Raw genomic sequence first — 56,389 nt, 5'->3', positions numbered from 1 at the left:
ACTCTTCATCCGTTAGCGCTTTAATGGCGTTTGCCAATGGCTCAGACGTCAGGGGACCTGTGGCGATAATCACCTGATCCCATTCCTCACCGGGAATGTCGGTAATTTCTTCGCGGATGATTTCCACATTGGGATGATTGACGAGGGCAGCTTGCACCGCTTCGGCAAAACCATCACGATCAACCGCAAGCGCACCACCGGCAGGCACCGCATGTTCGTCAGCGCACTTCATGATGAGTGAACCGCAGCGGCGCATTTCTTCATGCATCAGGCCGACCGCGTTATACTGCACGTCATCGGATCGCAAAGAGTTGGAACAAACCAATTCCGCCAGCGTGTCTGTCTGGTGAGCTTCGGTCGGGCGAATAGGGCGCATCTCGTGGATCACAACTTTAATACCACGTTCTGCTGCCTGCCAAGCGGCCTCACTCCCTGCAAGACCGCCGCCAATAATGTGTAATGTCTGTGTCATAAGCTGTGACATATAGTTTGTCCGATCATTTAGCAAGCCCCTTGCATTATTATCTCAAATTCGATTAAACAGAATTAGGTTATATAAAGGGAAATCTCATGGATTCATCACTGGTTAGTGCCGCTGTTGTTGTCATCGTTTTGTTTGTCGCGTTTCGCATGCTGCCCCGTCTTGTGGCTGGCGTCCCCTTTGTCGCGCCAGACGCTGTGCATGTGCGCCTGCAAGATAACCCCGATGCGGTCCTGATCGATGTGCGCACACCTGAAGAATATGCAAGCGAACATGTACCGGACAGTATAAACGTGCAGCCCCATACGCTAGGGGATGACCTTGAGCAAAAGAAAGCGTTCCTGGACAATAAAGTCTATGTGATGTGTCTGTCCTCCCAACGTTCTGCCATGGCGGCAAAAACACTCAAAAATCTCGGGTTCACAAACGTCTCGGTCGTCAAAGGTGGCTTGACCTTGTGGAAAAAACAGGGCTTACCGACCTCAAAGTCCTAAGACAATTCTTGTGACACAGCCAAACACTCTGTAAAGTAAACGAAATTGCGCATCTAATAGCGTAAATTCAATGGATTAAGTTTACTATGCTTCAGTTTGAGGGTTTTGGTTTGTCATGGATTAAATCACGGATATTAACCATATCCGTTGTCATTCTCGCCCTTATTATTGCGACACCTTTTCTTTTGCCTTCAGGTGTTTACAAGGGTTTCTTCAAGAACTACCTTCAAAACAATACGGGTCTGACTTTTGAATTCAGGGGTGCATTTACCTTCACCTTATTCCCGGCGCTGTCTTTAAAGGCAGAAGATGTGGCCTTTCACGGCCCCCTTGTCGGCTCGGTTGAAACCGTCGGTTCCTTCAAAACGCTATCCCTTGATATGAGCAGCATAAGCCTGCTAACGGGGAATATCGAGGTTGATGATTTCCTTCTCTACAATCCAAAAGTAACCATCAATGGTGACTTTTTACCTCACCTTCCTGAGTTTATCCGTCAAAACCTTCGAGGCTCAAAAAAAGAGGATATCCGCTATCTGGAAATTCTCCTGCATTTTATTGAAGATTCGGTTTTTGAATCCGCGAAGGTCAGTGAAGGTACCCTGCAATGGAACCGCAAAGAAGGGCAGGTTATTTCCGCTCAACAAGTCGAAATGCTTCTGAAAAAACCAAGCGGGGGCAAAGACTTCACCATTGATTCCCACATGTATCTAAATAATCGCGGTGTCGACCTTAACGTTCGACTTCAAAGCCCCGACGAATTTTTACGTGGTTATCGCAGTAGCCTGACTGCGCAATTGGACTCTGCCCCTCTAAAAATCAATTTTGACGGCAGCGCTGCGCAGCGACATTCTTTTGTCTCTCAAGGCGATGTCCGCTTTGACATTCCCTCTACCTATGACTTATGCACTTGGTTTAATCAGCCCAAAAGCTGCCTTGAAAAAAACGACAATGTTCTGATCAACAGTAAACTCTCCGTTCGCGACCAAAAACTGCAAATTGAAGAAGCTGTTTTCACCAAGAATCCAACAACCGCAATCCTGTCTGGCGCGATTGACTTCAAATCGGCTCTCCCGATGATTACCGGGACGATCAATGTACCCAAGCAAACACTGAAAGAACTCTTGCCAAGCGCAGATGATTTTTATGAATTTGATTTTAATAACCTATTTCTCAACTCCTACAACGCAAATGTTGGCATTAAGTTTCAAGGAATTGACTTACAAAATGCGGTCTCTCTCACGCCTCGGCTTAAAGTCGAAGTCGAAGATGCTCGCCTGACCCTGTCAACCACGCAAATGAACGCCTTTAAAGGCCTGACAAACCTTCGACTACGCTGGAACAAAGGTGTTGATGAAGGTGTGATGAACTTCCGCATGGACTCTAAGGGCATTTCATTGGAAGAGGTGCAAAAAGCCTTCGGCATGCCTGTAGAGACTTTGGGAACGCTCAACTATTTTTATGAAGCTCAGGCGTGGGGGACAACACCGCGACACTTCCTTGAAACCTCCAAGATTCATGGGGAGTTTTCCATTTTAGACGGTTTGTTTAAAAACACCAATGTGGCGCAGTCTCTCAACGCGAAACAAATGCCCGTTTTTGAATTTGCGGAATTGAAGGGCCATTTAAAAGGGGAAAAGGGGCAGGTTAATTCCGATGACATCAAGGTTGTTGCCCCCTTTGTTCAGGTTGAAGGAATCGCGGGCCTGAATTTCAATGATCAAACCTTCAAGCTTTTGCTAAATAGCACCATACCGGCCACAGCAAACGCCCCGCAATCCAAGGGCTATGTGAACATTGAGGGGCCTTGGCAGGATCTGACGCTTGATACAACTATGGAAGCGACACAGCCTAAACAACGGCAAGAAGGGTTGCATTCAGGCTTTTTGCCGAATACAACGGACGATATCCCCACTGACGAAACCGCCACGACTGAAGACGACGATTTTGGTGATATGGTCATTGAAGAAGCCGATCTGCTGGATTAATGGAAACGCATATGTATAAATTTGTTGCCCTCGGTATTAGCCTTTTTGCCTTGCAAGCCTGTACAACTCCGCCGCATGTCGAAGATTGGAAGCGCGAACGATATACCAATGTCCCCACGGAGCCACTAGAGGTCAACATCTGTTTTGATCACACTCAACACAGCCGACAAGTGGTTTATGACCTCGCTAGAGAGGAGTGCGGCACCCGCATTACTGAAATCGAAAACCTTGTTCAATTCAGCAACGCCCAAAAAGCCACACGCCAAACCGTTGCGGAAGGTCAAGCCTTTGAAGGCTCCGTTCAGCGCTCCCGCCGTATTCAGGCGATGGTTAATTCCTTGCAGTTGAAATATGTTAAAAATGACAAATGGGATTGCCCGTTAATGACGCCAAATCGGATCACGTTTTTGTGCAGCTATAATAATCAGGCAACCGATTCTGCACCGCAACGTCAGACACAGCCTACCGAACAGGTTTCACCGGACTTGCCACCGGAATTGCCGGACGATTTAAAGCCGCAATAAATCAGGGCGTTATACTCTCTCAAGGCTCAACAACCGAAAGAGCTTCGCGCCCCCTTGACGCTTACCTCATTTGTATATAAATTATATGTATACACGTGTGTTCGCGCATGGACGACACATCCATGCGCCAGTTTTAAAACGAAAGAAACCTAGACGATGTCCAGCGTTACTAAGACAGTATCTGCTAGTACCTCGCCGGTGACGACAAGTCGACCGGGCAGTGGCGCGCGTCAGGTTTCCTCCCAATTCGGGGCTGTTTCCGAACTTTTTGCCCAGACAGGCGTGCGCGGTGAAGAAGAAAACCGCGGGTTTGACGGGTTTGATCAACGCCAAGGCCACCACAATCCCTCCCATGAACAGCCGCAGACTCTCAAACTGCACGGGACCTCTCGCACCTTTGCCATGCTCTTTGAAGATGTTCGCGAAGAATATGGTAATTTTGCTGATGACGGGGGCTTTGCCGCACAAGGGTATGGTGGGGCAAAACCTGCATTTCAAGCCTATATGGCGCGTGCGACAGCCACCTACGACACCAACACGCGTGCGGTGAGTGGCGAAGGCAAAAGCAGAGGCGGCTCGCTCAACGTTGCCCTTTAGTATCCCAGTGATGTTTATTTTATCCGGGGGCGTTAAGCCGCTGGAAAGAAATGCTGTGCAATTCTATAAGTCCGATTAGAAAACGTTTCAAAGAAAACGAGGCCCCGATGACCGCTGCTGTAGAAACCATGTTCGATGTTGCCGCTTGGTTTATGGACCATGCCCTTAACAACAATGAATATCTGCAACCCATGAAAATGCATCGGTTGCTGTTTCTCTCGCAGAGTTATTTTGCTGTGGCCTACAAGGGGCGCAAACTTGCCCCCGGTGTTTTTGTCGCCGACGATACCGGCCCTTTGGAACCCCATGTCTTTCGCGCCTTTGAACAGGGTAGACCGAATTTTTACCTGAATACGACCATGCCCGGACCCGTCGAAACCTTTCTTGAAGGGATTTGGCGACGTTTCGGGTCTTACTCCGCTGATAAACTGGCGGAGATTTGTAAAAAGACGCCAGCCTTTCAACAGGCCCTCAGCAAGGGGCGACGCACCGAAATTTCCCACAAGCTGATGATTCAAAGCTTCACCAAATCAATAGATGCGCCCTCAATCGATAAGGTGCTGAAACCTCGTATTCTGCGCTCACAAGACGGGCGGCCCGTACAGGTCAAATCCTGGGGGGCGAACCTGCGCAAAGTCGCACAAGCAACCCCGCTGCCATCCCAGCAAGCTAAAAAGAAAAAACCATAAAAAAAGGAGGCCCTCGAGCCTCCTTTTTCCGTTTTATCACATAGGTCAAGCGGCCTAGATGTAATAGACAATCAGGTACAATCCCAACAGGATCGCGACCCACAACACCATACTGCCTGTCGGCCATGTACGGGCCAGCACACCTTGCGGACCGTGATGCTTGAACACATACTTGATCAAATGGTTCACACGATGCACACAAGCCGATTTAAAGGCATTAAAGGCCGCACCACCATGTTTGATCACGAACTCTTCATGCAGGAGATTGAAGAATTTGCGATAGAACCAATCAAAATCAAGCGTAATGGTCAACGTCCGTTTCATCATCTTCAACAGAACGAAGAAGGCAAAACCGGAGAATAAAAGCAGTTCAAGCATATGAACGACTTTTGCTGGCTTATAAGGTTCAAAGTCCACAGAGTAGGGAAGCAGCGCATAAAGCGGCTCAGGATAAAGCCCAAGCCCGATACAAAGCGCCGCGAAGATCACCATGGCCAACTTCATGTTAAACGGAGGATCTTTCGGTTTGGCCCCAAATTCACGCTCCACATACCCCGGGGCGCGTTGGAAAAAGACAAACCAAGGGAACTTGATCCCTGCATGCAGGAACACACCCGCTGAGGCCGCTTCCAGCAAGAACCACGCATAATCAATATGTTCCACCGCCGCAGCCGAGGCAATCATGGTCTTGGTCGTAAAGCCGGAGGTCAACGGGAAGCCGGAAATGGCCAAGGCCCCAATCGTCCCGCAAACCATGGTCAACGGCATAGCCTTATACAGACCGCCAAGGTCGGTACATTTGCGCTTGTTGATCTCATACATTACAGCGCCTGCCGACATCAACAGCAGCGCTTTATAGATGATATGGGCAAAGGCATGGGCAGAAGCACCGTTTAGCGCCAATTCTGTCCCAATCCCGATCCCTGTGACCATAAAGCCCACCTGGTTGATGATGGAATAGGCGAGAATGCGGCGCATGTCATTTTCCAGCAGCGCATAGATGATGCCGTAAAACACCATATACAGCCCCACATAAATCAGCACCTGTTCCCCGGGGAAGCTGCGGATCAACACATAAACCGCTGTCTTGGTGGTAAAGGCGGACAAAAAGACACTGCCCGACCACGACGCACTTGGATAAGCATCCGGCAACCAAGAGGAAAAGGGCGGGGCACCAGCATTGATCAGGAAACCCGCCAACAACATCCATGTCCACCAGCTATCCGCCCGCATCGCCGTAAATTCAACAGAGCCGGAATGATAAACTTGACCGATGACACCAATCATCAAAATCACGCCACCAAATAAATGGACAATCGCATAGCGCATGGACGCGCCATAAGATTCCTTTGTGCGTGCTGACCAGATCACAAGTGTCGAGGCAACCGCCATAAACTCCCAGAAGATAAAGACGGTGACCAAATCACCCGCCATGGCAACACCAACGGCACCGCCAGCATAGGCATAAGCCGAGATCAGTTCGATCTGGCTTTTTTGATTTAAAGCAAAGATGCCACCGACAAAGGCCATCAAGGTAAAGATGGTCGCAAAGAGGCGCGACAGTTTATCGCCTTCCAAAGGCTCCAGCGTATAATCCAGGAAAGGAACCGTCAGCTGAACGCCATCCGGCACAGCCCAGATCATATACATGGTCAAAACCGGGATCAGCAACATCGCTGTCTTGCGCGCATTCCCCACCAGTGAAGGCAGGAACATCGCGCCGACGATCAAGATTAACCCCGGCGGAATAGCACTATTTATCATCATAATAGGTATCCTCCCGCTTCAGGAAAATCCCGAGGAATTTTGCAAACAAAACCATGGCCGCACAGGATAAAAATCCAAACCAGGCGTTAAAGCCAAACCAGCCATCCACACCGAAATAGGCATGGGGATGAATGGTAAATTCCAAAGCCACGGTTATGACCAGAATCGCAATGCCGATCACCCAAAGCTTTTTAATGGTGGCTGGGCGACACAGCCAGTGAATGTCTTTATTGTCACTCATTGTGCACCCCCAATCATTTTTTGTGCCAGTTCAAGTGCGATATCCGGGAAGAAGAACATCAAAATGGTCAGCAATGCTGTTGACGAAATCGCGATCACGATCGGCAAAGGGGCTTCTCCATGATCACCGTGATGGTGATCGTGATGCCCGTCATGACCATGCTTTGCTGCTTTCTCTTTCTTAAAGAAGGCCGCGTAAATGATCGGCAGGAAGTAGCCCGCATTCAACAAGGTACTCAAGACAATCACACCCAAGGCAAGGAAGTTCTCCGAACTCATGGCCCCTTGGATGATATACCATTTGGAGATAAAGCCCGCTGTGGGTGGCAAGCCAATCATGGACAGTGCCCCAATTGCAAAGGCTGTCATGGTAATTGGCATTTTCCAGCCGATGCCGTTCAACTGACTGACCTCCGTCTTATGAGCTGCAGTATAAATCGACCCAGCCGCAAAGAAGAGGGTGATCTTACCAAAGGCATGAGCTGCGATATGCAAGGCCGCCCCAACCGCTGAAATTGGCGTTAGGATGGCTGCTGCCAACACCACGTAGGAGAGCTGAGAAATGGTGGAGTAGGCCAATCGACGCTTCAGGTTATCCTGACGCAACGCAACCATAGAGGCTGCGATGATGGTAAAACCAGATACCCAAACCAGCCATCCGGCAGAACCGGATGCCACAAGATTATCAATCCCGAAGGTATAAACGATAACTTTCACGACCGAGAACACACCAGACTTCACAACCGCGACCGCGTGCAGCAACGCGGACACCGGCGTCGGTGCCACCATCGCTGCCGGAAGCCATCTATGGACAGGCATAACAGCCGCCTTACCGATGCCGTAGATAAACAGCATCAGGAGCAAGCCCATAAGCGGTCCTTCAACTTTTCCGCCAAGGATACCGCCGTTGACAAAATCAAGCGTCCCCGTCGCGGAAAACGTCCATGCAATTGCAAAGAACAAGAAACCGACTGAGGTTGTCACCAAAATACCAAGATAGGTGCGCGCACCTTTAACCGCATTTTCGTCCCCCTTGTGTGACACAAGCGGGTAGGTACTGAAGGTCAGCACTTCGTAGAAAATAAACAGCGTCAGCAGGTTGGCGGAATAGGCCAGCCCCAATGTGGCAGCGATCGCAACCGCAAAGCAGATGTAAAACCGTGTCTGATGTTTTTCCTTATTCCCGCGCATATAGCCGATGGAATAGATAGAGTTCAAAATCCACAACCCTGATGCAATCAGGGAAAACATCATGCCCAAAGGCTCGACCTTAAAGGCTATAGATAGGCCCGGCACCATTTCAATCAAAGTGATTTCAGGTGTTGCGCCGTCCAGAACCGGCCCCAACAAAGACAGGACATTGAGGAAAAGGGCAACCGCGGTAAAGAGGGTCACGGTTTCGCGCACATTGGGTATTTTTCCCGTCAATGCGATCAATACCGCCCCAACAGCCGGGATAATCATGGAGAGGAGAATAGAAAGTTCCATGCTCATGGCGTACCTCCAATCAACATATCCGCTGCGATCTGGGCAACACCCAAACTCATGTCCGTATCAATCCCGAAATAGATCGACGCCCCTGCCATGATCCACAACGGGATCAGCATGGACAGCGGCGCTTCTTTAAAGCCAGCGTGATGTGTCGGGGTGCGGAAGTAAGCAACCTCAACCACCCGCCAGATATAAACAACCGCCAAAAGCGAACTCAGCAAGATCAGGAAAGCAACAGGCATCAGGTCGGCTTGGAAGGCCGCTGAAATCAATTGCCATTTGGAGATAAAGCCCACCGTCAACGGGACGCCGATCAAGCTCAGACCGCCGATGACGAAAGCCCCCATGGTCCAAGGCATGGTTTTACCCACCCCTCCAAGCTCTGACAAGCGCACCGTACCCATACGATACATGACGCACCCGAGCGCCAAAAAGCAGGTACTTTTCATAATCGCGTGGTTTAACAAATGCACAAGCCCCGCAGACAACCCTGTCGCATTGAGGAAGCTAACCCCCAACATGATATAGCCGATCTGGGCAACTGACGAATAAGCCAACATGCGCTTGAGGTTATTTTGGAAGATCGCAACCGTGGAAGCGGTAAACATGCCCACAATCGCCAACACCATAATCACGTCACCAAGGCCGATCTCTTCAAACATATCAATGCCGAAAATGCTGAAGAAGACCCGAAGCATGACGTAAACCGCAACTTTGGTCGCAGTCGCCGCCAAAAAGGCGGTCACCGTACTCGGTGCGTAGGTGTAGGCATTCGGTAACCATAAATGGAGCGGGAAGAGGGCAAGCTTTAAGCTCAAACCGACCGTCAAAAAGGCCAAGGCTGCTTTTAGTGTTCGAATGGAATCGTCAAGCTGCACCAACTTGTCATGCAAATCGACGATGTTCAACGTCCCCGTCATCATATAAAGCAGGCCAAGCCCGATGACATAAAACGTCGCGCCCAATGTCCCCATGATCAAATATTGGTAAGCTGCCGTCAAAGCTCGGCGATCCTTACCTAATGAAATCATGGCGTAAGTGGACAAAGACGAGATTTCAAGAAACACGAACAGGTTAAACGCATCGCCCGTCGCAGCCATCCCCAACAGACCGGTCAAACACAGCAAAAACGCAGTGTAGAACAGATAAACCTGTCCCTTCGGGATCTCTTTATTGACGCTGTGCCGCCCGTACAGGGAGACGATTGCCCCAATTGCCGAAACAATCAGCAAGATATAGGCATTGACCACATCAATGCGAAATTCGATCCCCCACGGTGCAGGCCAGTCCCCCATATAATAGGAGATCACGCCTTCTACCAGCACACGGTCCAGCAACATGATCGAGACCGCAAAACAAAGCAAGCTGACCACCAGCGAGATAAACCACGCGATGTCACGATGACGCAGAACCACACAAAACGGTGCCGCCATCAACGGGATCAGAATTTGTAGGATAGGAAGATGTGCACTCATCGTGTTTCATCCTCCTGCGCTTGAATATCGTCTTCTTCTATGGTGCCATATTCCTCGCGAATACGTACCACCAATGCAAGACCGAGCGCTGTTGTCGCGATACCAACAACAATCGCGGTGAGGATAAGGACGTGGGGCAGGGGGTTTGAAAATGTCTCGAACCCTTCACCAAAAATTGGCGCTGTGCCCCCTTCAACTTTACCCATGGAAATATAAAGGACAAAAACAGAGGTCTGGAAAATATTCAGCCCCACCAGCTTTTTGACCAAATTCCCGCGTGAAATAACAATGTAAAACCCGACCATCATCAAAAAGATGACAATCCAATAGTTATAAAGGCCGGGCGATAAAAATGTAAAAGACTCCATGTCTTAACGGCCCCGTCCTGCAAATGTATAGAAAATCAGTGTCATTGCCGCAAAGACGGTTAAACCGACTCCCAACTCGACAATTAAAATACCGTAGTGCTGACCATGTAATGGATCATGGGCGAGTGAGTTATAATTCAGGAAGTTATCGCCCGTAAAAAAGCTGACAACACCTGTCCCCGCATAAATCAGAACCCCAAGTGCCGCCATGACCTCCAACACCACGCTGGGAAGGACCAGTTTGGCATCGTGCAGGCCGAAAATCAGCGCATAGAGAATAAAGCTCGACCCGAAAATCACGCCAGCCTGAAAGCCGCCGCCCGGCCCAAAATCACCATGAAACTGAACATACAATGCAAAGATCAGGATAAATGGCATAAAGACTTTGGAAGTAACCCGTAATATGGGTTTGCGTTGCATCATACCTCTTCCTCCTGTTCTTCCAGTTCCTCCAGTGTGGGTTCGCGCTTATCACGACGACGACGACCTGTAAGCAAAATCAACACACCGACCACAGCCGTAAAGACCACCGTTGTCTCGCCCAGCGTATCAAAGCCACGATAGCTTGCCAGCACCGAAGTTACGATGTTGGGCATGCCCACTTCATCCATGGAATCGTTGATGTAACGCGGCGCAACATGCTTGTGAATTGGGGCGTTTGGATCGCCATAACGCGGCATATCCAGCGTCCCGTATACAAGAGCTGCGCCTGTTGCAATACAGACCATCAAAGGCAGCCAGATTTTATGAGACGGCTTTTTCTCCTGCTTTTCCTCGCGTGAGGTCAGTGCCAAGGTTCCCAACATTAAAACGGTGGAAATACCCGCACCAACCGCTGCTTCCGTAAAAGCAACATCCACGGCGTCAAGATTTACGAAAATCAGGGCCGACAGCAGGCTATAAATCCCGCCCAGCATAACAACCGCAAACAGGTTCTTTAATCGAAGAATACTGATCGCCGTCACCGCCATGAAGAAAAGAAGAGCGATATCGAGAATATCTAGCATCATTTCTCTCCCTTCTCTTTATAGGCACCTTCAAGGTTGGAGCCATCTTCTGCCAACGGCTTGGCGCCATCAGCTAAAGCGGCACGAACCAACGCATGGCTGGAGACTGGACTGGTGAAAAACAAAAAGAAGCCGATCATCACCAGCTTCACCAAAACCAAATTAAATCCGCCAGCCTGAAACATCAGTCCTAACAGAATAAGAGCTGTCCCAAACGTATCAACCATGCCCGCAGCATGGGATCGTGTGAAGACTTCCGGCAGGCGGATCACGCCAATCGCACCGATCAACACAAACGCGCTTCCTGCCAAAATGAAAAACCAGCTCAGGATATCAAAGATCATATCCATCACGCGTCATCCTCTACTTCTTCGCGGCCTTTATCCGTACCGGCATGCCCCAAATCCTTGAAACGGAAATATTTCAGAATCGCGATTGTGCCGATAAAGTTGATCAAAGCATACACCAGTGCGATATCCAGAAATTCCGGTCGCCCTGCCAAAAAGCCATGAACGGCAATTAAAATCACCGTCATGGTGCCGATCATGTTGCCAGCGAGAATTCGGTCATAAATCGTTGGCCCCAGATAAGCCCGAATAAGACCCAGAAAAATGGCGACGATTAACGCCGCCGCTGCTGCTGCGAACATCATTCATTGTGTCCTTCCATCTTGCCTTTAACTTTACAGACACGACGATCCATCTCGCCACTCAGTACGCCTTTAGCGCCCTCAATGGTTAAGGCATGGATTTCAAGAATGCCGTCTTCCAGCCCCAAAGTCACGGTGCCGGGCGTCAAAGTAATGGAATTGGCGTAGATAACCTGACCCAATTCACGAGATTGATTTGCTTTGGTTTTAAACATAACCGGACTGATGTTCAGCTTGGGCGATAAAATAACCTTTGCCACATCAATATTGGACTTCACGATCTCGATACACAGCCAAACCCAATAGGGGATGATGCGAAATGACAGATGTGATGGATGCCCCTCATGATCGATAACGTCCATGCGGTAGGCAATAAATACAACCACAGCACATGAAATTGCGCCGAACCCTAAAAGGAGGGGTTCTGTGTGACCGGATAATAAAAACCAGAAAACATATAGAAAAACCCAAAGGCTAATTGAACTTGCCACAGGATATCCCCTGATTGATTATTATAAAAACTTGTTAAACTTATATGTGGTTACATTAACCTAAAATTCACGCCAAAGATAACCCTTCGTTAAAATATAACAACATTTAAAAGAGAATCTTGCGCTCCCAATTCTTTCGTATAAGTACAAATATGGTAAAATTGCAGAATTGTAAGGTTTCAATCTAGGGATATTCCCGTAAATTAAGCCGACACCCAATAGAAAGACGCGAAAACAACAAGTTAGGAAAAGCACTCATGAAACGGATTCGTCCAAGAAGGATCATCACCACTTTATGCCTCTCTGCGTTGCTTTTCCTTTCAGCGCTGGTCAGTCAAAGCTACGCTGCCGGGAAAGGCCCGTTAAAAATCGAGACGAAAGAAGGTGTCATCCAATTTAATGTGGAATACGCGATCACGCAGGAAAAAAAAGCTAAAGGCCTGATGTTTCGAAACAGCCTTGGACCGCGTGAAGGGATGCTTTTTGTCTACCAATCACCGACCACGGTCACCATGTGGATGAAAAATACGCCCATCTCGCTTGATATGTTCTTTATTAATCGCCGGGGCGTCATTCGCTATATAGAAGAAAAAACACAACCTAATTCAACCCGACACATTGACTCAAGAGGCAAGGTTTCTGCCGTTTTAGAGCTTCGCGGGGGGAGCGCCGAAGACTTTGGAATCAAGGTTGGCGACAGGGTGATTTTGGCCAAATAATTTTTTTTCAAAGTTTTTGAATTTTTTGCTTGCCAAGTGCATCGAAACTTCCTACTTTCCGCGGCGTCGGGGAGTAGCGCAGCCTGGTAGCGCACTTGTTTTGGGTACAAGGGGTCGCAGGTTCAATTCCTGTCTCCCCGACCAGTTTTCTAGATCGCTAGAAACGAGAAGGATGCCTTTGGTTCACACCAAAGGTATTTTTTTTTGACATTAAGGTCAGGATTTTATTGAAAATAGTTTTACCACTGTGTATTTACAATTTTGTTTGACCTAACCTGTCATTTGGGGCATGTACCCCATCAGCCGTTACCAATCAGAGGTGTTTGAAATGGACGTTCGGATATATCAGCCTGCTAAAAACGCAATGCAATCGGGCCGTGCCAAAACAAATAACTGGATTTTAGAGTTTATGCCCATTGCTGCTGAACGTGCAGATGAATTGATGGGCTGGACCGGGGGCGGCGACACACGCAAGCAGCTTCAGATGAAATTTGACAGTAAAGAGCTTGCTATCGCATTTGCCGAGAAAAAGGGTCTTTCCTACATGGTGAAAGAGCCGAAACAACGCAAATTGCAAATCAAAAGCTATGCGGATAATTTCGCATACGACCGGATTATCTGATTGAAATTTAAATCATTTCATGGGTGCCCATAGCTCAGCTGGATAGAGCATCCGCCTTCTAAGCGGACGGTCGAGGGTTCGAATCCTTCTGGGCACGCCATTCCTTCCTTTAACGGTTATATATAGCGACGCACGTAGATCCTGAGATCGAAGCCTCGCCTGAAGATTATTCATCTATGTATTTAAAGCGCGGCACGGTTTCACCGTCTCGTACGACACTCTCCAGAAACATATCCAAAGGCCGAACCCAGAGGCCTCTTTCACCGTACTGCGGCTGATAAACGACCAAGCGCTCCTCCGTCTCAGAGTGCCTTGCGACACCCAGGACTACATATTCGTTACCTTTATAATGAAGATATCGTCCCGGCTTAAGTTCGCTCATTCTCATTTTCCTCATGTTACGATTCACATTTATAAGACGGGCTTTCATAACGCAAATTGCACTGATCTGTCTCATGCCATAGATAAAATTTTACAGGTGAGGGGAATTTAAGAGGAGTCGGAGCGCGCCATACGCCATTCCCTTTATTTTTTAGGGTTTTATACATACGAATAGTTTCACCCTCTCAAACGAAATGCTATCCTCAAAAAAATAATAGCAGGGGTGAGGGGGGAGCTATGATTAAAAACTGTATGTTATTGGGCCTATTTCTGGCAGGTCTACTGCTGGCTGTCCCATCTAAAGCCTCCCCTAACTTTGAAGAGATCTTCACAAAACATAATACGATCATGCTTCTGATCGATCCCAAAAGCGGTGAGATCGTCGATGCCAATCAGGCTGCAAGTGACTTCTATAAGTATTCTCGTGCCGAGCTTACGAGTATGCGCATTCAGGATATTAACCAATTTACCCCTGAACAGGTCGCCGAAGAACGTAAACTCGCCAAAGAAGAAGGCCGAAACTTTTTTATTTTCCGCCATAGTCTTGGCAATGGCGATATCCGCACGGTAGAGGTTTATTCCGTTCCTCATGACTTTGATGGACGTGTTCTGCTGTTTTCCATCATCCGTGACATTTCGGAACAACGCGAACTTCAGCAACACCTTTGGCATTATCAAGCTCGACTGGAAGATATCGTCCAGCAACAAACACATATTATTGAAGAACGTGCCCAGCAGACATTCTTTCTTATGATGCTTGGGATGATCTGCTTACTCGCCATTATCCTCTTTTTAATCTACATCATGAAAAAACGACGCAAGGACGAAAAAGAACTGCGTCTGGCTGCCTCCGTCTTTAAAACAACCACAGAGGCTGTGATGGTCACTGACCGCGAGAATCGCATTCAGACCGTAAACAAGGCCTTCACGAAAATCACCGGATATGAACTGGAAAACGTTAAGGGGAAAAACCCAAAGATTCTTCAATCCGGTTTACATGACGAAAACTTCTTCGCCGAAATGTATAACAGATTGAATAGCCTTGAATTTTGGGAAGGGGAGATTTGGAACAAACGCAAGTCCGGCGAAACCTTCCCCGAACGCATGAGCGTGTCTGTCTTGCGTGACAAAAAGGGACTGAAAGAAGGCTATGTTGCGGTCTTTGCCGACATAACCAAACGCAAGGAAGCCGAAGCCTTCATTCAGCGTCAGGCCAACTACGACGACTTAACCAACCTTGCCAACAGAAATCTGTTTATGGATCACTTGTCCGGCGCACTTTACCGTGCAGAACGGGACCAAAATAGAGTCGCGGTCTTATTTCTTGATTTGGATCGTTTTAAACATATCAACGACACACTAGGACATTCAAAAGGGGATCAACTGTTAAAGGAAGCATCCAGCCGCTTACTGTCTTTAACCCGAAAGTCAGACACCTGCGCGCGATTGGGGGGCGATGAATTTGCCATCCTGTTGCCGGATATCCATGACATTCGCAATGTTGAAGAAGTCGTCACAAAAATCCTAGCCACGATCGCAGAACCTTATGAGGTTGATGGGCAGAAGGCCTTTGCCTCTGCCAGCATCGGGATCACCATCTATCCCGAAGATGGCGCCAACGCTCAACATCTGTTGCGTAATGCAGAAAGTGCCATGTACCGGGCAAAAGACAAGGGACGAAACGCCTTTCAGTATTTCACTGCTGAAATGGATTTTGAAGCACAAGCCCGGCGGGAACTTGAAACCTCCCTACATCTCGCTTTGGAGAAGAACCAGTTTATCGTCAACTATCAGCCGATTATCTCTGTAGAAACCGGAAAAGTGACCAATTGTGAAGCACTGATCCGATGGAATCACCCACAGAAAGGGCTGATCCCGCCCTCCGAATTCATTCCATTGGCTGAAGAAGTTGGTCTCATTTTGCCAATAGGGGAATGGGTGTTGCGAGAAGCTTGCCGTGAAGCCGCCATATGGCATCAAACGATTGAACATCCCCCCACTTTGTCAGTCAATTTCTCCATCCGGCAATTCCAACGTGTCAACGTTCCCACATTGGTTGCTGAAGTGCTCGAAGAAAACCATTTGCCACCTCACGCGCTTTCAATCGAAATCACAGAAAACCTGTTGATTGAAGATGACAAAACAACACTTGAGCAACTAAAGCTGTTGCACAAAATGGGAATCGGCTTGTCCATAGACGATTTCGGCACAGGCTATTCTTCTTTGAGCTACCTTAAAAAATTCCCGATCACAGTTTTGAAAATTGATCGTAGCTTCATTAAGGACATGCACGATAATCCGGATGACGCCGCGTTGGTCAATGCCATCATCTCTATGGCGAAAAGTCTAAACTTAAAGACTGTTGCAGAAGGCGTGGAAGAAGAAAAACAACTGGAGATTCTAAAAGAAAAGGCTTGCGAGTATGTACAGGGGTACTACTTCAGCAAGCCTCTTGCTTCGGCCGATTTTAACGGCTTTTTACATCAACATGACTAGTCGCTTTTTTTGCGACCCGCCATTTTCAAGACCGCCAAAACGGCCCAGATCGGGATAACAACAGTTGCGCCCAACAGAATGTAGGGGACCATCCAACGCAGCCAGCCTGTCGCAACCTCATAGACCTTCACAACGGTCTCGCCAAAATTTTCGATAATCGACTGGGGCGTAATGTCGAAAAACGACATAATGACGCCAACAAGCAGGGAAATAAAAACAAGACGGAGAATAGTGCGTCCAATTCCCTTCGACTCGATACGTTCCTGCATTTTTGTAATATGATTTGGCATAAAACCGTCCTAATTCATGTCTTCTTTAATATTTATTGTCAATCACGCGTTATTCAAGCGCTCAAAGCCTTTGGCAAGATCTTCCAGCAGATCATCTATGTTTTCCTGACCGGCATGGACACGTAAGCACGGCCCGTCTTCGACCCACTCTGTCACCTGTCGGGCGCCTTTCGGGTTAAACGGGATGATCAGGCTTTCATAGCCCCCCCAACTATACCCCATCGGAAACAGATCCAGACCATCCAACATGGACGCCACCGCTTTTGGCGTGTATTTGCCATCCAGCACGATAGAAAACAAACCACTGGACCCTGTAAAGTCGCGCTTCCAAATCTCATGCCCCGGACAATCTTCAAAAGCGGGGTGGAGAACTTTTGTGACTTCAGGACGTGCTTTTAACCACGCCGCCAGCTTGAGACCATTTTCTTCATGACGCGACAAACGCGCGGGGAGGGAACGCAAACCGCGTTGCCCCAAATAACAATCATCCGGCCCCGCACAATAGCCAAGGACATTCAATTTGGTCTTGACCATCTTATAATGTTCTTCCCTCAGGGTGATGGTCCCCATCATGATATCAGAATGACCGCCAATATATTTGGTCGCCGCCTGAATAGAAATATCACACCCATGTTCAAACGCATTGAAGAAGTATCCGGCAGACCATGTGTTGTCGATCATCACCAGTGCCCCGTGATCATGGGCAACCTTGGCAATGGCCGGAATATCCTGTACTTCAAAGGTTAGAGAACCCGGCGCTTCGGTAAAGACAATCTTGGTATTATCTTGCATCAACTCTGCAATGGCGCTGCCGATCATCGGATCGTAATAGGTTACTTCAATGCCAAAATTGCTCAAAAACTCATTACAGAACTTTTTGGTGGGAAAATAAGCGCTATCCGTCACCAAAATATGATCCCCGCCTTTTACAAAGGATAGGATCGCCCCTGTAATCCCGGCAAGGCCCGATTGCACGGCAATGGCTTTTTCCCCACCTTCAAGGGCCGCGATCGCTTCTTCAAACGCGCGCGATGTCGGTGTCCCCATACGACCATAAAAAATTCCTTCCGTTGGATTTTTATCAGCCTTATGAAGTGCATCCACAGTTGGAAAGGTCACCGTAGAGGCGTGATAGACCGGCGGGTTCACGATCCCGAAGTTGTTTTCAGGATTGCGCCCCGCGTGCAAAAGTTTAGTTTCTTTCTTCATTTCTATCGCCTTCTAGCCTTAATTCATGCGTTTCGACAAGCTACACCAAAAAAAGCACCCCCAGCAACAAACGACAGGGGGTGTAACCGTGTTTTATAACTTTTGAGCCTTATTCAACGGGGGTGTCTTCACAAGCACCCCATTCTGCCCAAGAACCGTCATAAACCGCGGCATCATTATTCCCCAGTAAATAAGCTGCAAACGCAAGGACAGCCGCCGTCACGCCGGAACCACAACTGGCAACCATGGGTTTACGCGGATCAACGCCTGCTGCGTTAAAAATCTCGCGCATGTCATCAGCAGATTTAAACACACCACCATTTTCAGTATCAATCAGGCTATCCCAAGGCACATTCAACGAATTGGGGATACGGCCGACCTTGATGACGGGCCAAGGTTCTTCACCTTCACCGCGATAACGCACCGCAGCACGGGCATCAACCACCTGTTCGCGGCGTTCTTCGATATTTTTCAGCATCTGCCCTTTATCACGAAGGATAAAATGGTTGATACGTGCCGTCAGATGACGTTCCTGAGGTTTTGCTGCCGGACCGTCTTCGGTCGGACGACCTTCCGCAAGCCATTTTCCAAAACCACCATCCAAGACGGCAACATCATCATGGCCAAACAGCCGGAATGTCCACCATACGCGTGCCGCAGCACAGCCGCCGTTACGCGTATCATAAATGACAATCCGACACCCGTCACCAAGACCAAGCTTGCGCATACGGGCAGAAAACTTTTCCGCGCTAGGCACCATATGGGGCAGGGGATTTTTTTCATCCGCTATTTCATCAACATCAAAGAACTGCGCCCCCGGAATATGGGCCTCATGATAGGCATCAATCGCCTTTTTACCTTCGACGGGTAAAAAATAAGTAGCATCTACAATATGCACGTCCGGTGCATTGAGATGTTCTGCCAGCCATTCTGTGGAAACCAGTGCCTGCGGATTTTTAAAGCTCATAATGTGCCCCCTGTATTCTCTTTTTAATTCTGGAATAATAAGGGCACATTAAGGACACTTTTGACAAGATCAAACCTGATATTTTTTACATCCAGTCCGGAACAGGCAGATTATGTTCACGTAAAAAGGTCGGGTTAAACAGTTTACTGAGGTAGCGCGTGCCGCTATCACACAAGACTGTCACAATGGTTTTGCCATGTCCAAGTTCGCGGGCAAGGCGAATAGCCCCCGCAACGTTGACACCAGACGATCCGCCCACACACAAACCTTCATTTTTCAGCAATTCAAACGCGACCTGAACCGCTTCCATATCCTTGATCTGATAAGCATGATCAATAATCACATCTTCAAGGTTCGCGGTGATACGACCTTGACCGATGCCTTCAGTGATGGACGACCCTTCGGCTTTCAATTCGCCATGCTTATAATAGTTATACAGCGCAGCGCCCATCGGGTCGGCAATAGCAATTTGCACATCTTTGTTATGTGCCTTCAACCCCATAGAGACACCCGCGAGCGTTCCGCCTGTCCCAACGGCGCAGACAAACCCGTCCACCTTACCATCGGTCTGGTCCCAGATTTCCTGCGCGGTGGTAGCGATATGGCCTTGGCGGTTGGCCACATTATCAAACTGGTTCGCCCAGATCGCGCCATTTTCTTCTGTCTCAGCCAGTTCTTCTGCCAAACGTCGGGAATAGTGAACGTAGTTGTTCGGGTCTTTGTAAGGAACAGCAGGAACCAGACGCAGGTCTGCACCACACAGGCGCAACATATCTTTCTTTTCCTGACTTTGCGTTTCCGGCATGACGATGACACTACGGTAGCCCAACGCGCGGCCCACCAACGCAATTCCGATTCCGGTGTTGCCCGCGGTGCCTTCCACGATTACCCCACCGGGCTTCAACAAGCCCTTAGCTTCGGCATCTTTAATAATGGCAAGTGCCGCACGGTCCTTGATGGACCCGCCCGGATTCAAAAATTCGGCTTTCGCCAAAATTTCACATCCGGTTTCTTCAGATGCTTTTTTAAGTTTGATCAGAGGGGTGTTGCCGATGGTGCCGACAAATCCGTCACGAATATCCATTAGTTTGTCTCTTCTTTTAAAACCTATTTGGTGAGAAAATAGGCATCTCTTTAGAAGAGTTCAACATTTAAACTAATATTAATGTGTTTTAATTTTAACAACACCATTTTTCGCGTATATTATCGATGTGGATTTTTAACCACTGCAAAGCGATCATAGAGGTGGAATTATGGATTTGTCCATTCTCCAATCTTGCGAACGCTTCGGCACTACTGACCTTGATGACGGAAATGTGCTCGCCTTCCTCTTCCAGCCCACCAGTTTCAAAAGCTTCATCCGCATCGACCTCTACGCAGTACAAATGCATGGTCTCGGTTGACCCACCGGGGCTGACCAGATAATCGGCAATAAAGTCGATCCGCTTTGCCGTGCACCCCGTTTCCTCAAGGGTTTCTCGTCGTGCAACTTCTTCAGGCGTCTGTCCCGCCTCAATAATTCCTGCCGGGACTTCTAGCAACCAAGGGCAATATCCCGCCGCATAGGCACCGGGGCGAAACTGTTCAATTAAGACCACGACATCTTTCACCGGGTCATAAGGCAACATGCCTGAGGCATGTCCCCGTTCAAAGATTTCGCGGGCAATCGGTTTTGTCCATGCGCCTTCGGGGGTTTTATGGCGTACGGTATATTTTTCTACACTGAAATAGCCTTTAAATGGCACTTCCTTATCAATTAGCTCCACATCATCTTTTTGAAAGTCCACGTGATCCGCATTCGATTTTGCCATTTATCTATTCCAGATTTCTTTCGCCAATGCCTTAATCTCGTTGGCGGCAGCGCTGCGTTTTTCCGCTTCAACCACGCCCAAACCATCGATCATACTCGCGGCAAACGCCACTCGATTACCCAGCGTTGAACTCAGCATCGGGCGTTCATCCTCTTCCAACATCCCCTTGATTTTATCCAGCAGCTTGCCCCGTGGCGGAATGCGGTTCAATAACACGATCGCTTCAGTTTTTTCTTTCTTCGCCTGTTTAAACGTCGGCGCGGTCGCCCAGACATCCATCGGGCTCGGCTGTACCGGGATCACCAGCAAATCTGCATATCGGATAGCAATATTGGCCTCCGTTTCCGCATGGGGCGGGGCATCAACCAAAATTATATCGAAATCTTGCTTTAAGCGATCCAGTTCGTTCTTAAGGCGCCATCCACCAACGCTGGAAAGAACAATACGATTGTTTTCCCCCAAGGTACGCTTACGTTCGGCAAACCACGAGGTCAGACTGGCTTGAGGGTCGATATCCACCAAAGCCACATTCTTTTTCTGCGACGCGTATGTTGTCGCCAATTGCGCCACAACGGTTGTTTTACCGGCCCCGCCTTTTTGTTGTGCAATGGTTAAAATCTTGGCTGACATGCGCGTCTCCTGATCCTTTAAGTGATAAAACACACGCAATTGTTACTGTATCACAAGGCAATAGCAAGGAAATGCTGCACCGCAAGATCAAAATCTTGAATATTCCAGCCCCGAAAGGGGGATTTGGGTTGTTTTCCCGCTGATAACATCGGCGATAACCTGTGCCGACCCGCAAGACATGGTCCAGCCTAATGTCCCGTGTCCCGTATTCAGGTACAAGGAGTCGAGGGGGCTTTTGCCTATAATAGGCACACTATCCGGCGTTTTGGGGCGTAAACCAGCCCAAAACTCCACATCATCCGGCTCCCCACAAGCGGGGAAAAGCTCCAGAGTTTTGCGTAGAATAAACCGACTACGCACCTCATCCACCTCGGTACTATACCCGCCCAACTCGGCAGTGCCTGCAACACGCAGCCGATCCCCCAAACGACTAAAGACCAATTTAAACTCATCGTCCGTCAAACTAACGCTCGGGGCTCTTTCCGGGTGGGATAAGGGCAGGGTGATGGAATATCCTTTTGCTGGATAAATCGGCAGCTTGATCCCATAGGGGCGTAAAAAGGGCGCACTAAAGCTCCCCATACACATGACATAGGCATCACCCGACAACACACCTTTATCCGTCTGCACGCCCGTGACCTTGCCATTTTCCACGATCAGCGAGTCAATCGTATGATTGGTGGCAAACTCCACACCTTGCTGACGGCAGTAGGCCCCAAGCTGCTGGGTAAACCGGTGTGCATCCCCGCTTTCATCCTCATCTGAAAAAATGCCGCCTTGCAGATCATCTTTTACACCGGATAAAGCCTGTTCTTTCTCTACACATTCTTGTGGCGTCAGGACTTTTCGGTCCAAACCATGGCGGCGCATGGTTTCCGCCGCTTCTATAGCGAGGTCAAATTCCTTGGGATTTCGATAAAAATGCAAGATACCTTCTTCACGGCAATCATAGTCCAAGGCGATCTCTTTACGAACGTCCTTTAGGCAATTTCGGCTGTGTAAGGCCACCCGCAATGTACGTTCGGTATTTACCTCGGTTCGCTTTGCTGTGCAGTTTCGCAAAAATTGCAGCCCCCAGGACCATAAAGCCGGGTCGGCCCGCAAGAAATGGAAAAGCAGCGGCGCTTCTTTCTGTCCCAACCACTTAAGCGCTTTCAACGGGGTTGCCGGACTTGCCCATGGGTCAGCATGTGCCGCAGCAATCTGCCCGCCATTTGCATAACTGGTCTCCATGCCCGGTTCATTCTGACGATCGACGATGACCACTTCATGTCCGGCCTTTTGCAGATAAAAGGCCGTCGTCACACCGACAACGCCTGCACCGAGGACCAATACTCTCACGACAACGCTCACTTTCTTGTTATAGTGCTGTGGTATTTAAAAGCTGAGAGAGGGAAAGGCAAGGATGGCACAGGCGAATTCCGTAAAAAACTGTCTTCTAAGCGTCGAGCAAATGTATGAAGCTGATCGCCGGACCATAGCCTCGGGCACCACCGGCCTTGCGCTAATGGAGGCCGCAGGCAGTGCGATCACCCGCGAAATCCTAAAAAAATGGTCCCCTCGCAAAACTGTCATTCTCTGTGGGCCGGGCAATAATGGCGGTGATGGTTTTGTGGTTGCGCGCATGCTCCATCAAAAAGGATGGAACGTCCGTGTCCTGTTATTAGGGACGCGCGACAAGCTCACAGGTGACGCCAGCACAAACGCCGAACGCTGGCCTTTTGACGTACAGCCCCTTTGCCCACAAAACCTGACCAACGCTCAATTGATCGTCGATGCCATCTTTGGCGCAGGACTGGCCCGTGATATAGACGGCATTGTCGCAGAAACCCTTTGCGCCGCCAGAAATTTAGATGTGCCTATCGTCGCCGTAGACACCCCAAGCGGTATTGACGGCAACACGGGGGAGATTCGCGGCACCGCAATACCCGCCGATCTAACCGTTACGTTTGCCCGACCTAAAACAGGCCACCTTTTACTCCCCGCGCGCCAATATTGTGGCGACCTGATCGTCGCAGATATCGGAATTCGCGACGAAACCCTCACAGAAATCGCTCCGAACGCCTTCAAGAACGATCCCGCACATCTTTTCCCATGGCCCAAACAAGATACCCATAAATTTATGCGCGGGCATGGCGTCATCATTGGTGGAAAAAAAATGACGGGCGCGACCAGATTAGCTGCCACTTGCGCCCGACGCATAGGCTTAGGGTTAGTAACGATCTCGGCTCATGCCACGGCTTACATGATCTATCGCCAAGCAGAACCGGGAAATATTGTCAGCGACAGCTCCCTGTCAGACCATTTGGCTGACCCACGTAAAAACGTCTTCCTCGTTGGCCCCGGTCTCGGCCTGGGGGAGAAACAGGCTGACATCGTGCAAGCGCTGTTAAACAGCGACAAAAAACTTGTTCTCGACGCCGACGCACTGACACTTATGGCGGATTCGGGAACGGTGCCAAGACCTTATGAGACATTACTCACGCCGCATGAGGGGGAATTCTCGCGCCTGTTCCCAACTTTGAAAGGCAGTAAACTGCACCGAGCGAGGCAAGCCGCGATCCAAACCGGATATGTGGTTCTTTTGAAAGGGCCTGACACGGTCATTGCTTCGCCTTGTGGCAAAGCCGTCATTAACACCACCGGTACTGCCTGGCTTGCAACGGCAGGCAGCGGTGATTCTCTGGCAGGATTTTGCCTCGGCCTCATGGGGCAGGGGTTAAGTGCATTTGATGCCGGATGCCTGGCTGCATGGCTGCATGGAAAATGTGCGAAAACCTTCGGGCCGGGCTTAATTTCTGAAGATATTGCCAACGTTTTGCCTCAAGTTATTCAATCTTTGCAAAAATAACGACAATTCGGTGTTGACTTGGCAGTCGGAATGTATAGAGTGTGCCGCCATATCGGGTTTCAAGCGTTCGGCGCTATGAAATTCAGTTTTTTGGTACCTGCGGGTGTGGTGAAATTGGTAGACACGCCAGATTTAGGTTCTGGTGCTTCACGGCGTGGGGGTTCAAGTCCCTCCACCCGCACCAAAAGACTGATTAAGCAGCCAGCTGTTAATCCATAAAGCGAATTCGTATTACTCATCTACATAGAGATTTTCAGACATGCAGGTTACTGAAACCAAGGCCGAAGGCCTGACACGTGAATATAATGTCGTTGTTGCAGCCGCAGACATCGAAGAAAAAGTGACAACTCGCCTCGCCGAGATTTCCAAAACAATCAAAATTCCGGGGTTCCGCCCTGGTAAAGTACCGGCGAAAGTTCTGCGTCAAAAGTACGGTCAGTCCGTAATGGGCGAAGTTTTGGAAGGTGCGGTTAACGAATCTTCTTCCAAAACAATTGCAGACAACGAATTGCGTCCGGTTGCGCAGCCGAAAATCGAAATTACAAAATTCGAAGAAGGCGCTGACCTTGAATACACCATGTCTGTAGAGCTCTTCCCTGAGTTCGACATGATGGACTTCAAGAAAATCTCCCTTGAGCGTCTGGTTGTACCTGTCAAAGACGAAGAGATTGACGAAACACTGCAACGCATTGCTGATGCAAACAAAGATTCTGAAGCAGTTAAGTCTAAAGCCAAGAAAATCGCTAAAGGCAACATCGCGGTTATCGACTTTGTCGGTAGCGTCGACGGTGAAGAATTCCCAGGCGGTAAAGGCGAAGATTACCCGCTGGAAATCGGCTCCAACACATTCATTCCGGGCTTTGAAGATCAGCTGGTCGGTTTAAAAGTTGATGACGAAAAAGACGTTGAAGTCAAATTCCCTGAGGAATATGGCGCTGAAAACCTTGCAGGCAAAGACGCTGTCTTCAAATGTAAGGTTAAAGAAATCCGCAACGTTGTTCCTGCTGAGATCAACGACGATCTTGCCAAAAAAGTTGGCATGGACTCTTTGGATGCATTGAAAGATGCGATTCGTGAAGAGCGCAGCAAAGAATTTGATCAAATGACACGCCAGCACGTCAAAAAGCATCTGCTGGACGCTTTGGACGACGGTCACGCTTTCGATCTGCCGGAAAGCCTTGTTGAAGGTGAAGTTGAGCAAATCTGGGCGCAGTTTGAAGAAACTCGTAAAAACAACCCTGAACAAATCGACGAATCTGACAAAGACAAGTCTGATGAAGAGTTGAAAGCTGAGTACAAAGAGATTGCTGAACGTCGCGTTCGCCTTGGTCTGGTACTGGCAGAAGTTGGTCGTGTAAACGAAATCCAACTGAACCAAGACGACCTCAACGGTGCGATCATGAACGAAGCACGTCGTTACCCGGGTCAAGAGCAGGCTGTTTTCGAATATTTCAAAAACAACCCGCAAGCTATCGAACAACTGCGCGCCCCGCTGTTTGAAGAAAAAGTTGTCGACTTTATCCTCGAACTGGCTGCTGTGACAGACAAAGAAGTTTCTGCTGACGACCTTCTTGGCGCACTCAACGCCGAAGAAGAAGCAGAAGAGAAACCTGCTAAAAAAGCTGCTGCGAAGAAAAAAGCACCAGCGAAAAAGAAAGCCGACGACAAAGCTGAAGGCGACGAGTAAGCTTTTTGTCACTTTTCTGATGTTCCCCCTTGCGGGAATTGAAAAGGCTTCGTAATTTAAAACCCACCTTACAGCCTGTAGGGTGGGTTTTTTAATGCAGCTGATCGTGCAAATCAATTTTAAGGAACGAATTTATAATGACTGATCCGTATAGCGTAATGAGCAGCCTTGTCCCCATGGTCGTAGAAACGACAAACCGCGGGGAACGCGCCTATGACATCTATTCCCGTCTGTTGAAAGAACGAATCATCTTTGTGACAGGGCAGGTTGAAGACCACATGGCGAGCCTCATCTGCGCTCAGCTGCTCTTCCTTGAGTCTGAAAACCCGGACAAAGATATCGCGATGTATATCAACTCCCCTGGTGGCGTTGTGACCTCTGGCCTGTCCATCTATGACACCATGCAGTATATTCGCCCAGACGTCTCTACAGTTTGCTTGGGGCAAGCCTGCTCCATGGGATCCTTGCTGTTAGCTGCTGGGGCGGCTGGCAAGCGTTACGCGCTCCCGAACTCCCGTATCATGGTTCACCAGCCTTCAGGCGGCGCACAAGGGCAGGCAACAGACATCCAGATCCAGGCCCAAGAGATTCTATCTTTGAAAAAACGCCTCAACGAAATTTACGTTCACCATACAGGCCAAAAGTTCGACGACATCGAAGCGGCGCTGGAACGCGATCGCTTTATGCAACCGTCTGAAGCTCTCGAATTTGGCTTGATCGATCAGGTCGTCAATTCCCGCCCTAAAAATGAAGATAAAGACTCTTCGGAGTAAATCTTCCACAAACGCCCGCTGAAATAGCGGGCGTTTTATTCTCTCGACCCATCCAATTCTGTCTTCTGATCGTAATAAAGTGGCCCATAAGGGAATTTTAGGCATTGTAGTCAGGCCTAAAGTCGGGCTAATCTACGATTAGAGGAAAAAATACAGGCTTCCAACAGCCAACCAATACGGAGAAACCATGACTAAGTCTTCCGGTGACGACACAAAAAATACTCTCTATTGCTCCTTCTGTGGCAAAAGCCAGCATGAAGTCCGCAAATTGATCGCCGGGCCTACCGTCTTCATTTGCGACGAATGCGTCGAATTGTGCATGGATATTATCCGAGAGGAAAATAAATCCGGCCTTTCCAAATCAGAAGAAGGCGTTCCTTCCCCGCAAGAGATTTTTGATGTCCTCGATGATTATGTAATCGGTCAGGCTTACGCCAAGCGCGTCCTGTCGGTTGCCGTTCATAACCATTACAAACGCTTGAACCACCTTGGTAAAACCGGCGAAATTGAACTGGCAAAATCAAACATCCTTCTCGTCGGTCCAACAGGGTGCGGTAAAACGCTTCTGGCCCAGACGCTTGCGCGTATCCTTGATGTCCCCTTCACCATGGCAGATGCCACAACATTGACCGAAGCCGGTTACGTGGGGGAAGATGTTGAGAACATTATCCTGAAACTTCTGCAAGCCGCCGACTACAACGTAGAACGCGCGCAACGCGGCATCGTCTATATTGACGAAGTGGATAAAATCTCCCGCAAAAGCGACAACCCTTCTATTACCCGTGATGTCTCTGGGGAAGGTGTTCAGCAGGCACTGTTGAAGATCATGGAGGGCACAGTTGCTTCCGTTCCGCCACAAGGGGGACGTAAACACCCCCAGCAGGAATTTTTGCAGGTTGATACCACAAACATCCTGTTTATCTGCGGTGGTGCGTTCGCCGGGATCGATAAAATCATTTCCAAACGTGGACGCGATACATCTATCGGTTTTGGTGCCGAAGTACGTAGCGAAGATGAACGTGGGGTAGGGCAAATCCTGCACAGTATGGAGCCGGAAGACCTGCTCAAATTTGGGTTAATCCCTGAATTCGTTGGTCGTCTCCCCGTCCTCGCAACGCTGGAAGATCTGGATAGCGAAGCCTTGGTTCGCATTTTGACAGAACCTAAAAACGCCCTGGTCAAACAGTATCAACGCCTGTTTGAAATGGAAGATGCTGACCTGACCTTCACGGAAGGTGCGCTGGAGTCCATCGCCGCCAAAGCGATTGAACGTAAAACCGGTGCCCGTGGCCTGCGCTCCATTATGGAAGGTATTTTACTTGATACCATGTTCGAACTTCCGGGGCAGGACAATGTAGAAGAAGTTGTCGTCAACACGGAAGCCGTGAATGGCGACGCTAAACCTCTTTTGATTTACGCTGATAAACCAAAAGAAGCGGATGGAAGTGCTTAATCGCCTCCTTTTTCGCAAAAAAGCATTTTTTTTAGCTCCCTTGAAGTTTTCTTCTTGGGAGCTAAATTCTTTCTAGTCTAGTATAGACCTAGCAAGTGACCGCCGAATATGCGGGGTCACACAATAGAACAGACAGTTTAATAAAAGGGTCTTATGTTCGAAAATGAAAATGACGGTACTTATCCCGTCCTGCCGCTTCGTGATATTGTTGTCTTTCCGCACATGATCGTGCCGCTATTCGTCGGGCGTGAAAAGTCTGTACGTGCGCTTGAAGACGTCATGAAGGAAGATAAGCAAATTCTTCTTGTTGCGCAGAAAAATGCAACAGACGATGATCCCAATGCCGAAGACATCTACGACGTAGGGACTGTCTCTACTGTGCTGCAACTTCTCAAACTGCCAGACGGCACCGTAAAAGTGTTGGTTGAAGGTGGTCGTCGCGCGCGCATTGATGAATACACAAAAACAGATGATTTCTTTCAAGCTCGCGTCACAGAGATTTCTGAGGATGAGGGCTCAAACGAAGAGATCGAAGCCTTGAGCCGTTCTGTCGTCACTCAGTTTGAACAATACGTCAACCTGAATAAGAAAGTGCCGCCGGAAGTCATGGTTTCCATTAACCAGATCGAAGATTCCGGTAAGCTTGCCGACACGGTTGCCTCCCACCTTGCTTTGAAGATTTCTGAAAAGCAGGAACTGCTGGAAATGCCCGCGATTACCGATCGTCTGGAACGCGTGTTCTCCTTTATGGAAACAGAAATTGGCGTCCTTCAGGTCGAGAAGAAAATCCGTAACCGCGTTAAGCGTCAGATGGAAAAGTCTCAGCGCGAGTACTATCTGAACGAACAACTCAAAGCCATTCAAAATGAATTGGGCGAGGGCGAAGACGGCAAGGATGAAAGCTCCGAACTAGAAGAGAAAATCAAGAAAACCAAGCTTTCAAAAGAAGCCCGCGAAAAAGCAAACGCTGAACTGAAAAAGCTCAAATCTATGAGCCCCATGTCAGCCGAAGCAACGGTCGTGCGTAACTATCTTGATTGGATGCTCACCGTTCCTTGGAAAAAACGTTCCAAAATTAAAAATGACTTACAACGCGCAGAAGAAATTCTGAACGAAGATCACTATGGTCTGGAAAAAGTCAAAGAACGTATCCTCGAATATTTGGCGGTTCAGCAACGCACCAAAAAAATGAAAGGCCCGATCTTGTGTTTGGTCGGCCCTCCCGGTGTTGGTAAAACCTCTCTCGGTAAATCCATCGCCCGTGCCACAGGACGGAAGTATGTTCGTATGGCCTTAGGTGGGGTACGTGATGAATCTGAAATTCGCGGTCACCGCAGAACTTATATCGGCTCCATGCCGGGTAAGATCATTCAAGGGATGAAGAAAGCCAAGGCCTCTAACCCGTTTTTCCTTCTCGATGAGATTGAGAAAATGGGTAATGATTTCCGTGGCGATCCCGCTTCTGCTTTGCTGGAGGTTCTTGATCCGGAACAGAACGATAAATTCCAGGATCACTATATGGAAGTGGACTACGACCTGTCCGATGTTATGTTTGTCACAACGGCAAACTCATTGAACATGCCGCAGCCTCTGCTAGACCGTATGGAAATCCTGCGCCTGTCTGGTTATACGGAAGACGAAAAGGTTGAAATCGCAAACCGTCACCTCATTTCAAAGCAAATGAAGGCGGCTGGTTTAAAAAAGGATGAGTGGTCAATCTCTGAAACCGCGATCCGTGATCTCATCCGTTACTACACCCGTGAAGCCGGTGTGCGAAACCTGGAACGAGAAATCGCCATGCTGTGCCGTAAGGCCACACGCGATATTCTGCTGAACAAATGCGACAAGGTCGCGGTCACAACCCGCAACCTCGAAAAATATGCAGGCGTTAAAAAGTTCCGTTACGGTGAAGTTGAAGAAGACGATCTGGTTGGGATCACAACCGGTCTTGCGTGGACAGAAGTCGGTGGGGATATTCTTTCCATCGAAGCCATTGCCTTGGCAGGCAAGGGAGGTATCAAATACACAGGTAAACTGGGTGATGTGATGCAAGAGTCCATTCAGGCTGCCAAAACTTACATCCAGTCTCGCTCTGTTAACTTTGGCATTGAACCGCCTCTGTTCCAGAAAAAGGACATTCACGTTCACGTCCCGGAAGGGGCGACCCCTAAAGACGGCCCAAGTGCGGGTGTTGCCATGGCAACCTCCATTGTGTCCGCTTTGACGGGCGTTCCGGTTCGGAAAGACGTTGCGATGACCGGGGAAATTACTCTGCGTGGACGCGTTCTGCCCATTGGTGGATTGAAGGAAAAACTGCTTGCGGCTCATCGCTCGGGGATCAAACTTGTCTTAATTCCGAAAGATAACGAAAAAGACCTGAAAGAAATCCCTGACAATGTGAAACGCGGTCTTGAGATTGTTCCCGTACAATGGGTGGACGAAGTTCTCGAGAAAGCCCTCGCAACTCCGCTGGTTCCCATCGAATGGGATGCAGAGAAAGAAGAACAGGCCGCAATTGCGGCAAAAGCAAATGACGAAGAATCGAATGGTGTCGTAACTCACTAACCAAACGAACAGAATCACGAAAAACGCCACTCTTTTAAAGGGTGGCGTTTCTTGTTTTTAGCCCTTGAATTCGCTTGCTGCGTTCTTTTCTGTGAAATTTATGACCAGACGGCAATTTCAACCGCTAGATAATCAAAAAAAGTGCAAAAAACTGCGAAAAACTGCGCATCTTCAATTGACGCGCTCCCTATGCGTCAGTAAACTTTGCCAGTCTTCGACAATTGGTTGGCAACAATCAAGAGTCTTCGCTTATTTTAAATAATAACCAACTTTTATAGGGGGCCCAGGTGAACAAGAACGATCTTGTGGCTGCAGTTGCTTCTAGCACAGGTCTTTCCAAGGCTGACGCTTCTAAAGCAGTTGACGGCGTTTTCGGCGCAATCACTGATGCACTTAAATCTGGTGACGAGGTACGCCTCGTCGGTTTCGGTACTTTCTCTGTTGCACAACGTGCAGCTTCTGAAGGCCGCAACCCACGTACCGGCGAAAAAATTCAAATTCCGGCTTCTAAACAGCCGAAATTTAAAGCTGGTAAAGGCCTAAAGGACGCTGTGAACTAAGCATTTATTTAGTTCTGGAATCCTGTGGAACCGGTTGCCGAAAGGGAACCGGTTTTACTTTTTTAGGGCCTCCAAAAAAAAGTTATTTTTTCTGTAAAATAACTGTTGCAATTGCCAAAAATCAGATTATAAACAGGCTCACTTCTTGAGGGCGTCTAGCTCAGTTGGTTAGAGCACCTCGTTTACACCGAGGGGGTCGGGAGTTCGAATCTCTCGACGCCCACCATCTCTCCAGATGGCAAGAAGTAGATAGATGGGACGGGCGTCTAGCTCAGTTGGTTAGAGCACCTCGTTTACACCGAGGGGGTCGGGAGTTCGAATCTCTCGACGCCCACCATCCCGAAAAAAGCCGCTTTAAGCGGCTTTTTTGTTGCCCCTATTTCAACCTCCAAAAGGACTCGGTTTTAACCCTGAGTATCGTTTTGATGATCCCGAGCATTTTTGGGATACTTTTCATTCATTCTCCCAAAAATAAAACTCCCCTCGGCTTAAGAAACGACACCGGCATCAATATTAGATTTACATCAAGTATGCGTAATATCATAGCCTTTCAAACAGGTTAGGGGAATTGAACCGTCATAAATCAACTGGTCAGACCAAAAACCAAGCATTTCCATTTACTTGACAGGCCTAAGCCTGTGATCTAAAACCCACTCACTACCTTGCGGGGGTGTAGCTCAGTTGGTTAGAGCGTCGGCCTGTCACGCCGAAGGCCGCGGGTTCGAGTCCCGTCACTCTCGCCATTTTAAGCCGGTTTGTTCCTGCCTGCAGAAGAGGCAGTGCAACTAAGATACATATAGCCATATATGTATTTATGAACGAAGGGGAGTTCGCCTGTAAAAAACAGTTGTTGCATCACTTATAACCGGAATACTCTTTATTCTTTTTTTGTTTTGTTAAAAGCCTTTCTTCCGGCACCTTGAGCTGAACCTTTCAATATTTTTGGTTTTGGTTTAAAAAGGGTACCGGATCATGGCATTAAAGGAACGCTACTATGGAAGCACTCCTGCAAGAATATCTACCGATCCTCATCTTTCTCGGCATTGCTGTGGCAATTGCTGCGATTGCGATTGGTGCCTCCTATATCGTCGTGCGTCAGCGCCCCGATACAGAAAAAAACACCGCATTTGAATGTGGTTTCGCCGCTTTCGAAGACGCACGTACGCGCTTTGACGTTCGTTTTTACCTTGTGGCAATTCTCTTCATCATCTTTGACCTTGAAGTCGCCTTCCTCTTCCCGTGGGCAATCTCACTGGGCAACGTTGGCCTGTTTGGCTTTTGGTCTATGATGGTGTTCCTTGGTGTTCTCACCATCGGTTTCGTTTACGAATGGAAGAAAGGAGCTCTGGAATGGGAGTAGATTCCAAGCCCGGCTCTCAATCACTTGCGCCTGTGCCCAGCGGTACAGATCAAGATGCTCTGCTGAAAGCAGTAACCGACGAAATCCAAGATCGTGGTTTCGTCGTTGCGCAATTGGATAAGGTCGTTAACTGGGCCCGTACCGGCTCACTCTGGCCATTGACGTTTGGTCTGGCCTGTTGTGCGGTAGAGATGATGCATGCCTATATGGCACGTTACGATCTTGACCGCTTCGGTATTGTGCCTCGTCCAAGCCCGCGTCAATCAGACGTTATTATCGTTGCTGGTACGCTGACCAACAAAATGGCACCGGCTTTTCGTCGTGTTTACGACCAAATGGCGGAACCGCGCTATGTGATCTCCATGGGATCCTGTGCGAACGGTGGTGGGTACTACCACTATTCCTATTCTGTTGTTCGGGGCTGTGATCGCGTTGTTCCCGTTGACATTTATGTACCGGGCTGTCCTCCAACCGCAGAAGCTTTGCTGTACGGTATTCTTCAATTACAGAAGAAAATTCGCCGTACCGGCACGCTGTTCCGTTAAGGAGTGACTGATATGAGCCAAGCCTTAAACGAAATCGCAGAACTGGCCAGCCTAAAGCTGTCACAAGAAATCACAAGTTTTGAGATCTTGAACGGCGAGTTGATCTTTCACGCGCGCCGTGATGCGATTTGCAAGGTCCTGACCTTCCTGCGTGATGATGCAAACTGTCACTTCAAGGTTCTGGTTGACGTCTGCGGTGCAGATTATCCAAACCGTGAAGAGCGTTTTGACGTCGTCTACAACCTTCTGTCCATGAGCCATAACCTGCGCGCCCGCGTAAAGGTAACGACTGATGAAGATACGCCTGTCCCGAGTGTGACGGGTGTTTTCAGTTCTGCCAACTGGTTTGAGCGTGAGACTTGGGATTTGTACGGTATTTATTTCAATGAACATCCTGACTTGCGTCGCATCATGACCGACTACGGTTTTGAAGGCCATCCGTTGCGTAAAGACTTCCCGCTGACAGGGTATGTCGAGCTGCGTTACGATGACGAACAAAAACGTGTTGTCTATGAACCCGTCAAACTGACACAGGACTTCCGTAGCTTTGACTTCCTCTCCCCTTGGGAAGGTCTGCAAGGTGTCTTGCCCGGTGATGAAAAAGCGGAGGGCAATGCCTAATGTCTGAAAATCAGATTAAAAACTACAACCTCAACTTCGGCCCGCAACACCCGGCAGCACACGGCGTGTTGCGTTTGGTGCTTGAGCTTGATGGGGAGATTGTAGAACGTGCAGACCCGCATATCGGTCTTCTGCACCGTGGTACTGAAAAACTGCTGGAAAACAAAATCTATCAACAAGGTACACCGTACTTTGACCGTTTGGATTACGTGGCCCCGCAAAACCAGGAACACGCTTTCTGTTTGGCAATTGAAAAGCTGACAGGCATGGAAGTGCCAAAACGTGCACAATATATCCGCGTGCTGTTTGCCGAAATCGGCCGTATTCAAAACCACCTGATGAACGTCTGTTCCTACGCGATGGACGTCGGTGCGATGACACCGTTCCTTTGGGGTTTTGAAGAACGTGAAGTGCTTTACGAATTCTGCGAACGGGCCTGTGGCGCGCGTATGCACATGAACTACTTCCGTCCTGGCGGTGTCGCACAAGACATTCCCGCAGGTCTGACAGATGATGTCCGTGCCTGGGCAGAACGTTTCCCGAAAGTCGTGAAAGATATTGAAACACTGTTGACTGAAAACCGTATTTTCCGTCAGCGTACCGTTGATATCGGCGTCATCACTTACGAAGAAGCACAGGACTGGGGTTTCTCCGGCCCGAACATTCGTGGCAATGGTGTGCCATGGGATTTGCGTAAAGCACAGCCTTACGATTCTTATGAAGAGTTTGACTTCGACATTCCGGTCGGGAAGGGTAAAAACGACTGTTACACCCGTTATTACCTGCGCGTCCTGGAAATGTACGAGACGTGTAAAATCATTTTGCAAGCCTGTGACAAACTGGACGCTTGTGTCGGTGAGCCGATCAAATGCGTGGACAACAAATATTCTCCGCCCAAACGTGCAGAGATGAAAACGTCCATGGAAGCGTTGATCCACCACTTCAAACTCTTTACCGAAGGGTTCAAGGTCCCTGCTGGGGAAACTTATACAGCCGTTGAAGCGCCGAAAGGCGAGTTTGCGGTTTATCTGGTTTCCGATGGGTCCAACAAACCTTATCGCTGTCACATCCGCGCGCCGGGCTTTGCCCACTTGCAGGCCATGGATTTCTTATCCAGAGGTCATATGCTTGCTGATATTACGGCTAATATCGGTTCGCTTGATATCGTTTTCGGTGAGATTGATCGATGAGCAATATGAATATTCAACAACCGGATAGTTTCGAGTTTACGCCGGAAAATCTGGAACTTGCCAAGCACCACATTGCCAAGTATCCGGAAGGTAAACAACAAAGTGCCTGTATGCCTTTGCTCGACCTTGCACAACGCCAATATGGCTGGTTGCCGGTCGCTGCGATGGACAAGGTTGCTGACATGCTGGGCATGGCCCCTGTGCGCGTCTACGAAGTCGCCACATTCTATACCATGTTCAACAAAGAGCCTGTCGGCAAACATCATGTACAGGTTTGTACCAACATTTCATGCTGGTTGCGTGGGTCTGACGACATCGTCAAGGCCGTACAAGATGCAGCGGACATCCAAACGGGGGAAACATCGGCTGATGGCCTGATTACCCTTTGGGAAGTCGAATGTCTTGGTGCCTGTTCCAACGCGCCGATGATGCAAATCAACGACGATTATTTTGAAGACCTGACGGCAGAAGATACGACGCGGATCATCAACGACCTGCGCAGCGGTAAAGAGCCAACACCGGGTCCGCAAAATGGTCGTACAGGTGCAGCACCGCTAGGTGAACTGACCAGCTTGACGGGAGATGCTTAATGCTTAGTGATAAGGATCGCATTTTCACGAATATCTATGGCCTTAAGGATAAGTCCCTTAAAGGCGCGCAATCTCGCGGCTGCTGGGATGGCACCAAAGGTATTCTTGAAAAAGGCAGAGATTGGATCATCGACGAAATGAAGGCTTCCGGTCTTCGTGGTCGCGGTGGTGCAGGGTTCTCAACCGGTATCAAATGGAGCTTCATGCCCAAAGAACTGGGGGATCGTCCGCACTATCTGGTCATCAACGCCGATGAAGGCGAACCGGGGACCTGTAAAGACCGTGAGATCATGCGTAATGACCCTTACACATTGATCGAAGGCGCGTTGATCGCTTCCTTCGCGATGCAGGCTCATGCTTGTTACCTCTACATCCGTGGTGAATTTGTCCGCGAAGCAGAAGCTTTGCAGGCGGCTGTTGATGCCTGTTACGAAGCCAAGCTGATTGGCCCGAACAACATCCATGGCTGGGACTTTGATTTCTACGTTCACCGTGGGGCAGGGGCTTACGTTTGTGGGGAAGAAACGGCCCTCATCGAGAGTCTTGAAGGCAAAAAAGGCCAACCGCGCCTGAAGCCGCCATTCCCGGCGGGATCGGGTCTTTATGGCTGCCCGACAACGGTAAACAACGTTGAATCTATCGCCGTTGCCCCGGAAATCCTGCGCCGTGGCGCAAGCTGGTTTGCCGGTATCGGTCGTGAAAACAACAGCGGAACCAAGCTTTATGGTATTTCCGGTCACGTGGAACGTCCTTGCGTTGTCGAAGACGCCATGGGCATCACACTTCGTGAACTGCTGGAAAAACACTGTGGCGGCGTCATCGGCGGATGGGACAACCTGATGGCTGTCATCCCCGGCGGCTCTTCTGTTCCGGTGATGAACAAAGAACAGTGCGACACGGCGATCATGGACTTTGACGGCCTGCGGGAACATGGCTCCGGCCTTGGTACCGCAGCGGTAATCGTGATGAAGAAAAACACAGACATCATCAAGGCGATTTCCCGCCTGTCTGATTTCTACACCCACGAAAGCTGCGGTCAGTGTACACCTTGTCGTGAAGGCACCGGTTGGTTGTCACGCATGATGAAGCGTATGGTTGTCGGCAATGCAACAGTTGAAGAAATTGATCTTCTGGAAGCGGTTACCCGCCAAATCGAAGGTCACACCATCTGTGCGTTGGGGGATGCTGCGGCATGGCCTGTTCAGGGCCTGATCAAGCACTTCCGTCCGGAAATTGAAGCTCGTATTGCAGCCTATAACGCTGCAAAGAACTCAGCAGCTTAGGAGAGAGACAAGAATGCCCAAGCTGACAATTAACGGTAACGAAATCGAAGTCGATAACGGCCTCACAGTGCTACAAGCCTGTGAAATCGCCGGGATCGAAATTCCGCGTTTCTGTTACCATGAGCGTCTATCCATTGCAGGTAACTGTCGTATGTGCCTCGTCGAGATGGAACGCGCCCCAAAATTGATCGCCTCTTGTGCGATGCCGGTCGGGGAAGGGATGGTCATCCACACGGATAACGAAAAAGTTCGCAAAGCACGTGAAAACGTGATGGAACTTCTTCTGATCAACCACCCGCTTGACTGTCCGATCTGTGACCAAGGTGGGGAATGTGACCTGCAAGACCAAGCCATGGCTTATGGTGGCGATAAAGGTCGTTACAGCGAAGAAAAACGCGCGGTAAAAGAAAAAGACTTCGGTCCGATCATCCGTCCGTTCATGACCCGTTGTATTCACTGTACCCGTTGCGTACGCTTCACGGAAGAAGTCGCCGGCACCTCTGATCTATGCGGGACTTTCCGCGGTGATCACACAGAGATCGGCACTTACGTTGAAGGCGCGGTTAAAACAGAACTGGCTGGTAACCTTGTTGATCTCTGCCCTGTTGGGGCTTTGACCAGCAAACCTTACAGCTACACAGCCCGTCCGTGGGAATTAAAGAAAACGGAAAGCGTTGACGTCTTTGACGCTGTCGGCACCAACATTCGTGTTGATAGCCGCGGCAACGAAGTGATGCGCGTTCTGCCCCGCCTGAACGAGGAAGTGAACGAAGAGTGGCTGGCGGACAAAGGCCGTTACGCCATTGACGGTTTGAAAACACAACGTCTTGATCGCCCCTATGTGCGCAAAGACGGCAAACTGACAGCCGCAAGCTGGGATGAAGCCTTCGCTGCGATCGCCAAAAAACTTGACGGCCTTGACGGCAGCAAGTTTGCTGCGGTTGCGGGTGATATGGTTGATGCAGAATCCATGTTCGCCCTGAAGCTCTTGGCGGAAAGCCTGGGCTCTGGCAACACGGATTGCCGTCAGGACGGTGCAAAGTACGACCCTGCGATTCGTGCAAGCTACCTGTTCAACACCACCATCGAAGGCATCGACGAAGCGGATGCGTGTTTAATCATTGGCTCCAACACCCGTTGGGAAGCGCCGATCATCAACGCACGTCTTCGCAAACGCTACACAAAAGGCGGCTTCAAAGCGGCTCTGGTCGGTGAAGCGGTTGATCTGACATTTGGCTGCGAGCATCTGGGCGAAACGGCAGACATTCTGGCTGCGATTGCCGGTGGGACACACCCGTTTGCAGACGTGCTGAAATCTGCTGAAAAACCGATGTTGATCTTGGGGCAAGGTGCTCTGACACGTGCCGACAGCCCTGCGATCCTTGAAATTGCCAAGCAAATTGCGGACAAATACGGTCTTGTGAGTGGTGAATGGAACGGCTTTAACGTCCTTCACACCGCCGCAGCCCGCGTTGGCGGCCTTGAAATGGGCTTTGTCCCAGCAAAAGGTGGCTTGGACGTTGCCGCTGTTGAAAATGGCGAGGCGGAAGTTGTTTACCTGTTGGGTGCGGATGAACTGAATACATCCAAACTTGATAAATCCTTCGTGATCTATCAAGGTCATACAGGGGATGCGGGCGCACAATGTGCAGACGTAATCCTGCCGGGTGCGGCTTACACCGAAAAAGACGGCATGTACGTCAATACGGAAGGTCGTATGCAGTATGGCTTTAAAGCGGTCTTCGCACCGGGTGAAGCCAAAGAAGACTGGACGATCCTACGTGCCTTGTCTGGCGTCATCGGTAAGACTTTGCCGTTTGATAGTATCGAGCAGCTGCGTGCCAAATTGGCAGAAGTCAGCCCGACCTTTGCAAATCCTGAAGAAATTCAGCCTGCGAAATGGGAAGATTTCGGAACCAAAGGTGATCTGGAGGCAACAGCCCTGACATCGCCTATTCGCAACTATTACATGACAGACCCGGTCAGCCGTGTTTCTAAAACAATGGCGGAATGTACCGAGGTTCTGGTTAACCCACAGCAAAGGACTGGTACAAATGGCTGAGTTCTGGGACGGCTATCTCTGGCCCACGATCTGGACTGTCATTAAGATCGTAGCCATCGTCTTGCCGGTTATGCTTAGTGTAGCATACCTGACACTGGCGGAGCGTAAAGTCATCGCCTCTATGCACCTGCGTCGCGGCCCCAACGTTGTTGGTCCGTGGGGTCTATTGCAGCCTATGGCGGACGGCTTGAAACTTTTCCTCAAGGAAATCGTCATTCCGACAGGGGCAAGCCGCGGTGTATTCATTATCGCACCGATGCTGACGCTCATTCTGGCCTTGATCGCTTGGGCGGTTATTCCGTTCAGCGAAACCATGGTCCTGTCGAATTTGAATGTGGGTGTTCTGTATCTGTTTGCCGTCTCTGGTCTGGGTGTTTACGGCATCTTGATGGCGGGCTGGGCCTCAAACTCCAAATATGCGTTTTTGGGCTCCCTGCGTTCTGCGGCACAAATGGTTTCCTATGAAGTCTCTATGGGCTTCATCATCATCACCGTGCTTGTCTTCACAGGTTCCTTGAACCTCGTTGACATTGTAAAGGCGCAGGAAGATGTCTGGTTTATGTTCCCTCTCTTCCCGTTCGCAGTGATGTTCTTCATTTCCTGTGTGGCGGAAACAAACCGTCACCCGTTCGACCTTCCTGAAGCGGAAGCCGAATTGGTTGGGGGCTATAACGTGGAATATGGCGGGATGGCGTTCGCGCTGTTCTTCCTAGGTGAATATGCCAACATGATCATGATGTCTGCTTTCACAGCAGTTCTTTTCATGGGCGGCTGGTTGCCACCGTTTGAATTCCTGTCCTTTATACCGGGTCCGATCTGGTTGATCTTGAAGATTTGCTTCTTGCTCTTTGTCTTCATCTGGTTGCGTGCGGCTTATCCGCGTTATCGTTATGACCAGTTGATGCGTCTGGGCTGGAAAGTCTTCCTGCCGTTGTCTTTGGCAGGTGTCATCATCGCGTCGGGTGTTGCCGTTTACGGCGGCTTTGCCCCCGGTTTGCAGTAAGGAGAACGTGACATGAGTTTAGCAAAAACAGCCCGCGCGTTTATCCTCAAAGAACTACTAGCCGGTTTGTGGATCACATTCCGCTACATGTTCAAACCGAAGGTAACTTTGAACTATCCGTTCGAGAAAGGCCCGTTGTCACCCCGTTTTCGTGGGGAACACGCCCTTCGTCGTTACCCCAACGGGGAAGAACGCTGCATCGCCTGTAAATTGTGTGAAGCAATTTGCCCGGCGCAAGCCATCACCATCGAAGTTGAACCGCGCAGCGACGGCTCTCGTCGTACCACGCGCTATGACATCGACATGACAAAATGTATCTACTGTGGCTTCTGCGAAGAAGCCTGTCCCGTAGATGCGATTGTCGAAGGTCCAAACTTCGAATTCGCCACCGAAACCCGTGAAGAGCTTATGTACGATAAAGATAAGCTGCTTGCGAACGGTGAGCGTTGGGAAACAGAACTCGCTGCCCGCATCTCTCTCGATGCGCCGTATCGTTAAGAATGAGGGTAGGGGAAGTATAATGAATTTATTTTTTAATGTCCTGAATAGCCGAGTTATCGGCCAGGGGGTCGTATGATAGTACAAGCATTGGCTTTCTATCTTTTTGCAGCAGTGACCGTTGCCAGCGCCGTGATGGTTATCACGGCAAAGAACCCGGTTCACTCTGTCCTGTTCCTCGTCCTTGCCTTTTTCAACACCGCAGGCCTCTTTGTCCTGATGGGGGCTGAATTTTTGGCAATGTTGTTGGTTGTTGTCTATTGCGGCGCCGTTACGGTTCTGTTCCTGTTCGTTGTGATGATGCTTGACATCAACTTCGTGGAGCTGCGCCAAGGTTTCCTGCAATATCTGCCTTTGGGCGCAACCATCGGGATCATCCTTTTGGCTGAACTTGCTGTTGTTATGGGGGGCTGGCATTTTGCGCCCGAAGCCGCGAAAGCGGGGGCCGCGCCAATACCTGCCATTGAAACCATGACAAACACACATGCATTGGGTGCGGTGCTTTACACAGATTACATCTACTTGTTCCAGGCTGCTGGTCTTGTGCTGTTGGTGGGGATGATCGGTGCGATCGTCCTGACTCACCGCAAACGTACAGGTGTCCGTCGTCAGGTGATCGCCGATCAGGTGAACATCGACGTTAAAGACGTTGCCGAGTTCAAGAAAGTAGAAAGCGGAAAGGGTGTGTAATGTTTGAAATTGGTCTTTCACATTATCTGAGCGTTGCAGCCATCCTTTTCACTTTAGGTATTCTCGGTATTTTTCTGAATAAGAAAAACGTTATCGTAATCCTGATGTCTGTGGAATTGATCCTGCTGGCTGTCAATATCAACTTGGTGACCTTCTCGACCCATCTGGGCGATCTGGTCGGCCAAATCTTCTCGATTTTCGTTCTGACTGTCGCGGCTGCGGAAGCTGCGATCGGTCTGGCGATCCTTGTCATTTTCTTCCGTAACCGTGGCTCTATCGCGGTCGAAGATATCAACGCGATGAAGGGGTAGGTAAGCTATGTATACTGCTGCTATTTTCCTGCCACTCGTTGGCTTTTTGATCGCGGGCTCGCTTGCGCTCTTTACGCCGGAAGACGAGAAAAAGCGCAAAGCAAACGACCGTCTGGCACAAATTGTGACCTGTAGCGGCCTGTTGATTTCTGCGGCTTTGGCAATTGCAATCTTCTTCGATGTTGGCCTGAACGGAAACGCGAAGACGGTGGAACTGTTTACATGGATCCAGTCCGGTGACTTTAACGTTTCTTGGGCTTTGCGCTTTGATACCCTGACAGCGGTTATGATGATCGTTGTCACCGGTGTTTCTTCCATGGTGCACGTTTACGCCTGTGGCTATATGTCTCATGACCCGCAAATTCCGCGTTTTATGGCGTACCTCAGCCTCTTTACCTTCTGTATGTTAATGCTGATCACAGCGGACAACCTGCTGCAACTGTTTTTCGGTTGGGAAGGTGTGGGCCTTGCGTCTTACCTGTTGATCGGTTTCTGGTATCAAAAACCATCTGCCAACGCTGCTGCGATCAAAGCCTTTTTGGTTAACCGCGTCGGTGACTTTGGTTTCTCTCTTGGTATTTTTGCAACCTTCCTGTTGTTCGGCACCGCTGATTTCGACACGATCTTTGCGGCAGTACCAGGACAGGCTGAAACAACGATTACCCTGTTCGGTGCCGAATTCCATGCCATGACAATCATCTGCCTGCTGTTGTTTGTTGGTGCCATGGGTAAATCGGCTCAGTTGGGTCTGCACACTTGGCTACCCGATGCGATGGAAGGTCCGACACCCGTGTCTGCCTTGATCCACGCAGCAACAATGGTAACGGCCGGCGTCTTCATGGTCGCGCGTCTGTCACCGATGTTTGAATATTCTGATGTTGCCTTGAGCGTTGTCACCATCGTTGGGGCAGCAACCTGTTTCTTTGCGGCGACCATCGGCTGTGTGCAAAACGACATCAAACGCGTGATTGCCTATTCCACCTGTTCCCAGCTTGGATACATGTTCTTTGCCTGTGGCGTCTCTGCTTATTCTGCAGGCGTCTTCCACTTGATGACACACGGCTTCTTTAAAGCCCTGTTGTTCTTGGGTGCAGGGTCTGTCATCCATGCGATGTCAGATGAACAGGACATGCGTAAAATGGGCGGCATCTGGAAACTGATCCCGATCACTTACGTTTTGATGTGGATTGGTAACCTTGCGCTTGCCGGTATTCCACCGTTTGCGGGTTATTTCTCCAAAGATATCGTGCTTGAAGCCGCTTATGCGTCACACACATCTGTTGGGACATTCGCTTACTGGATGGGGATTGGGGCAGCCTTTATGACAGCCTTCTATTCTTGGCGTCTGTTGTTTATGACCTTCCACGGTAAACCGCGTGCAAACGACACGGTTATGGCACACGTCCATGAAAGCCCGAAGATCATGATCTTGCCCTTGATCCCGCTTGCAGGTGGTGCGTTATTTGCTGGTTGGCTCGGGTATGAAAACTTTGTTGGCCACAATGCTACCGAGTTCTGGAACAATGCGATCTTAATCCTGCCGTCCCACCCGGGTCTGGAAAATGCTCACCACGTGGCAGCTTGGGTTAAGTATCTGCCGCTTGTTGTTGGTCTCATCGGGATCAGCCTTGCCTATGTGCTCTATATCGCAGCACCGGGCATTCCGGCGAAACTCGCTTCCACTTTCAACGGGCTTTACAAGTTCCTGCTCAACAAATGGTACTGGGATGAACTCTATGACTTCCTGTTTGTCCGTCCGGCCTTCTATCTGGGTCGCGGCTTCTGGAAAGCAGGCGATGAAGAACTGATCGATGGTGTTGGTCCTAACGGCTTTGCCCGTGCGACCAAAGCACTCGCAGGGAAAACATCGCGACTACAAACCGGCTACCTCTACCACTATGCGTTCGTCATGCTGGCAGGTGTTGCTCTCCTTGTAACCTGGTATCTCTTTACGAAGGGCTGAAAGTAAGATGAGTAATATTCCTCTTCTCAGTGTTATCACCTTTCTGCCTCTCGTAGGTGTGGCTATGATCCTCTTGCTGGTTCGTGGCGACGTAAAAGGTGAGAGCAAGCAGGCAAAAAACATTGCCTTATTAACTTCTGTTGCAACATTCGTGATCTCCTTGGGGATCTGGTTCAACTTCGACACATCAACCGCTGACTTCCAGTTTGTTGAAAAAGCGGCTTGGTTGCCGGGCGTGGGTGTGAATTACCACATGGGTATCGACGGCATTTCCATGCTGTTCGTGCTTCTGTCCACTTTGCTGACACCGATTTGTATCCTGTCAGCTTGGGACGCGGTCACCAAACGTGCCAAAGAATATATGATCTCTTTCCTCATTCTTGAGACCATGATGATCGGTATGTTCTGTGCCTTGGACATGATGCTGTTCTACATCTTCTTTGAAGGTGTGCTGATCCCGATGTTTATTATCATCGGTGTCTGGGGTGGCCAAAACCGTATCTATGCAGCTTTCAAGCTGTTCCTTTACACATTGCTTGGTTCTGTATTGATGCTGGTTGCGATGCTCGCCATGTATTGGGATGCAAACACGTTTGATATCCCGACCTTGATGACGCATACCTTCCCGGCCCAAATGCAAACGTGGCTGTGGTTGGCGTTCTTTGCTTCCTTCGCAGTAAAAGTTCCAATGTGGCCTGTCCACACTTGGTTGCCGGATGCCCACGTACAAGCTCCGACAGCGGGTTCCGTTATTCTGGCGGGTGTACTGTTGAAAATGGGTGGCTACGGCTTCCTGCGTTTCTCCATCCCGATGATGCCGCTGGCGAGTGCGGATTTCACGCCGCTGATCTACACTTTGTCGATCATTGCCGTGATCTACACTTCCTTGGTTGCGCTTGTGCAAGATGATATGAAGAAGCTGATCGCTTATTCATCTATCGCACACATGGGCTTTGTGACCATCGGTGCCTTTACAGGCAACGTCCAAGGGATCGAAGGTGCAATCTTCACCATGCTGAGCCACGGTATCGTATCTGCGGCACTCTTCCTCATTGTGGGTGTGATCTATGATCGTATCCATACGCGTGAGATTGCAGCTTACGGTGGTTTGGTTGAACGTATGCCCAAATATGCAGTGGTCTTCATGTTGTTCATGATGGCTTCTGTCGGCCTGCCGGGTACCTCCGGTTTCGTCGGCGAAGTTTTGGTCCTCGTTGGGGTCTTTCAGGTTGATCAATGGGTGGCTGCTTTGGCAGCAACCGGTGCGATCCTGGGTGCGGCTTATTCGCTGTACCTCTATCGTCGCATCGTCTTTGGGGCGCTGAAGAAAGAGAGCCTCAAGGCCATTTTAGATATGAACAAACGCGAAGTGCTGGTTTTCGCACCGCTGATCATCTTGACACTGTATGCTGGTGTATACCCGCAGCCGTTCCTTGATGTGATGCATGCATCTGTCGAAAACCTCGTCAACAACTACCATGCTGCTGTGGACGCTGCGAGCGCCCAAGTAGCTGTGCAATAGGAGTAGGCATCCATGAGTGAGCTTCCAAATCTCACCCCGGCCTTGCCGGAACTTTTCATGGCAGCTGTTGCATTGACTCTCTTAATGGTCGGTGTATTCATGAAAGGGGAGGCGAAGAAAGTAACACGTTTCGTTTCTTACCTTGCCACCGGCGCTATGATTTTGGCCTTGTTGTTGGTGACGGCATTCAGCACAACAGCAGGCACAACCTTTAACGGCCTGTTTATTACAGGTGCCTTTCCGGCCTTTGCCAAGGTGCTGATCCTTGGTGCAAGCGCCCTGACCCTGCTGATGTCCCGCGATTTCTTTGAAAATGCGCGCGTCAGCCGTTTCGAATACCCGGTACTAGCGATCTTGGCCACATTGGGTATGATGATGATGGTTTCTGCAAACGATCTCATTGCACTTTACATGGGTCTGGAATTGCAATCCCTGTCTTTATACGTGATGGCTTCCATCATGCGTAACGACCTGCGATCCACTGAATCTGGCCTTAAGTACTTCGTCCTTGGCGCGTTGGCCTCCGGTATGCTGCTGTACGGGTCAAGTCTGGTCTACGGTTTTGCCGGTACAACAAACTTTGAAGCGATGGCAGAACTGTTTGCCCACGAACAAGGCGTACATGGCCCAAGCGTAGGTCTGATCTTCGGGATCGTCTTCGTGATGGTTGGTCTGGCATTTAAAGTTTCTGCTGTACCGTTCCACATGTGGACACCGGACGTGTACGAAGGTGCGCCGACACCTGTGACAGCTTTCTTTGCGACTGCACCTAAAGTGGCGGCCTTGTCTCTGTTTGTCTTTGTGATGATGGGGGCCTTCGGTGACCTGGCGGCACAATGGCAACAGATCGTGATCTTTATCTCCGTTGCTTCCATGGCGCTTGGGGCTTTTGCCGCGGTTGCCCAAAGCAACATCAAGCGTCTGATGGCATATTCTTCCATTGGTAACGTCGGTTACATGTTGATCGGTCTTGCTGTTGGCGGCGCTGTCGCACATGGTGTCGAAACCCAACAGAACGGCATCGAAAGTATGCTGGTTTATCTGACAATCTATGTTGTCATGACACTGGGAACTTTCGGCTGTATCCTTGCGATGAAACGCAGCGGTACACACGTTGAAAACATCAATGATCTGGCTGGCTTGTCCAAATCCAATCCTTTGATGGCAGCTGCTTTGGCGATCTTTATGTTCTCCATGGCAGGGATCCCACCGCTGGCGGGCTTCTTTGGTAAGCTTTATGTTTTCCAAGCTGCACTGGAAGCAGGTCTGGTTGTCCTTGCTGTCATTGGTGTCCTGACCTCGGTTGTCGGATGTTACTATTATATCCGTCTCATCAAGATCATGTACTTTGACGATGCGGAAGATGAACTGGATCGCAATGTCGGGAAAGAAATCAAACTGGTTGTTGCTGCGGCTGCAATCGTGATTTTGGCTTTCTTCATCTATCCTTCCCTCATCACGGATAGTGCTGCGGCTGCGGCTGCTGGCCTGTTTGCCGGATAATGGAAACGTCAGATATTTTTGACATCAAAATGCCGTCAGCTTTTCAGCTGGCGGCATTTGAGTCTGTGGACAGCACCAATGATGAATTGCGCAGACGTGCCTTAGACGGTGCGCCTGCAGGAACGGTGGTTTGTGCGCTTGAACAAACAAAGGGCAGGGGACGACGGGGGCGAACATGGGTGAGTGAACGGGGCAACCTGTTTTGTTCTATCCTGCAAAGACCTGCTGTCAGTTTAGCCGAAGCCTCCAAAATCAGTTTTGTGAGTGCACTTGCCATCCATGATGCCATCTTGGAAGCGGTCGACGGTTTTGATTGCGATGTTAAATGCAAATGGCCCAATGATGTCTTGGTTGATGGATATAAGGTTTCCGGCATATTGCTGGAATCTCAAGCCCTTCAGGGCCAAAATATGCTTGATTGGTTGATCATTGGAATCGGGATTAACCTCCATCACTCCCCCGCAGATACGCCTTATCCCAGTGGCTATATCAATGCCTATCGTGATCAGGCGTTGAGCCAAGCCCAAATGCTGGAACTGTTGCTAAAACATTTTGCACAATGGTTTGAGCGTTGGCAAAGCCTTGGTTTTCAAGCGATCCGCGAGGCATGGCTGCACCGCGCAAAAGGTATCGGGACTGAAATTGCCGTCAATCTAAGCAATGAAAAATTGATCGGCACCTTTGAAACCCTTGACCAAGATGGCGCGCTTGTCTTACAGACCAGCGAAGGAAAGCGGGTTATTACAGCTGGCGATGTGTTTTTCGAGAGATAAGGAAACGACATGCTTTTAGCAATCGATTCAGGCAACACCAACACAGTCTTTGCCGTCTTTGACAATGATGGCACCGTGTTGGGGGAATGGCGAAGTTCAACCAATGCAAACCGAACAGCGGATGAATTTGCCGTCTGGCTCTCCCAGCTCATGAGCTTTGAGGGACTTAAGGCAAAAGACATTGATAATGCGATCATCGCAACCGTTGTGCCTGCCATGCTGTTTAGCCTGCAAACGCTCTGTCGCAAGTATTTTAAGGTCGAGCCACTGATCGTTGGCGATAAAACGGTCAGTCTAGGTATCGAGGTCTTTTTGGACCGACCAGAAGAGGTGGGGGCTGACCGTCTGGTCAATGCCATCGCTGCCCATGAAATGTACCGGGGACCGCTGATCGTTATCGATTTTGGAACGGCAACAACATTTGACGTGGTTGATGAAAACGGCAACTATTGCGGCGGGGCCATTGCGCCGGGGATCAACCTCTCCTTGGAAGCATTGCATATGGCTGCGGCAAAATTACCCCGCGTTGCCATCGGTCGCCCGGAAAAAGCCATCGGCAAAGGCACGACAACGGCCATGCAATCTGGTATCTTCTGGGGATACATTGGCATGATCGAAGGTCTGACCCAACGTATGAAAGAAGAATTTGGCGCAGAAATGACGGTTATCGCGACTGGCGGCCTGTCATCCTTGTTTGCCAAATCAACAGATGTTATCCAACACAGTGACACGGAACTGACGTTGCGTGGCCTTTTGGCAATTTATAAAAGAAACAAAAACGTATGAGTAAACAAGAATTCCTTTTCCTTCCCCTCGGTGGTACCGGTGAAATCGGTATGAACCTTAACCTTTATGGCTATGGCAAGCCGGAGGAAGAGGAATGGATCATCGTAGATTATGGCATTACCTTTGGTGATGACACCACCCCCGGCATTGATGTGATTTTGCCGGACCCGACTTTCATTGAACAACGCCGTGACAAACTGCTCGGCATGGTCTTGACCCACGCCCACGAAGATCACATCGGCGCCTTAGCTTATATGTGGGACCGTGTGCAATGCCCGATTTATGCAACACCTTTCACCGCTACGCTGGCACGCGGCAAGCTTAAAGAGGCAGGTTTTGGTCATTTAACCGATATCGTGCGCGAAATTCCCATCGGCGGACGTTTTAATCTCGGCCCGTTTGACATCGAATTTGTTACCTTTACCCATTCTATTCTGGAACCCAATGCCCTTGCCATTCGCACGGACCAAGGTACTGTTATCCATACAGGCGACTGGAAACTGGATGACGGCCCCGTCATTGGACGTACAACCGATGTGGACCGACTTACGGCCATTGGTAAAGAAGGGGTTCTTGCCCTTGTCTGTGATTCTACAAACGTATTCACCACTGGTAAAACCGGATCGGAAGAAGACCTTGAATCCAGCCTGTCCGACCTGATCGCACAGCATCCGACAGGCAAAATCTGTGTCACCTGTTTTGCGTCCAACCTTGCGCGTCTGCACACCATCGCAGTTGCGGCGAAAGAAAATGGCCGTCAAATCGTGGTCGCAGGACGATCCTTTGCTAAAATGATGGATGCCGCACATGCCAATGGCTACATGCTGGACACCCCTGATTTTCTGGAAGAATCGCAGGCCCCTCAAATTCCTGATGACGAACTTTTGATCATCTGCACCGGCTCCCAAGGGGAACCCCGCGCAGCGCTCGCGCGTATTGCCAGTGGCAACCACAAAAACATCAGCCTTGGAGATGGCGACACGGTTATCTTTTCGTCCCGTACCATTCCGGGGAACGAGCGTTCCATCTTCCGTGTGCAGAACGAACTGGCGCGCAAGGGCTGTAAGATTATTACGTCTCATGATCATTTCGTCCACGTTTCCGGTCATCCGGCGCAGGACGAATTGCGCGAACTTTTCCGCCGCGTCCACCCCGATATTGCCATTCCGGTCCATGGGGAGTTTCGCCACCTGCAAGCCCACGCCGCCTTGGCGGAAGAATGTGGTGTGGAGAAAACATTCGTCATTGAAAATGGCAATGTGATCAAACTCGATAAAGATTCCCCCTGTATCATTGATGACGTCCCGACAGGTCGCCTTGCTTGGGAAGGGAAACGCGCTGTTCCCCTCACATCCGAGGTGGTCCAGACCCGCAAACGAGCCTTGTTTAACGGGTCTTGTGTGGCCTCTGTCGTTGTTGATAAAGACGGGATGATCTTGTCAGACCCGATTGTCACCACAGAAGGGTTGCTTGATCCGGAGGCTGATGACGACTTGTGGGATCAGCTGTTTGAGATTATCTATGATACAGTTGAAAAATTGCCCAAACGTGATCGCAAAGACGATGACGTCCTAGAAGAAAGTCTGCGCTTGAACGTCAGACGATGGTTTCGCACTAACTTTGGCAAACGTGCCATTACTCATATCCATTTGATCCGCATATAGGAGTCACTAAATGATCGGACGTTTAAACCATATCGCCATTGCCGTGCCAGATTTGGAAGCTGCTTCCAAAACCTATTCCCAAACATTGGGGGCCAAAGTCAATCCGCCACAGGACGAGCCGGACCACGGCGTGACCGTTGTGTTTGTTGAACTGCCAAACACCAAGGTTGAACTGCTGCACCCGCTTGGTGAAAATTCACCGATCCAAGGCTTCCTTGATAAAAACCCGGCTGGTGGTATTCATCACATCTGTTACGAAGTGGACGATATCATCGCTGCACGTGACAAGCTGCAAGCTGAAGGCGCGCGCGTTTTGGGGTCTGGTGAACCAAAGATCGGTGCCCATGGCAATCCCGTCCTTTTCCTCCACCCCAAAGACTTTAACGGGGCTTTGGTTGAGCTGGAACAAGCCTAATCCAACAGATCAAGCCCCTGTGTAAACAGGGGCTCTTTCTTTTCCCTATCAGACGAGACACACATGACATTTGGTCAAACAGAAGGCATCCTGCTCGCTGCGTTTATCGCCCTTTGGTGGCTGTTCTATTTCAGGCTAAAGATGCGTGCCGACCAAAAGTATATGAAAAGCGAACAAGCAGAAAACTCTCTCCCCTGTATGGGCTGTCTTGTCACCCAAGCTGCCATGGCTGCTGCAGCCGTTCTCGCCATCTTTTACGGGGCTTATGCGGGTGGGTTTATCAGCATCAACCGATAAGTTTTAGGTTCCCGCAAAACATTTCAAGACTTTACCTGTTTCCACCCCAAGGACGGAGCGCACATAATAAGGCGCAACGTCTTGGCCATCGATCGCATTAAAACCGGGGAAATAGGGACCGTAGTCGGGTAGGGACTCTGTCAAAACCGTGGGGCTAACCACATTGATCCGCAATCCGCGTGGCAATTCCGTCGCCACAGCCATCACAAATTTTTCAACGGCTCCATTTGTTGTCGATGCACTCACCCCAAATTTGATCGGAATGTCAGACAGAATGCCCGTCGTCAGAGTGATACTGCCGTTGTCTGTCAGGTAATCCGCAGCAACACGGGTTAAATTTATCTGTCCCATCATTTTGCTGTTAATACCGACCTGCCATTCCTCTTGCGTCATATCCATAAAGTTATTGAATGACGCCGCGCCCGCTGTATTGATAACCGCATCGACGTGGCCAATTTTGTCGAATATCTCGCGGATGGACTGAATGTCGGTCAGATCCACCTGAAAGTCACCACGCGTTTGTCCAATGCTAATCACCTCATGATCCGCTTGCAGCGCCTTGACCACATGCTGACCGATTGTTCCCGGTGCACCAAAAATCGCAATTTTCATTTCATATCTCCATTTGGATGAATTTCTTGTATGAAAGTTACATTAATGGATTTAAAACGAATGATAAGACACAGTATATAGCTTCACTGTTTACAAAATAGATTTAATTATGAATTTAACGCACCTCCAAACATTCTATAAAGTCGCACAACTGGGCGGCTTTTCTGCGGCTGCTGACGCTCTGCTGGTTTCCAAGGGAATGATTTCACGCCATGTCCAAGCGTTGGAGGCAAGTTTAAACACGCGCCTGTTTCACCGAACGACACGTAAAGTCACTCTCACAGAAGCGGGGCAAAGGCTCTTTGATAAAGCAGCTGAGATCGAAAGGCTGAGCCTAAACGCCACCCGCGAGATCAAAGATTTGACGCAAGAAAGAAGTGGCAGTTTAAAGTTCACCGCCCCCCATGAGCTTGGACGCACCATCTGCCGGGATGTTATCCCTGAATTTGCGAAAGCCTTCCCCAATGTCGAGATCTCCCTCAAATTCGGGGCGGAAGAAAGTGATATCGAATTTGGCACCTATGATATTGCCTTGCGCGCTGTTGATCACTTACCGGACAATGTCATCGCCCGTTCATTTGGTACCACACGCAATATTTTGGTGGCATCCACAGACTATCTTGCAGGACGAATGCTCACTCAACCGCGAGATTTATTTTCTCATTCAGCTATTCTTAGCAACCATCAGCCAAGTTGGAACAATTGGTTTTTACAATCGGCCCAAACCGGAGAAACGATCGAAATCGCCATGGGTGGACAGATATCAGCAGCAGACTATGCTCCACAAATGGAGCTGGCCTGCCAGGGGCTAGGGATCGCCAACTTACCTTTTCAACAGGTTGCGCCCCTGATAAGGGAAGGGCATTTGGTTCACATTTTACCCAACTGGTCCTGCCCGCGCCATCGGGTGCATCTGCTGTATGCCAAGCAACGCCATACATCCGAGAAGATACGCGGTTTCAACGACTTATTATTTAAATGGAAGCACGACCACCCCGACTATTTTGTCGAAACTTAACCCTGCGTTTTCCCATAAATCCGCTTCATAACCTCCGAAGAGGCCTCCGCATGGGAAATGATTTGTTCCATCAGTCCGAGGATATACATGTTATTTGCAATAACCTGCTGAACTTCCGGACGTGGGTCAGAATGCATTTCATTGACCCGCGCAAGGATATCCCCACGGATCATGCGAAACACATCTTCAAGGGTGTGGCCGTTTGGATTGTCTTTAGATACAAGCAATTTTGTCATTGCGTCCTCCCTTTCTTTATTGACTATATTGTATATACTCTCAGAAGATTGTACATCTTTTTAGCAACCAATCGAACACGGGTTCAGGTGTCGCCATGGTGATAAGACTTCTCCTCCTCAGCTTTTTATTCGTCCCTGCAAGCTATGCCGACGACATTGAAAATGCTGTTACAATCACGGAAAAAGAATGTCGCAAATTGATCCGTATTCACGATATCAACGGTGCGGAGTATGTGCCCGATACAGACTCACGCGGCAATAAACTTGTCCCCGCAGACCTCAATGGCGGCAATCAAATCACGCTCCCCAAAGAAATTACCTTTGATCTGGGGGTAGACCTTGCGGAAAGATATAATCTCGGCACGGGTGTTTATGGCAAAGCCGATCTTGGACAGGTTAAGGTTAAGGGGCAAAATGTTTATTGGAATGGACAAAAACTCGCCCAAACAGAAAATGACGCCATCTTAGAAGCCTGCCGCGCACAATATACAGAAAAATAACAACGATTTGATTGCGTTTATGCGCCTGTTTATCTAAAGTCGGGTCAACATTTTCAATGATCCGAGTAGTATTATGCGCCTTTCAAAATATTTCTTACCGACACTTAAAGAAAACCCGTCCGAAGCACAGATCGTTTCTCACCGTCTGATGCTGCGCGCCGGTATGATCCGTCAATCTTCTGCCGGCATCTATTCCTGGCTGCCCCTGGGCTTGCGGGTTTTGCGCAATATCGAAAAGATCGTTCGTGAAGAGCAGGATCGCGCAGGCTGTCAGGAAGTCCTGATGCCAACCATTCAGCCAGCGGAACTCTGGCAGCAATCCGGCCGTTACGACGATTACGGCAAAGAAATGCTGCGTATCCAAGACCGCCACGGTCGCGACATGCTCTACGGGCCGACCAACGAAGAACAAATCACCGAGATCGTAAAGATGGAATGTCAGTCCTACAAAGACATGCCAAAAATGCTTTACCATATCCAGTGGAAGTTCCGCGATGAAGTCCGACCCCGTTTCGGCATCATGCGTGGTCGTGAATTCCTGATGAAAGATGCCTATTCCTTCGATCTGGACTACGAGTCTTCCAAACAAGCCTACAACAAAATGTTTGTGGCGTACCTGCGTACCTTCGACCGTTTGGGCCTAAAAGGTATCCCGATGCGTGCCGACACCGGCCCGATCGGTGGTGATCTGTCCCACGAATTTTTGGTACTGGCAGAAACGGGTGAGTCCGGCGTCTTTGTTCATAAAGATGTGTTGGAATTTGATATTCCGGGTGACGATGTGGACTATGAAGGCGACTTGCAGCCCATCGTTGATAAATGGACGTCCCTTTACGCTGCCACAGACGAAAAACACGAAGAGTCTGCGGAAGCGGAACTGGGGGACAAGCTGTTGCACGCACGTGGCATCGAAGTGGGTCACATCTTCCATTTCGGCACCAAATATTCCAAGCCAATGGGCGCAACAGTGACCACACAGGAAGGGCAAGAAATTGACCTTCAGATGGGGTCTTACGGGATCGGTGTTTCCCGCCTGATTGGTGCCATCATCGAAGCCAGCCATGATGAAAACGGTATCATCTGGCCGGAAACTGTTGCCCCTTACAAAGTCGGCCTGATTAACCTGAAAGCCAGCGATGACGACTGTAACGACGCGTGTGAAAAGCTGTATGCAGAACTGAACGCCGCTGGGATCGATACACTTTATGACGACACACAAGAACGTGCAGGTGCCAAATTCAACAACATGGACCTGATCGGTCTGCCTTGGCAGGTTGTGATCGGCCCACGTGGTTTGAAAAATGGCGTTGCGGAAGTTAAGAACCGCGCAACTGGCGAGAAAGAAGAAATCGCTCTCGACCAGCTTATCGCTAAATTAAGCTAACCGAACAGGGAAAACCAGTGTTCAAAGCATTTGAATGGATGATGGCCGCCCGCTATTTGCGGGCGCGTCGTCGCGAAGGATTTGTATCAGTCATTGCGTGGTTTTCCCTTTTGGGTATAGCCCTTGGGGTTGCAACCCTCATCATCGTTATGTCCGTTATGAACGGTTTCCGCGAGGAACTGTTAAGCCGTATTCTTGGCATCAACGGACATATCAATGTCTATGGACAACAACGCGAGATTACCGACTACCCGACACTTGCCGAACAGTTGGCCAAAATTGACGGTGTCAAAACTGTCACCCCGATGATTGAAGGTCAGGTGATGGCGACCGGCAACGGTGCCTCCAGTGGTGCCATGGTGCGCGGCCTCTCACCCGAAGATTTTCAAAAACGTACATTGTTGAATGACAGCATTCAGGCAGGTTCTTTTAAACTGTTTGAACAAGGCGAGGGAATTATTATCGGGTCCCGCCTTGCAAATAAGCTCGGCTTATGGGTGGGTGACAAAATCACCCTTATTTCCCCCAAAGGCAATGTAACCGCCTTTGGTACCGTGCCACGTATGCGAGCCTATACCATCGCCGCCACGTTTGACGTGGGGATGTACGAGTACGACTCTTCATTCGTTTTCATGCCTTTAACAGCAGCGCAAAACTATTTCCGCGTCAATGGCGTCAACTACCTTGAAGTCATGACCCCGTCAGCGGAAGAAGCCGATGAAGTAACCGCCAATATCCAATACACGATGGGTCGTTATGGCCTCAATCCGGTGGACTGGAAGCGCACGAATGCAAGCTTCTTTAACGCCTTGCAAGTGGAACGCAACGTCATGTTCATGATCTTAACGCTGATCATTATCGTTGCAGCTTTCAATATCATTTCTGGTCTGATTATGCTGGTAAAAGACAAAGGCAAAGATATCGCGATCCTGCGCACCATGGGCGCAAGCCGGGGCAGCATCATGCGGATTTTCTTTATCTCCGGCGCCTCGGTGGGTGTCTTTGGCACATTTGGCGGCTTCATCCTAGGTCTCGCCTTTGCGGAAAATATCGAAACCATTCGTCGCTGGATTGAAAAACTAAGCGGGAATGATCTTTTCGCTGCGGAAATCTATTTCCTGTCCAAGCTGCCTGCGATTGTTGATTACGGCGAAGTCGGCCTTGTGGTCGGGATGGGCCTTGGCTTGTCTTTCCTCGCCACACTCTATCCCTCATGGCGTGCCGCCCGCCTCGACCCTGTGGAGGCTCTGCGCTATGAGTAATCCTGTTCTTGAACTCAAATCCCTGACACGCAGTTTCAAGCAAGGGGCAGAGGAACTTCATATCCTCAAGGAAGCAGACCTCCGGATCAATCCGGGCGAGATCGTCGCCCTTGTTGGCCCCAGCGGGGCGGGGAAATCCACCTTGCTGCAAACGGCAGGCTTACTTGAAAAGCCCGACAGTGGGGAGATCTATCTGGATGGGAATAATGCAAGTGCTTTAAAAGACGATGCGAAAACCGCTTTACGTCGGCATCATATGGGCTTTGTCTATCAGTACCACCATCTGTTGCCGGAATTTTCAGCGATTGAAAATATTGTCATCCCGCAAATGATCACCGGCAAATCCAAAAAAGAGGCCATCTTGCGTGCACAGGAATTGCTAGAAGCCGTCTCCCTTGCCAAGCGAGGCTCACACCGTCCGGCGGAGCTCTCAGGCGGAGAACAGCAGCGTGTTGCGATTGCCCGTGCCCTCGCCAACAAGCCAAAGCTGTTGCTCGCGGATGAGCCAACAGGCAACCTTGACCCCACCACTTCGGATCATGTCTTTAGCCTGCTGTTAAATGAAGTTCGCAAGGAAGGACTTGCAGCCCTAATTGCAACACACAACCCAACACTTGCCGCGCGAATGGATCGCATCATTCGGCTGGAAAACGGCCATTTGGTGGAACAATAAAAAAAACGGCCCGCACATGCTGGGCCGTTTCAGATCTCTGACAAACCCCGTCAATTTTGGCGGGGTTTGTTATTTTCTATAAGGTTGTGTTTTTTTGTTCTGTTGGACATTTCTTTAAGCAGGTTGCTCCACTGCTTCATTTTCAGGCATATGTGGGCGTTCCAGTGGGTAAATATCGCCATAAAAACCTGAGACGGGCTAAGATGAGGGCGATTTTCTTGATGTTTTGGGCGGTGGCTGCCATCAAGCATTGCTCTTTCACTTTAGTCAGGCCTCTCAGACGGGCATAGCGGTGCCCATGTAGTTGTTTGGCATCAGCAAAACTGCGTTCCACAGTTTCCTTGCGCCGTTTGTAA

General features: G+C 49.5%; 60 protein-coding genes and 6 tRNA genes (1 of these 66 cut by a window edge). 44 read left to right on the top strand and 22 right to left on the bottom strand.

Going from position 1 to position 56,389, the window contains the following annotated elements:
- Positions 1-472, bottom strand: the 5' portion of a protein-coding gene (gene trmFO, locus Q397_RS0115195; RefSeq protein WP_028880153.1) for a methylenetetrahydrofolate--tRNA-(uracil(54)-C(5))-methyltransferase (FADH(2)-oxidizing) TrmFO. The gene continues 887 nt to the left of window position 1, outside the view; the window shows 472 of its 1,359 coding nt (coding positions 1-472); it begins with the start codon at positions 470-472; the stop codon falls past the left edge of the window.
- Positions 473-570: 98 nt separating this feature from the next.
- Between trmFO and Q397_RS22805 the strand changes: the two genes are divergently transcribed.
- The 5 genes from Q397_RS22805 (at position 571) to Q397_RS22800 (ending at position 4,770) form a co-directional block, all read left to right on the top strand.
- Positions 571-975 (top strand): rhodanese-like domain-containing protein, encoded by a 405-nt coding sequence (locus Q397_RS22805; RefSeq protein WP_051610098.1) that lies wholly within the window; start codon positions 571-573, stop codon positions 973-975.
- An 86-nt stretch (positions 976-1,061) separates the two neighbouring features.
- Positions 1,062-2,960: an AsmA family protein gene (locus Q397_RS0115185; RefSeq protein WP_028880152.1), complete on the top strand. Its 1,899-nt coding sequence runs from the start codon at positions 1,062-1,064 to the stop codon at positions 2,958-2,960.
- Between the two features lie 11 nt (positions 2,961-2,971).
- The gene (locus tag Q397_RS0115180) at positions 2,972-3,484 is read left to right on the top strand and encodes a hypothetical protein (RefSeq protein ID WP_156950740.1); all 513 of its coding nucleotides are present in this window, start codon (positions 2,972-2,974) and stop codon (positions 3,482-3,484) included.
- Between the two features lie 156 nt (positions 3,485-3,640).
- Complete coding sequence (locus tag Q397_RS0115175) at positions 3,641-4,081, top strand: hypothetical protein (RefSeq protein ID WP_028880150.1); 441 nt, start codon at positions 3,641-3,643, stop codon at positions 4,079-4,081.
- A gap of 107 nt (positions 4,082-4,188) precedes the next feature.
- A complete protein-coding gene (locus tag Q397_RS22800) occupies positions 4,189-4,770 on the top strand; it encodes a Panacea domain-containing protein (protein ID WP_051610097.1) in 582 nt (193 codons plus the stop codon).
- A gap of 54 nt (positions 4,771-4,824) precedes the next feature.
- On the opposite strand, the gene Q397_RS0115165 is transcribed toward Q397_RS22800, so the two are convergent.
- Genes Q397_RS0115165 through Q397_RS0115120 form a run of 10 tightly spaced genes read right to left on the bottom strand, consistent with a single transcriptional unit; the run spans position 4,825 to position 12,258 of the window.
- Positions 4,825-6,537 carry a Na(+)/H(+) antiporter subunit D gene (locus Q397_RS0115165; RefSeq protein ID WP_240475084.1) on the bottom strand — a complete coding sequence of 571 codons (1,713 nt, stop codon included), beginning with the start codon at positions 6,535-6,537 and terminating at the stop codon, positions 4,825-4,827.
- The gene (locus Q397_RS0115160; protein ID WP_028880148.1) at positions 6,524-6,778 is read right to left on the bottom strand and encodes a hypothetical protein; all 255 of its coding nucleotides are present in this window, start codon (positions 6,776-6,778) and stop codon (positions 6,524-6,526) included. Before Q397_RS0115160 ends, Q397_RS0115165 begins: the two co-directional genes overlap by 14 nt.
- Positions 6,775-8,271 (bottom strand): monovalent cation/H+ antiporter subunit D family protein, encoded by a 1,497-nt coding sequence (locus tag Q397_RS0115155; RefSeq protein WP_028880147.1) that lies wholly within the window; start codon positions 8,269-8,271, stop codon positions 6,775-6,777. Before Q397_RS0115155 ends, Q397_RS0115160 begins: the two co-directional genes overlap by 4 nt.
- On the bottom strand, positions 8,268-9,743 hold the full coding sequence (locus Q397_RS0115150; protein ID WP_028880146.1) for a monovalent cation/H+ antiporter subunit D family protein: 1,476 nt from the start codon (positions 9,741-9,743) through the stop codon (positions 8,268-8,270). The genes Q397_RS0115155 and Q397_RS0115150 overlap by 4 nt, the downstream gene beginning before the upstream one ends.
- Positions 9,740-10,111 (bottom strand): cation:proton antiporter subunit C, encoded by a 372-nt coding sequence (locus tag Q397_RS0115145; protein WP_028880145.1) that lies wholly within the window; start codon positions 10,109-10,111, stop codon positions 9,740-9,742. Before Q397_RS0115145 ends, Q397_RS0115150 begins: the two co-directional genes overlap by 4 nt.
- Before the next feature lie 3 nt (positions 10,112-10,114).
- Positions 10,115-10,534, bottom strand: coding sequence for a Na(+)/H(+) antiporter subunit B (locus Q397_RS0115140; RefSeq protein WP_205618838.1), 420 nt, complete (start codon positions 10,532-10,534; stop codon positions 10,115-10,117).
- Positions 10,531-11,121, bottom strand: a complete 591-nt coding sequence (locus tag Q397_RS0115135; RefSeq protein ID WP_240475083.1) for a DUF4040 domain-containing protein — start codon at positions 11,119-11,121, stop codon at positions 10,531-10,533. Before Q397_RS0115135 ends, Q397_RS0115140 begins: the two co-directional genes overlap by 4 nt.
- Positions 11,118-11,468, bottom strand: a complete 351-nt coding sequence (gene mnhG, locus Q397_RS0115130; RefSeq protein ID WP_084149083.1) for a monovalent cation/H(+) antiporter subunit G — start codon at positions 11,466-11,468, stop codon at positions 11,118-11,120. The genes Q397_RS0115135 and mnhG overlap by 4 nt, the downstream gene beginning before the upstream one ends.
- Positions 11,468-11,770 carry an MrpF/PhaF family protein gene (locus Q397_RS0115125; protein WP_240475082.1) on the bottom strand — a complete coding sequence of 101 codons (303 nt, stop codon included), beginning with the start codon at positions 11,768-11,770 and terminating at the stop codon, positions 11,468-11,470. Before Q397_RS0115125 ends, mnhG begins: the two co-directional genes overlap by 1 nt.
- Complete coding sequence (locus Q397_RS0115120) at positions 11,767-12,258, bottom strand: Na+/H+ antiporter subunit E (RefSeq protein WP_205618837.1); 492 nt, start codon at positions 12,256-12,258, stop codon at positions 11,767-11,769. Before Q397_RS0115120 ends, Q397_RS0115125 begins: the two co-directional genes overlap by 4 nt.
- A gap of 257 nt (positions 12,259-12,515) precedes the next feature.
- On the opposite strand from Q397_RS0115120, the gene Q397_RS0115115 reads away from it, so the two are divergent.
- The 4 genes from Q397_RS0115115 (at position 12,516) to Q397_RS0115100 (ending at position 13,699) form a co-directional block, all read left to right on the top strand.
- Positions 12,516-12,977 (top strand): DUF192 domain-containing protein, encoded by a 462-nt coding sequence (locus tag Q397_RS0115115; protein WP_084149082.1) that lies wholly within the window; start codon positions 12,516-12,518, stop codon positions 12,975-12,977.
- A 67-nt stretch (positions 12,978-13,044) separates the two neighbouring features.
- A tRNA-Pro gene (locus Q397_RS0115110) sits at positions 13,045-13,121 on the top strand.
- A gap of 184 nt (positions 13,122-13,305) precedes the next feature.
- Positions 13,306-13,599, top strand: a complete 294-nt coding sequence (locus Q397_RS0115105; RefSeq protein WP_028880138.1) for an ETC complex I subunit — start codon at positions 13,306-13,308, stop codon at positions 13,597-13,599.
- A 23-nt stretch (positions 13,600-13,622) separates the two neighbouring features.
- A tRNA-Arg gene (locus Q397_RS0115100) sits at positions 13,623-13,699 on the top strand.
- A gap of 66 nt (positions 13,700-13,765) precedes the next feature.
- Here the strand turns inward: Q397_RS0115100 and Q397_RS0115095 are convergent.
- Positions 13,766-13,981, bottom strand: a complete 216-nt coding sequence (locus tag Q397_RS0115095) for a DUF1653 domain-containing protein (protein ID WP_084149081.1) — start codon at positions 13,979-13,981, stop codon at positions 13,766-13,768.
- Between the two features lie 236 nt (positions 13,982-14,217).
- On the opposite strand from Q397_RS0115095, the gene Q397_RS0115090 reads away from it, so the two are divergent.
- Complete coding sequence (locus Q397_RS0115090) at positions 14,218-16,476, top strand: sensor domain-containing protein (RefSeq protein ID WP_028880136.1); 2,259 nt, start codon at positions 14,218-14,220, stop codon at positions 16,474-16,476.
- Here the strand turns inward: Q397_RS0115090 and Q397_RS22795 are convergent.
- From Q397_RS22795 to Q397_RS0115055, 7 genes are all read right to left on the bottom strand, one after another.
- Positions 16,473-16,766 carry a DUF6460 domain-containing protein gene (locus tag Q397_RS22795; protein ID WP_051610096.1) on the bottom strand — a complete coding sequence of 98 codons (294 nt, stop codon included), beginning with the start codon at positions 16,764-16,766 and terminating at the stop codon, positions 16,473-16,475. The two genes, Q397_RS0115090 and Q397_RS22795, sit on opposite strands and share 4 nt — an antisense overlap.
- Positions 16,767-16,808: 42 nt before the next feature.
- Positions 16,809-17,975: a cystathionine beta-lyase gene (gene metC, locus Q397_RS0115080; protein ID WP_028880135.1), complete on the bottom strand. Its 1,167-nt coding sequence runs from the start codon at positions 17,973-17,975 to the stop codon at positions 16,809-16,811.
- Positions 17,976-18,084: 109 nt separating this feature from the next.
- Positions 18,085-18,942 (bottom strand): 3-mercaptopyruvate sulfurtransferase, encoded by an 858-nt coding sequence (gene sseA / locus Q397_RS0115075; protein WP_028880134.1) that lies wholly within the window; start codon positions 18,940-18,942, stop codon positions 18,085-18,087.
- A gap of 85 nt (positions 18,943-19,027) precedes the next feature.
- Complete coding sequence (locus Q397_RS0115070; RefSeq protein WP_028880133.1) at positions 19,028-20,026, bottom strand: cysteine synthase A; 999 nt, start codon at positions 20,024-20,026, stop codon at positions 19,028-19,030.
- 94 nt (positions 20,027-20,120) lie between these two features.
- A complete protein-coding gene (locus Q397_RS0115065; protein ID WP_028880132.1) occupies positions 20,121-20,753 on the bottom strand; it encodes an NUDIX domain-containing protein in 633 nt (210 codons plus the stop codon).
- Positions 20,754-21,383, bottom strand: a complete 630-nt coding sequence (gene parA / locus Q397_RS0115060) for a ParA family partition ATPase (RefSeq protein WP_028880131.1) — start codon at positions 21,381-21,383, stop codon at positions 20,754-20,756.
- An 87-nt stretch (positions 21,384-21,470) separates the two neighbouring features.
- Complete coding sequence (locus tag Q397_RS0115055; protein ID WP_028880130.1) at positions 21,471-22,724, bottom strand: D-amino acid dehydrogenase; 1,254 nt, start codon at positions 22,722-22,724, stop codon at positions 21,471-21,473.
- A gap of 64 nt (positions 22,725-22,788) precedes the next feature.
- On the opposite strand from Q397_RS0115055, the gene Q397_RS0115050 reads away from it, so the two are divergent.
- From Q397_RS0115050 to Q397_RS0114910, 29 genes are all read left to right on the top strand, one after another.
- On the top strand, positions 22,789-24,234 hold the full coding sequence (locus Q397_RS0115050) for an NAD(P)H-hydrate dehydratase (protein WP_028880129.1): 1,446 nt from the start codon (positions 22,789-22,791) through the stop codon (positions 24,232-24,234).
- Between the two features lie 99 nt (positions 24,235-24,333).
- Positions 24,334-24,418, top strand: a tRNA-Leu gene (locus Q397_RS0115045).
- Between the two features lie 75 nt (positions 24,419-24,493).
- Positions 24,494-25,921 carry a trigger factor gene (gene tig, locus Q397_RS0115040; protein ID WP_028880128.1) on the top strand — a complete coding sequence of 476 codons (1,428 nt, stop codon included), beginning with the start codon at positions 24,494-24,496 and terminating at the stop codon, positions 25,919-25,921.
- Between the two features lie 137 nt (positions 25,922-26,058).
- A complete protein-coding gene (gene clpP, locus Q397_RS0115035) occupies positions 26,059-26,694 on the top strand; it encodes an ATP-dependent Clp endopeptidase proteolytic subunit ClpP (protein ID WP_028880127.1) in 636 nt (211 codons plus the stop codon).
- A 187-nt stretch (positions 26,695-26,881) separates the two neighbouring features.
- Complete coding sequence (gene clpX, locus Q397_RS0115030) at positions 26,882-28,147, top strand: ATP-dependent Clp protease ATP-binding subunit ClpX (protein ID WP_028880126.1); 1,266 nt, start codon at positions 26,882-26,884, stop codon at positions 28,145-28,147.
- Between the two features lie 153 nt (positions 28,148-28,300).
- Entirely contained in the window at positions 28,301-30,712 is a 2,412-nt protein-coding gene (gene lon, locus Q397_RS0115025) for an endopeptidase La (protein WP_028880125.1), read from the top strand.
- Between the two features lie 287 nt (positions 30,713-30,999).
- Positions 31,000-31,272 (top strand): HU family DNA-binding protein, encoded by a 273-nt coding sequence (locus Q397_RS0115020; RefSeq protein WP_028880124.1) that lies wholly within the window; start codon positions 31,000-31,002, stop codon positions 31,270-31,272.
- Between the two features lie 149 nt (positions 31,273-31,421).
- Positions 31,422-31,498, top strand: a tRNA-Val gene (locus Q397_RS0115015).
- 34 nt (positions 31,499-31,532) lie between these two features.
- A tRNA-Val gene (locus Q397_RS0115010) sits at positions 31,533-31,609 on the top strand.
- Between the two features lie 329 nt (positions 31,610-31,938).
- A tRNA-Asp gene (locus Q397_RS0115005) sits at positions 31,939-32,015 on the top strand.
- 251 nt (positions 32,016-32,266) lie between these two features.
- Complete coding sequence (locus Q397_RS0115000; RefSeq protein WP_028880123.1) at positions 32,267-32,632, top strand: NADH-quinone oxidoreductase subunit A; 366 nt, start codon at positions 32,267-32,269, stop codon at positions 32,630-32,632.
- Entirely contained in the window at positions 32,623-33,177 is a 555-nt protein-coding gene (locus tag Q397_RS0114995) for a NuoB/complex I 20 kDa subunit family protein (RefSeq protein ID WP_028880122.1), read from the top strand. The genes Q397_RS0115000 and Q397_RS0114995 overlap by 10 nt, the downstream gene beginning before the upstream one ends.
- Positions 33,178-33,189: 12 nt before the next feature.
- Entirely contained in the window at positions 33,190-33,798 is a 609-nt protein-coding gene (locus Q397_RS0114990) for an NADH-quinone oxidoreductase subunit C (protein WP_028880121.1), read from the top strand.
- Positions 33,798-34,988, top strand: a complete 1,191-nt coding sequence (locus tag Q397_RS0114985; RefSeq protein ID WP_028880120.1) for an NADH-quinone oxidoreductase subunit D — start codon at positions 33,798-33,800, stop codon at positions 34,986-34,988. The genes Q397_RS0114990 and Q397_RS0114985 overlap by 1 nt, the downstream gene beginning before the upstream one ends.
- Positions 34,985-35,578 carry an NADH-quinone oxidoreductase subunit NuoE gene (gene nuoE / locus Q397_RS0114980; protein WP_028880119.1) on the top strand — a complete coding sequence of 198 codons (594 nt, stop codon included), beginning with the start codon at positions 34,985-34,987 and terminating at the stop codon, positions 35,576-35,578. The genes Q397_RS0114985 and nuoE overlap by 4 nt, the downstream gene beginning before the upstream one ends.
- The gene (gene nuoF / locus Q397_RS0114975) at positions 35,578-36,861 is read left to right on the top strand and encodes an NADH-quinone oxidoreductase subunit NuoF (protein WP_028880118.1); all 1,284 of its coding nucleotides are present in this window, start codon (positions 35,578-35,580) and stop codon (positions 36,859-36,861) included. The genes nuoE and nuoF overlap by 1 nt, the downstream gene beginning before the upstream one ends.
- Before the next feature lie 13 nt (positions 36,862-36,874).
- On the top strand, positions 36,875-38,923 hold the full coding sequence (gene nuoG / locus Q397_RS0114970; protein WP_028880117.1) for an NADH-quinone oxidoreductase subunit NuoG: 2,049 nt from the start codon (positions 36,875-36,877) through the stop codon (positions 38,921-38,923).
- Positions 38,916-39,926, top strand: coding sequence for an NADH-quinone oxidoreductase subunit NuoH (nuoH, locus tag Q397_RS0114965; RefSeq protein WP_028880116.1), 1,011 nt, complete (start codon positions 38,916-38,918; stop codon positions 39,924-39,926). The genes nuoG and nuoH overlap by 8 nt, the downstream gene beginning before the upstream one ends.
- A gap of 12 nt (positions 39,927-39,938) precedes the next feature.
- Positions 39,939-40,424, top strand: a complete 486-nt coding sequence (gene nuoI, locus Q397_RS0114960) for an NADH-quinone oxidoreductase subunit NuoI (protein ID WP_028880115.1) — start codon at positions 39,939-39,941, stop codon at positions 40,422-40,424.
- Between the two features lie 75 nt (positions 40,425-40,499).
- On the top strand, positions 40,500-41,114 hold the full coding sequence (locus Q397_RS0114955; protein ID WP_028880114.1) for an NADH-quinone oxidoreductase subunit J: 615 nt from the start codon (positions 40,500-40,502) through the stop codon (positions 41,112-41,114).
- A complete protein-coding gene (gene nuoK, locus Q397_RS0114950; protein WP_028880113.1) occupies positions 41,114-41,425 on the top strand; it encodes an NADH-quinone oxidoreductase subunit NuoK in 312 nt (103 codons plus the stop codon). Before Q397_RS0114955 ends, nuoK begins: the two co-directional genes overlap by 1 nt.
- 7 nt (positions 41,426-41,432) lie before the next feature.
- Positions 41,433-43,388, top strand: a complete 1,956-nt coding sequence (nuoL, locus tag Q397_RS0114945; protein ID WP_028880112.1) for an NADH-quinone oxidoreductase subunit L — start codon at positions 41,433-41,435, stop codon at positions 43,386-43,388.
- Positions 43,389-43,395: 7 nt separating this feature from the next.
- Positions 43,396-44,910 (top strand): NADH-quinone oxidoreductase subunit M, encoded by a 1,515-nt coding sequence (locus Q397_RS0114940; protein ID WP_028880111.1) that lies wholly within the window; start codon positions 43,396-43,398, stop codon positions 44,908-44,910.
- 12 nt (positions 44,911-44,922) lie between these two features.
- Positions 44,923-46,413, top strand: coding sequence for an NADH-quinone oxidoreductase subunit NuoN (gene nuoN / locus Q397_RS0114935; RefSeq protein ID WP_028880110.1), 1,491 nt, complete (start codon positions 44,923-44,925; stop codon positions 46,411-46,413).
- Positions 46,414-46,442: 29 nt separating this feature from the next.
- Positions 46,443-47,186, top strand: coding sequence for a biotin--[acetyl-CoA-carboxylase] ligase (locus tag Q397_RS0114930; RefSeq protein WP_240475081.1), 744 nt, complete (start codon positions 46,443-46,445; stop codon positions 47,184-47,186).
- Between the two features lie 9 nt (positions 47,187-47,195).
- Positions 47,196-47,972, top strand: a complete 777-nt coding sequence (locus Q397_RS0114925; protein ID WP_028880108.1) for a type III pantothenate kinase — start codon at positions 47,196-47,198, stop codon at positions 47,970-47,972.
- Complete coding sequence (locus tag Q397_RS0114920) at positions 47,969-49,636, top strand: ribonuclease J (protein WP_028880107.1); 1,668 nt, start codon at positions 47,969-47,971, stop codon at positions 49,634-49,636. The genes Q397_RS0114925 and Q397_RS0114920 overlap by 4 nt, the downstream gene beginning before the upstream one ends.
- Positions 49,637-49,646: 10 nt before the next feature.
- Entirely contained in the window at positions 49,647-50,051 is a 405-nt protein-coding gene (gene mce / locus Q397_RS0114915; RefSeq protein ID WP_028880106.1) for a methylmalonyl-CoA epimerase, read from the top strand.
- 63 nt (positions 50,052-50,114) lie between these two features.
- Entirely contained in the window at positions 50,115-50,348 is a 234-nt protein-coding gene (locus tag Q397_RS0114910) for a hypothetical protein (RefSeq protein WP_028880105.1), read from the top strand.
- Between the two features lie 3 nt (positions 50,349-50,351).
- Here Q397_RS0114910 and Q397_RS0114905 read toward each other — a convergent pair whose 3' ends face one another.
- The gene (locus Q397_RS0114905) at positions 50,352-50,960 is read right to left on the bottom strand and encodes a short chain dehydrogenase (RefSeq protein WP_028880104.1); all 609 of its coding nucleotides are present in this window, start codon (positions 50,958-50,960) and stop codon (positions 50,352-50,354) included.
- Positions 50,961-51,069: 109 nt separating this feature from the next.
- On the opposite strand from Q397_RS0114905, the gene Q397_RS0114900 reads away from it, so the two are divergent.
- Positions 51,070-51,978 (top strand): LysR family transcriptional regulator, encoded by a 909-nt coding sequence (locus Q397_RS0114900; protein WP_038014193.1) that lies wholly within the window; start codon positions 51,070-51,072, stop codon positions 51,976-51,978.
- On the opposite strand, the gene Q397_RS0114895 is transcribed toward Q397_RS0114900, so the two are convergent.
- Positions 51,975-52,214: a hypothetical protein gene (locus Q397_RS0114895; RefSeq protein WP_038014191.1), complete on the bottom strand. Its 240-nt coding sequence runs from the start codon at positions 52,212-52,214 to the stop codon at positions 51,975-51,977. The two genes, Q397_RS0114900 and Q397_RS0114895, sit on opposite strands and share 4 nt — an antisense overlap.
- Positions 52,215-52,309: 95 nt before the next feature.
- On the opposite strand from Q397_RS0114895, the gene Q397_RS0114890 reads away from it, so the two are divergent.
- The 4 genes from Q397_RS0114890 to Q397_RS0114875 all read left to right on the top strand — a co-directional run bounded on the left by Q397_RS0114890 (position 52,310) and on the right by Q397_RS0114875 (position 56,033).
- Positions 52,310-52,714, top strand: coding sequence for a hypothetical protein (locus tag Q397_RS0114890; RefSeq protein ID WP_028880101.1), 405 nt, complete (start codon positions 52,310-52,312; stop codon positions 52,712-52,714).
- Between the two features lie 73 nt (positions 52,715-52,787).
- On the top strand, positions 52,788-54,098 hold the full coding sequence (gene proS, locus Q397_RS0114885) for a proline--tRNA ligase (protein WP_028880100.1): 1,311 nt from the start codon (positions 52,788-52,790) through the stop codon (positions 54,096-54,098).
- A 38-nt stretch (positions 54,099-54,136) separates the two neighbouring features.
- Positions 54,137-55,360: a lipoprotein-releasing ABC transporter permease subunit gene (locus Q397_RS0114880; RefSeq protein WP_038014199.1), complete on the top strand. Its 1,224-nt coding sequence runs from the start codon at positions 54,137-54,139 to the stop codon at positions 55,358-55,360.
- Complete coding sequence (locus tag Q397_RS0114875) at positions 55,353-56,033, top strand: ABC transporter ATP-binding protein (protein ID WP_028880098.1); 681 nt, start codon at positions 55,353-55,355, stop codon at positions 56,031-56,033. The genes Q397_RS0114880 and Q397_RS0114875 overlap by 8 nt, the downstream gene beginning before the upstream one ends.
- 142 nt (positions 56,034-56,175) lie before the next feature.
- On the opposite strand, the gene Q397_RS22790 is transcribed toward Q397_RS0114875, so the two are convergent.
- On the bottom strand, positions 56,176-56,389 hold a 214-nt coding region (locus Q397_RS22790; RefSeq protein ID WP_038014190.1), incomplete at its 5' end, for a transposase.

The sequence above is a fragment of the Terasakiella pusilla DSM 6293 genome (genome assembly GCF_000688235.1).
Classification (GTDB): domain Bacteria; phylum Pseudomonadota; class Alphaproteobacteria; order Rhodospirillales; family Terasakiellaceae; genus Terasakiella; species Terasakiella pusilla.
The sequence above is the reverse complement of the archived record's forward strand: the minus strand, read 5'-3'. Positions and strand labels throughout refer to the sequence as shown.

Bases quoted from the DNA above. Each gene is read 5' to 3' on its own strand.
- Q397_RS22805 (WP_051610098.1), top strand. From the start codon at position 571: ATGGATTCATCACTGGTTAGTGCCGCTGTTGTTGTCATCGTTTTGTTT.
- Q397_RS0115185 (WP_028880152.1), top strand. From the start codon at position 1,062: ATGCTTCAGTTTGAGGGTTTTGGTTTGTCATGGATTAAATCACGGATA.
- Q397_RS0115180 (WP_156950740.1), top strand. From the start codon at position 2,972: ATGTATAAATTTGTTGCCCTCGGTATTAGCCTTTTTGCCTTGCAAGCC.
- Q397_RS0115175 (WP_028880150.1), top strand. From the start codon at position 3,641: ATGTCCAGCGTTACTAAGACAGTATCTGCTAGTACCTCGCCGGTGACG.
- Q397_RS22800 (WP_051610097.1), top strand. From the start codon at position 4,189: ATGACCGCTGCTGTAGAAACCATGTTCGATGTTGCCGCTTGGTTTATG.
- Q397_RS0115165 (WP_240475084.1), bottom strand. From the start codon at position 6,537: ATGATGATAAATAGTGCTATTCCGCCGGGGTTAATCTTGATCGTCGGC.
- Q397_RS0115160 (WP_028880148.1), bottom strand. From the start codon at position 6,778: ATGAGTGACAATAAAGACATTCACTGGCTGTGTCGCCCAGCCACCATT.
- Q397_RS0115155 (WP_028880147.1), bottom strand. From the start codon at position 8,271: ATGAGCATGGAACTTTCTATTCTCCTCTCCATGATTATCCCGGCTGTT.
- Q397_RS0115150 (WP_028880146.1), bottom strand. From the start codon at position 9,743: ATGAGTGCACATCTTCCTATCCTACAAATTCTGATCCCGTTGATGGCG.
- Q397_RS0115145 (WP_028880145.1), bottom strand. From the start codon at position 10,111: ATGGAGTCTTTTACATTTTTATCGCCCGGCCTTTATAACTATTGGATT.
- Q397_RS0115140 (WP_205618838.1), bottom strand. From the start codon at position 10,534: ATGATGCAACGCAAACCCATATTACGGGTTACTTCCAAAGTCTTTATG.
- Q397_RS0115135 (WP_240475083.1), bottom strand. From the start codon at position 11,121: ATGATGCTAGATATTCTCGATATCGCTCTTCTTTTCTTCATGGCGGTG.
- mnhG (WP_084149083.1), bottom strand. From the start codon at position 11,468: ATGGATATGATCTTTGATATCCTGAGCTGGTTTTTCATTTTGGCAGGA.
- Q397_RS0115125 (WP_240475082.1), bottom strand. From the start codon at position 11,770: ATGATGTTCGCAGCAGCAGCGGCGGCGTTAATCGTCGCCATTTTTCTG.
- Q397_RS0115115 (WP_084149082.1), top strand. From the start codon at position 12,516: ATGAAACGGATTCGTCCAAGAAGGATCATCACCACTTTATGCCTCTCT.
- Q397_RS0115105 (WP_028880138.1), top strand. From the start codon at position 13,306: ATGGACGTTCGGATATATCAGCCTGCTAAAAACGCAATGCAATCGGGC.
- Q397_RS0115095 (WP_084149081.1), bottom strand. From the start codon at position 13,981: ATGAGCGAACTTAAGCCGGGACGATATCTTCATTATAAAGGTAACGAA.
- Q397_RS0115090 (WP_028880136.1), top strand. From the start codon at position 14,218: ATGATTAAAAACTGTATGTTATTGGGCCTATTTCTGGCAGGTCTACTG.
- Q397_RS22795 (WP_051610096.1), bottom strand. From the start codon at position 16,766: ATGCCAAATCATATTACAAAAATGCAGGAACGTATCGAGTCGAAGGGA.
- metC (WP_028880135.1), bottom strand. From the start codon at position 17,975: ATGAAGAAAGAAACTAAACTTTTGCACGCGGGGCGCAATCCTGAAAAC.
- sseA (WP_028880134.1), bottom strand. From the start codon at position 18,942: ATGAGCTTTAAAAATCCGCAGGCACTGGTTTCCACAGAATGGCTGGCA.
- Q397_RS0115070 (WP_028880133.1), bottom strand. From the start codon at position 20,026: ATGGATATTCGTGACGGATTTGTCGGCACCATCGGCAACACCCCTCTG.
- Q397_RS0115065 (WP_028880132.1), bottom strand. From the start codon at position 20,753: ATGGCAAAATCGAATGCGGATCACGTGGACTTTCAAAAAGATGATGTG.
- parA (WP_028880131.1), bottom strand. From the start codon at position 21,383: ATGTCAGCCAAGATTTTAACCATTGCACAACAAAAAGGCGGGGCCGGT.
- Q397_RS0115050 (WP_028880129.1), top strand. From the start codon at position 22,789: ATGGCACAGGCGAATTCCGTAAAAAACTGTCTTCTAAGCGTCGAGCAA.
- tig (WP_028880128.1), top strand. From the start codon at position 24,494: ATGCAGGTTACTGAAACCAAGGCCGAAGGCCTGACACGTGAATATAAT.
- clpP (WP_028880127.1), top strand. From the start codon at position 26,059: ATGACTGATCCGTATAGCGTAATGAGCAGCCTTGTCCCCATGGTCGTA.
- clpX (WP_028880126.1), top strand. From the start codon at position 26,882: ATGACTAAGTCTTCCGGTGACGACACAAAAAATACTCTCTATTGCTCC.
- lon (WP_028880125.1), top strand. From the start codon at position 28,301: ATGTTCGAAAATGAAAATGACGGTACTTATCCCGTCCTGCCGCTTCGT.
- Q397_RS0115000 (WP_028880123.1), top strand. From the start codon at position 32,267: ATGGAAGCACTCCTGCAAGAATATCTACCGATCCTCATCTTTCTCGGC.
- Q397_RS0114995 (WP_028880122.1), top strand. From the start codon at position 32,623: ATGGGAGTAGATTCCAAGCCCGGCTCTCAATCACTTGCGCCTGTGCCC.
- Q397_RS0114990 (WP_028880121.1), top strand. From the start codon at position 33,190: ATGAGCCAAGCCTTAAACGAAATCGCAGAACTGGCCAGCCTAAAGCTG.
- Q397_RS0114985 (WP_028880120.1), top strand. From the start codon at position 33,798: ATGTCTGAAAATCAGATTAAAAACTACAACCTCAACTTCGGCCCGCAA.
- nuoE (WP_028880119.1), top strand. From the start codon at position 34,985: ATGAGCAATATGAATATTCAACAACCGGATAGTTTCGAGTTTACGCCG.
- nuoF (WP_028880118.1), top strand. From the start codon at position 35,578: ATGCTTAGTGATAAGGATCGCATTTTCACGAATATCTATGGCCTTAAG.
- nuoG (WP_028880117.1), top strand. From the start codon at position 36,875: ATGCCCAAGCTGACAATTAACGGTAACGAAATCGAAGTCGATAACGGC.
- nuoH (WP_028880116.1), top strand. From the start codon at position 38,916: ATGGCTGAGTTCTGGGACGGCTATCTCTGGCCCACGATCTGGACTGTC.
- nuoI (WP_028880115.1), top strand. From the start codon at position 39,939: ATGAGTTTAGCAAAAACAGCCCGCGCGTTTATCCTCAAAGAACTACTA.
- Q397_RS0114955 (WP_028880114.1), top strand. From the start codon at position 40,500: ATGATAGTACAAGCATTGGCTTTCTATCTTTTTGCAGCAGTGACCGTT.
- nuoK (WP_028880113.1), top strand. From the start codon at position 41,114: ATGTTTGAAATTGGTCTTTCACATTATCTGAGCGTTGCAGCCATCCTT.
- nuoL (WP_028880112.1), top strand. From the start codon at position 41,433: ATGTATACTGCTGCTATTTTCCTGCCACTCGTTGGCTTTTTGATCGCG.
- Q397_RS0114940 (WP_028880111.1), top strand. From the start codon at position 43,396: ATGAGTAATATTCCTCTTCTCAGTGTTATCACCTTTCTGCCTCTCGTA.
- nuoN (WP_028880110.1), top strand. From the start codon at position 44,923: ATGAGTGAGCTTCCAAATCTCACCCCGGCCTTGCCGGAACTTTTCATG.
- Q397_RS0114930 (WP_240475081.1), top strand. From the start codon at position 46,443: ATGCCGTCAGCTTTTCAGCTGGCGGCATTTGAGTCTGTGGACAGCACC.
- Q397_RS0114925 (WP_028880108.1), top strand. From the start codon at position 47,196: ATGCTTTTAGCAATCGATTCAGGCAACACCAACACAGTCTTTGCCGTC.
- Q397_RS0114920 (WP_028880107.1), top strand. From the start codon at position 47,969: ATGAGTAAACAAGAATTCCTTTTCCTTCCCCTCGGTGGTACCGGTGAA.
- mce (WP_028880106.1), top strand. From the start codon at position 49,647: ATGATCGGACGTTTAAACCATATCGCCATTGCCGTGCCAGATTTGGAA.
- Q397_RS0114910 (WP_028880105.1), top strand. From the start codon at position 50,115: ATGACATTTGGTCAAACAGAAGGCATCCTGCTCGCTGCGTTTATCGCC.
- Q397_RS0114905 (WP_028880104.1), bottom strand. From the start codon at position 50,960: ATGAAAATTGCGATTTTTGGTGCACCGGGAACAATCGGTCAGCATGTG.
- Q397_RS0114900 (WP_038014193.1), top strand. From the start codon at position 51,070: ATGAATTTAACGCACCTCCAAACATTCTATAAAGTCGCACAACTGGGC.
- Q397_RS0114895 (WP_038014191.1), bottom strand. From the start codon at position 52,214: ATGACAAAATTGCTTGTATCTAAAGACAATCCAAACGGCCACACCCTT.
- Q397_RS0114890 (WP_028880101.1), top strand. From the start codon at position 52,310: ATGGTGATAAGACTTCTCCTCCTCAGCTTTTTATTCGTCCCTGCAAGC.
- proS (WP_028880100.1), top strand. From the start codon at position 52,788: ATGCGCCTTTCAAAATATTTCTTACCGACACTTAAAGAAAACCCGTCC.
- Q397_RS0114880 (WP_038014199.1), top strand. From the start codon at position 54,137: ATGATGGCCGCCCGCTATTTGCGGGCGCGTCGTCGCGAAGGATTTGTA.
- Q397_RS0114875 (WP_028880098.1), top strand. From the start codon at position 55,353: ATGAGTAATCCTGTTCTTGAACTCAAATCCCTGACACGCAGTTTCAAG.